The sequence below is a fragment of the Pseudomonas sp. P7548 genome (genome assembly GCF_013386585.1).
GTDB lineage: Bacteria > Pseudomonadota > Gammaproteobacteria > Pseudomonadales > Pseudomonadaceae > Aquipseudomonas.
Genome location: NZ_JACARO010000010.1, coordinates 1 through 52,642 on the forward strand (window position 1 = coordinate 1; position 52,642 = coordinate 52,642).

The window sequence follows — 52,642 nt, forward strand, 5'->3', positions numbered from 1 at the left end:
TGGTGACCATCACCTTCAGCCGGGCAGTCACCGGGTTTACCAACGCCGACCTGACGATTCCCAACGGCACGCTGACGTCGGTCAGCAGCAGCGACGGCGGTCTGACCTGGACCGCGACTTTCACGCCGACCAACAACATTACCGACAGCACCAACCTGATCACCCTCGACAACACCGGGGTGACCGCCATCAGCGACGGCGTGGCGGGCGTCGGCACGACCAGCTCGGTCAATTACGCGATCGATACCGCACGGCCGACCGTGACTGTCGTGATGTCCGACACGGCGTTGAAGATCGGCGATACCTCGCTGGTGACCTTTACCTTCAGCGAGGCGGTGACCGGCTTCACCAACGCCGACCTGACCATCGCCAACGGCACGCTGAGCGCAGTGAGCAGCAGCGACGGCGGCATCACTTGGACCGGAACGTTCACCCCGACGGCCAGCATCACTGACACCACCAACCTGATCTCCTTGGACAACACCGGTATCGCTGACCTGGCCGGCAACGCCGGCAGCGGCACGACTGATTCGGCCAATTACGTGATCGATACCGTGCGGCCGACCGCGTCCATTGTGGTTGCCGACACCAGTCTGGCGGCGGGTGAAACGTCGCTGGTGACCATCACCTTCAGCGAAGCGGTCAGCGGCTTCACCACCGCCGACATGACAGTGGCCAACGGCACCCTGACCGGCCTGAGCAGCAGCGACGGCGGCATCACCTGGACCGCCACGCTGACGCCGACCAGCAACATTACCGACACCACCAACCTGGTCACCCTGGACAACACCGGGGTCGTCGATCTGGCCGGCAACGCCGGCAGTGGCACCACCAATTCCAACAATTACGCGATCGACACTGCGCGGCCGACCGCGACCATCGTGGTGGCGGACAACGCGCTGAAAATCGGCGAAACCTCGCTCGTCACCATCACGTTCAGCGAAGCGATCACCGGCTTCACCAACGCCGATCTGACGATTGCCAACGGCACGCTGACGGCGGTGAGCAGCAGCGACGGCGGCATTACCTGGACGGCGACGTTCACGCCGACCACCAGCATCACCGACGCGACCAACCTGATCACGCTGAACAATACCGGTGTTGCTGATCTGAACGGCAACGCCGGCAGTGGCACCACCGACTCCAACAACTACGCCATCGATACCGTGCGCCCGACCGCAACCATCGTGGTGGCCGACAATAACCTGCGGATCGGTGAAACCTCGCTGGTGACCATCACCTTCAGCGAGGCCGTGACCAGTTTCACCAACGCCGACCTGACCATCGCCAACGGCACGTTGAGCGCAGTCAGCAGCAGCGATGGCGGCATCACCTGGACGGCAACGTTCACGCCGAGCGCCAGCATCACTGACACCACCAACCTGATCACCCTGGATAACACCGGCATTGCCGACCTGGCCGGCAACGCCGGCAGCGGTACCACCGATTCGAATAATTACGCGATCGATACCGTGCGCCCGACCGCGACCATTGTGGTCGCCGACAGCAACCTCACGGCCGGTGAAACCTCGCTGGTGACCATCACGTTCAGCGAAGCGGTGAGCGGTTTCACCAACGCCGACCTGACGATTGCCAACGGTACGCTGACGGCGGTGAGCAGCAGCGACGGTGGCATCACCTGGACGGCGACCTTCACCCCGAACGTGGGTGTCAACGACGCGAGCAACCTGATCGTGCTGGCCAATACCGGCATCGCGGATCTTGCGGGCAACGCCGGCAGCGGCACGACCAACTCCAACAACTACACCATCGACACCGTGGCACCGACCGCAACCATCATCATTGCCGACAATGCGCTGAAAATCGGCGAAACCTCGCTGGTGACCATCACCTTCAGCGAGGCGGTGACCGGTTTCACCAACGCTGACCTGACCATTGCCAACGGCACGTTGAGCGCGGTCAGCAGCAGCGACGGCGGCATCACCTGGACGGCGACCTTTACGCCGACCACCAGCATCACCGACGCCACCAACCTGATCACGCTGGACAACAGCGGCGTGCAGAACCTGAGCGGAAACGCCGGCAGTGGCACCACTGACTCGAACAATTATTCAATCGATACCGTGCGCCCGACCGCCACCATTGTGGTCGCCGATACCGCGCTCGGAGTCGGCCAGACCAGCCTGGTGACCTTTACCTTCAGCGAGGCCGTGACCGGTTTCACCAATGCCGACCTGACGGTCGCCAACGGCACACTGAGTGCTGTGAGCAGCAGTGATGGCGGGATCACCTGGACGGCCACCTATACGCCGGCCGCAGGTATCACCGATACCACCAACCTGATCACGCTGGACAACACCGGCATCGCGGACCTTGCGGGTAACGCAGGCAGCGGGACTACCGACTCCAACAACTATGCCGTCGACAGCCAGCGCCCGACCGCGACCATCGTCATGAGCGATTCCAGCCTGCGGCCAGGTGAAACGTCGCTGGTGATCATCACGTTCAGCGAAGCGGTGACCGGTTTCGACAACGCTGACCTGAGCATCGCCAATGGCACGTTGAGCGCTGTGAGCAGCAGCGATGGCGGCATCACCTGGACGGCTACATTCACGCCGAACATCGGGGTTACCGACCTCACTAACCTGATTGTGCTGAACAACACCGGTATTTCCGACCTGGCTGGCAACACCGGCACCGGGACTACCAGTTCGGCAAATTACCAGGTGCAAACTGAGGTGCCGACCGCGACCATTGTCATCGCCGCCCCCTCGCTCAAGGCCGGGGAAACCTCGCTGGTGACCATCACGTTCAGCGAAGCGGTGAGCGGCTTCACCAACGCCGACTTGAGCATCGCCAATGGCACGTTGAGCGCTGTAAGCAGCAGCGATGGCGGCATCACCTGGACCGCCACTTTCACACCTGGCAGCAATGTCACCGACGCCACCAATCTCATCACCCTGGATAACAGTGGCGTGTCGAATGGCTCGGGCAACGCGGGCGTGGGGGGCACCGATTCCAATAACTACAGCATTGACACCCAACTCCCGACCGCAACCATTACCGTGGCCGACAACCAACTTGGCATTGGCCAGACGACGACCGTTACCATCGCTTTCAGTGAAGTGGTGAGCGGTTTTGACCTGTCTGACCTGAGTGTCGCCAACGGTGTGTTGTCCAACTTGATGAGCGCCGACGGTGGCAAAACCTGGACCGCAACCCTGACGCCGACCGCGGCGGTTACCGACGCCACCAACCTGATCGTGCTGGATACCAGCCAGGTGAATGACTTGGCGGGCAACGCAGGGGCCAGCATTGCCATATCCAACAACTACGGTGTGGACGCCGACCGCCCCACTGCGACCATTACGGTGTCCAACCCGAACCTGACCGTGGGCCAGACCAGCACCGTGACCTTCACCTTCAGCGAGAAAGTCACCGGCTTTGATTTGTCGGACCTGAGCGTGGCCAATGGTGTGTTGTCCAACCTGGCCAGCAGCGATGGCGGCAAGACCTGGACGGCCACCCTGACGCCGACGGCGAACATCACCGACCCGAGCAATTTCATCACCCTCGACACCAGCCTGGTCACCGACTTGTCGGGCAACGCCGGTAGCGGGTATGCCAACTCCAACAACTATGGGATCAACACCATTGCGCTGACGGGCGACCCGTTGTTTCGCACCACCAACCCGGCGCCGCCACAAGGCGCGCCCGACGCGCCGTTGCAGCCGATCATCTACGGCCAGCCTACCGGCAACCTGGGTTCACCCCTCAGTTTCCCGCCGTTGTTCGAGCCGCGTGAACTGGGTGGCGGGTTACCCCCCGTGGGCAGCATTTTTATCAATCGTGGCGAGTTGGCCCCTAGCTTCCTCGCGCAAGTGTTCAACACGGACGGTGGCGGGGATGGCGCCGGCAAGGGCTTCCTCGGTTTTGGTGGCGGGGACGGCGGGATCTTCGGGGCGAGCACCCTGTCGACACTGTTCAACCGCGACAGCGCTGACGACAGCGGTTTCAACGCGTTCGAGAGCAAATCGATCAAGGGCGTTAGCGACCCGGCCCAAGGGTTGCGTGGCGTGTTTGGCGCGCCAACCCTTGGCCAGCAATTGCAGCAGATCAAGGACACGGAACAACGCCAGGTGGTTGACCTGGCGCATGCACTGCAACAGGTCGGCATCAGCGAAATGCAGGCCTGAACACACTTAACTCAAGGCGCAGTAACAGGGGCAAGACAAGGATGAAGACAGGTCATAAGGTGTGCGGCATCAGCTTGCTGGTGCTGGCGATCAGTGGTTGCGCGGTTACCAGCCAGCCGATTGAGCGCAGTGTCAGTGAGCAGCGAGCCCGCAGCGACCTGCAAGGCATGTACAAAGATCAAGAGCCGCTAAATGGCCCGCTGACACTGCACCAGGCTATGGCCCGTGCGGTGAAATACAACCTCGAAGGCCGCCTGAAAGTCATGGAGGAAGCCCTGGCCAAGCGCCAGTCCGACCTCTCCAGTTTCGACATGCTGCCGCGCATGGCGCTGTCGGCAGGCTACGCCGGGCGCAACAATACCAACGCCTCCAGCAGCCAGAGCGTGCTCACCGGCACCCAATCCCTGGAACCGTCGACCTCCCAGGACCGCGACCGCCGCGTGGCCGACCTGACCATGGTGTGGAACGTGCTCGACTTCGGCGTCAGCTACATCAGCGCCAAGCAGCAAGGCGACCAGCGCCTGATCATCCAGGAGCGCCGGCGCAAGGTGATCAACACCATCGTGCAGGATGTACGCTCCGCCTACTGGCGTGCCGTGGCGGCCGAGCGTTTGCTGACCCAGATCGACAGCCTCATGGCCCGGGTCGACCAGGCCCAGACCAACAGCCGCAGCATGAGCGAACAGCGCATCGGCGACCCGGTGCAGGCCCTGGGTTATCAGCGCTCGCTGATCGAAGCCACGCGCCAACTGCAGGAACAGCGCCGTGCGTTGTCCCTGGCCAAGACCGAACTGGCCACCTTGATCAACCTGCCAATGGGCACCGACCTCAAGCTGGCCACGCCGGACGACTACGACGTGCCCCAGCTCAAGGTCAATCTGGCGAGCCTGGAGCAAGAGGCCCTGGCCAACCGTCCCGAGTTGCGCGAGCAGGACTACCAGACCCGCATCAGCGCGGCCGAAACCCGCAAGGCCATGTTGCGCCTGCTGCCGGGCCTTGAGTTCTCCGCCGGCGGCCATTACGACAGCAACTCGTTCCTGACCGACAACCGTTGGGCCGACTATGGCGCCAAGATCACCTGGAACCTGTTCAACGTGATCTCCGCACCGGCGGCCATCGATGTCGCCAAGGCCGGTGAAGAAGTCGCCACCGCGCGGCGCCAGGCGATGTCCATTGCGGTGCTGGCGCAGGTCTATGTGGCCAACGCCAACTACCAGGACGCGGTGCGCCAGTTCAAGACCAACGACCAACTGGCCAATATCGACGGGCAAATCCTCACGCAACTGCGCAACCGCCACGAAGCGGCAGGTTTAGGCGAACTGGACCTGATCCAGGGCGAGCTCAACACCCTGCAAGCCGACCTGCGCCGCGACCTGGCCTACGCCGACCTGCGCAACGCCTACGGCCAGATCTTCGCCAGCGCCGGCCTCGACCCGCTGCCGGAGCAGTTGGACTCGGACCGCGTGCAGACCATCGCCACGGCGCTGGCCAGCCGCGAGTCGGCGTGGGCGGCCGGCAACATCGCAACGCCGGCGCCGCGTCCCGTTGCCCAGTAACCTGGTGGCGCCGACGGCGAGCATCAGCCGCCGTCAGCGCGAGGCGCGCAATGGGCATCGCGGTGTGGCGATCCTGCTCACCGGGTTGCCCGCGTCCGGCAAATCCACCTTGGCCCAGGGGCTGCAAGCGGCCTTGTTCGAACAAGGCCGCCACAGCATCGTGCTCGATGGCGATGCCCTGCGTGGTGGCCTTAACAAAGACCTCGGCTTTGCCGACAGCGACCGCCTGGAGAATATCCGCCGCGCCAGCGAGCTGGCGGCGTTGCTGGTGGAAAACGGGCAAATCGTGGTCCTGGCGATGATCGCGCCGTTGGTGGAACTGCGTGCAGTCTTCGCCGAGCGCCTGGGCGCCGATTATCGGGAAGTGTGGTGCAGCGCCTCGTTGGCGGTGTGCGAGGGACGTGACCCCAAAGGCCACTACGCCCGCGCCCGCAAAGGCGAATTACCCGGCTTCACCGGCATTGGCTCACCCTACGAACCGCCCCCCCATGCCTCGCTGGAACTGGACACCGGCGTGCTCTCGGCCCAGCAATGCGTCGAGCGGTTGCTGGGCTGGTTGGCGCCTGGGCTAGACTCTGGGGAGCCGTCTTTCTAGGAGCCTCCCATGGAATCGCCTGTGCACAGCTTGCCGTCTCTGTTCAAACAGCTTGGTCTGCCGGATGACCCGGTAAGTATCGAGAAGTTTGTGGCAGTGCATTCGCCACTGAAGCCTGAGTTGCATCTGGCGGATGCGTTTTTCTGGACGGAGAACCAGAAGAAGTTCTTGCGTAATGAAATTCTGGAAGATGCAGATTGGGCCGAGGTGGTGGACGAACTGAATCTTCTGCTGCACAGCGCAAGAGGGGTGCAAAAAACTTAGCGAATAGGCAGAAAGTTGAAAAAATCTGGTGTTGGTTGAAAAAATCTGGGCTTTAATCGCGTAAGTGAACTTTTTCTGAGGTTGCGCGATGTCTCTGGTTGGTTACGCCCATCTTCATCAATTGCTCGGGTTAAAAGCGACTGCTCCTGCTCGTGCCGCGATGATCAAGCCCGTTACGCGGATCTCGATAATTGGTGACTGCCTGGCGGTTCCTCATACCGTGGCGCCTTCAGCCGACGCGATACTCGACCACATTCTTTTCGCACTCAAACATGAAGGCATCAACCTCGGCATCCTGGCTCAGGCGCTCGAAGCGGTTAGCCCGGACCAACTGTTGCAAGAGCTGAAAAAAGCCCCCAACGGCGTGTTCATTCGCAAGGTCTGCTACCTCTGGGAAGGCTTGACGCTTCAACGGCTGGACTACGATAAGCCAATCAACAGCCGCGTTTCACCCTTGTTTGATCCACAGCGCTACGTGACTGGACCCTCAACACGTAATTCGCGTTGGCGTATCGATTTCAATGGTCTGGGCTCTTTGGCTTATTGCGTGACAGTTGAACGCACGCCTGAAATCGAAGCCTTGTTGAACCTGGACATCCTGGGCCGTGCCAAGTCCTTCATGGCTACCCTTCCATCTGAAATGATGGACCGCGCCATCCAATGGGCCTATCTCCATGAAACCCGCGACTCGTTCGCCATCGAAAAAGAACAACCCAGCGAAGAAAAGTCGCGCCGTTTCGTCCAACTGCTACGCCAAGCCCATGAAGGCCGGCTGCTGACTGAAGACTATTTGGTAGAGCTGCAAAACAGCACTGTCTCCAACCCTTTCGACAAAGCCGTTGCATTCCGCCACGAACAAAACTATCTGCACAATGGTTTGCGCGGCGCGGCGGGCGTCAGCTATGTACCACCCGCACCTGAGCTGTGCCAGGAACTGATGGAAGAGTTGATGGCCTTTGCCAGTCAGCCTGTGCGTGAGGTTGACCCGCTTGTGGCTGCGGCCGTCACCGCCTTCGGCTTTGTGTTCCTGCATCCGTTCATGGACGGTAACGGACGTCTGTCGCGATTCCTGATCCACCAGACACTCTGCCACTTCGGTGCACTGGAAAACGGCCTGTTGCTGCCCGTTTCCGTTGCGATGAAACACGAAGAGCAAGCCTACTTGGAGACACTCAAGGCATTTTCCCAGCCGACTCGAGACTTCTGGAATGTTACCTGGCTGGACGGTGAGCAAATGGCTTTCGAGTTCATTGGCCACTCCGCCATCTACCGCTACTGGGACGCCACCCGCTGCGTCGAATTCACCCTGCAGATGGCCAGGCGTGCGCTGGAAGTGGAATTGCGCGAAGAGACCGAGTTCCTCGACCGCTACGACCGTGTGATCAAGGCCGTGAACCAGCGCTATGACGTGCGCGGGAGTGATTTGTCCAAGCTGGTGATGATGTGCCTGGATAACGACGGCAAGGTGTCCAGGCATCGGCGCAAGCAGTTTCAATACACCGTGCCGGAGGAGGTGTTTGAGTTTATTGAGGAGGAGGCAGGGCGGGCACTGCTAGACCGCTTGGAGAGGGCAGACGAAATCCAGCGCCATCTGCACGACCAAGCCGAACAGCAATCTTGAAACCTGCACTGATCCAAATGTGGGAGCTGGCTTGCCTGCGATAGCGAAGTGTCAGTCGATATCTCTCTCGACCGGACTCAGGTCATCGCAGGCAAGCCAGCTCCCACAGGCGTTTTGCAGTGTCAGAAAATTCTGCACCCACGCTTAAACCCGCTTTACTTACCTCTATCCCCAGCCGCCCATCCATAAATTGTTTCAAAACTTGACGACATTGGATCCATCCACCATATTGATAGTTAGCAAACTAACTGTATGCGAACTATCCAGTGTCCCAGACCCTCGAACAACTCCAGATGAACCTCAGCAGCAGCATGGTGGTGGGCGCCCGCAACTGGCGCAAAATCTGCCAGACCACGCTGGTGAGCTACGGTATTTCCGAAGCCTGCGCCGTGCCGCTCTTGATGATCGGGCGTCTGGGCGACGGTGTGCATCAGGTCAAGGTGGCCCAGGCGTCGGGGATGGAAAGCCCGTCGCTGGTGCGCCTGCTCGACCAGTTGTGCGCAGGCGGCTACGTGTGCCGTACCGAAGACGTCCACGACCGCCGCGCCAAGGCCCTGAGCCTCACCGAGCGTGGCCGCGAGCTGGTGCAAGCGGTGGAGGTGCAACTGGTGCGCCTGCGCAAGGAAGTCCTGGCCGACATCGCGTCCGCCGATCTGGAGGCTGCGCTGCGGGTGCTGCGCGCCTTTGAGGCGGCCTCGCTTTGAACGGATTCTTTACCGGTTTTCCACCAGCACGCGACTGGTTCTACGGGGTGCGCACGTTCGCCGCGTCGATGATCGCGTTGTACATCGCCATGCTCATGCAGATGCCACGGCCGTACTGGGCGATGGCCACGGTGTACATCGTCTCCAGCCCGTTTGTCGGGCCTACCAGTTCCAAAGCCTTGTACCGCGCCATCGGCACGTTCATGGGCGCGGCGGCGGCGGTGTTTTTCGTGCCGATGTTCGTGCAGTCGCCCTATGTGCTGGTGGTGGTGATTGCTTTGTGGACAGGCATTTTGCTGTTCCTTTCCATGCACCTGCGCACCGCGAACAATTACGCGCTGATGCTGGCCGGCTACACCTTGCCGCTGATCGCCTTGCCGGTGGTGGACAACCCCCTCGCCGTGTGGGATGTGGCCGAAGCGCGTACCGAAGAAATCTTCCTTGGCATTGCCGTGGCGGCGGTGGTGGGTGCGATGTTCTGGCCGCGGCGCCTGGCGCCGGTGTTCGATGGCTCGGTGAGCAAGTGGTTTGCCGACGCGCAGGTCTACAGCCAGCGCTTTCTGACGCGCAACGTGGAGCCCGAGGAGATCAGCAACCTGCGCGGCGGCATGGTCGCCACCTTCAACACCCTCGAACTGATGATCGGCCAACTGCCCCACGAAGGCGCGCGGCCGCAGACGGTGCGCAATACCAAGGAACTGCGCGGGCGCATGATCCATCTGCTGCCGGTGGTGGAAGAACTCGACGACGCGCTGTACGCCATCGAGCACCGTGCGCCGGCGTTTCTCGACCGCCTCACGCCGTTGCTGGACGCGGCGAATCAGTGGCTGGAAAACACCACCGAAAACGCCACGCTGGACAGCTGGCGCAGCCTGCGTGATCAGATCGACGCCCAGCAGCCTACCGGTGAAGCGCTGGACGATCGCCACACCCTGCTGTTCTCCAACGCGCTGTATCGCCTGGCCGAATGGGTCGACCTGTGGCAAGACTGCCGCAGCCTGCAAGCCGCCATCCAGTGCGAAAGCCAAGACACCTGGCGCGCCGTGTACCGCCACTGGCGCCTGGGCCGCCTCACGCCATTCCTGGACCGTGGCCTGATGTTCTATTCGGCGTTCTCCACCGTCAGCGCGATCATCGTGGCCTCGGTACTGTGGATCCTGCTGGGCTGGACCGACGGCGGCAGCGCGGTGATCCTGGCCGCCGTGGCCTGCAGCTTCTTTGCGTCGATGGACGACCCCGCACCGCAGATCTACCGGTTCTTTTTCTGGACCGCGATGTCGGTGTTGTTCGCCAGCCTCTACCTGTTCCTGGTGCTGCCCAACCTGCACGATTTCCCGATGCTGGTACTGGCGTTTGCCGTGCCCTTTATTTGCATCGGCACGCTCACCGTACAGCCGCGTTTCTACCTGGGCATGCTGCTGACGCTGGTGAACACCTCGTCGTTCATCAGTATCCAGGGTGCTTATGACGCGGACTTCCTCAACTTCGCCAACGTCAACCTGGCCGGGCCCGTGGGGCTGCTGTTCGCCTTTGTGTGGACGTTGATCGCACGGCCTTTCGGCGCCAAGCTGGCCGCCAAGCGCCTGACCCGTTTCAGCTGGCGCGACATTGTCGGCATGACCGAGCCCGCGACCCTGGCCGAGCACCGTCACATGGCCGCGCAGATGCTCGACCGCCTGATGCAGCACCTGCCGCGCCTGGCCCTGACCAACCAGGACACCGGCATCGCCCTGCGTGACCTGCGCGTGGCGCTGAACCTGCTCGACCTGCTGGCCTATTCGCCGCGCATCCTCGGCGTGCCACGGGTGCTGCTCAATCAAGTGGTCGAAGGCGTGGGCGGCTATTTCAAGGCGTGCCTGAAAGCCGGTGAACGCCTGCCTGCGCCCAGCGGTCTGCTGATGACCCTGGACCGCACGCGCCGCGCCCTCAACGGCCAGGGCCTGCAAGACGAAGACGACACCCGCGTGCACTTGCTGCATGCGCTGGCTGGCCTGCGCCTGGCGTTGTTGCCGGGGGTGGAATTCATTGGCGGCACCGAGATGGAAGCGCCGCTACCTGATGGAGCGCCTTTATGATCGGTGATCTGGATATCAGCGGGGTTTTCTTGCCCACGCTTCTGGTGCTGATGGGCATTACGTATGTGTTGTTCCTGGTGGTGCACGGGTTGTTGACCCGCGTCCACTTCTATCGCCTGGTCTGGCACCGGGCATTGTTCAATGTGGGGCTCTACGCGCTGTTGCTGGGCGCCGTGGACTCACTCAGTCGATACCTGATGACATGAAAAAACCTTTTTTGACCATCGGCCGTGTAGTCCTGACGTTGTTGATCGTGACCTTCGCGGTCGTCGTCGTGTGGCGCATGGTCATGTACTACATGTTTGCGCCCTGGACCCGTGACGGGCACATCCGTGCCGACATCGTGCAGATCGCCCCGGACGTGTCCGGGTTGATCCAGCAAGTGGAAGTGCGCGACAACCAACTGGTGACCAAGGGCCAGGTGCTGTTTGCCGTGGACCAGGACCGCTTCAAGCTGGCCCTGCGCCAAGCCCAGGCCGCCGTGGCCGACCGCCAGGAGACCCTGGCTCAGGCCCAGCGCGAGTACAAGCGTAACCGTGGCCTGGGCAACCTGGTGCCGAGCGAGCAACTGGAAGAAAGCCAGTCCCGCGTGGCGCGTGCCCAATCGTCGCTGGCCGAAGCGCAAGTGACGGTGGACGCCGCCCAGCTCAACCTCGACCGCTCGGTGATCCGCAGCCCGGTGGACGGCTACGTCAACGACCGCGCACCGCGTACTCAGGAGTTCGTTACAGCTGGGCGCCCGGTGCTGTCGGTGGTGGACAGTAACTCTTTCCACATCGACGGCTATTTCGAAGAGACCAAGCTCGACGGCATCCACGTCGGCATGGGCGTGGATATCCGCGTGATCGGCGACAACGCCCGCCTGCGCGGCCACGTACAGAGCATCGTCGCCGGCATCGAAGACCGCGACCGCACCAGCGGCTCCAACCTGCTGCCCAACGTCAACCCGGCGTTCAGCTGGGTGCGCCTGGCCCAGCGGATTCCGGTGCGCATTGCCTTTGACGACGTGCCAGCGGACTTTCGCATGATCGCCGGGCGCACGGCGACGGTATCGATCATCGCCGACACGGCCAAAGACGGAGACAAGCCATGAAGCGGCTGTTGGCAACCGCTGGGCTGGGGTTGTTGCTGTCGGCCTGCCAAATGGTGGGGCCGGATTACAAGCTGCCGGACAACGCCGCCGTCAACCGAGGCGACCTGCAAGGGCAGATCGCGGGCGATGGGCACAACGTGGTGTCGGCGCCGGTGCCGGCCGACTGGTGGAAGCTCTACCACGACCCGCGCCTGGATGAGCTGGTGCGCCAGGCCATGGCGTCCAACACTGACCTGCGCGTGGCGGCCGCCAACCTGCAACGCTCGCGCTACCAGGTGCAACAGGCTGAGTCCGCCGGGGGCTGGAACGCCGGTGCGAAGGCCGAAGTACAGCGCCTGCAGGAATCCGGCGAAGCGTTTTTGCTGACGGAAAAAGTCCCGGTCGCCAACATTGGCAGCGCAGGCATCACCACCTCGTACCAGTTCGACCTGTTCGGCACCTTGCAGCGCGGCATCGAAAGCGCCCAGGCCAGCGCCGACGCGGCCCAGGCCGCTGCCGATATCGCACGCATCACGCTGGTGGCGGATGTGGTGCGCTCCTACACCCAGGTATGCGCGGCGAACGAAGAGCTGGCGATCGCCAACGAATCCCTGGACCTGCAAGCCCAGAGCACCAAGCTGACCCAGCGCCTGCGTGACGCCGGGCGCGGTGATGAAACCCAGGTGACCCGCTCGCAGACCCAATACAAATCCTTGCGCGCCGATATGCCGCGCTACGCAGCCGCGCGCCAGGCCGGGCTGTTCCGCCTGTCGATGCTGCTGGCCAAGCCGGTGGACCAACTGCCGGCCGGCACCGGCACGTGCGCCGAGCTGCCGCACATCGCCCAGTTGCTGCCCGTGGGCGATGGCGCCGCGCTGCTCAAGCGCCGTCCTGACGTACGCCAGGCCGAGCGCCAGTTGGCGGCCGCCACCGCCCGAATTGGTGTGGCCACAGGGGCGCTGTACCCGGACATCAGCATCGGCGCTACCGTCGGCACGGTCGGTATCCTCGATGACCTGGGCACTGCGCCCACCAACCGTTGGGGCTTCGGTCCACTGATCAGCTGGTCGGTGCCGACCAACGGCGCGCGGGCGCGTATTCATGAGGCCGAAGCCGTCACCCAGGGCGCCCTGGCGCACTTTGACGGCGTGGTGCTCAACGCCATCCGCGAAACCCAGACAGGCCTGGCGCAGTACACCGCTCAGCTGCAACGCCGTGACGCCCTGGCCGATGCCGGCGAGTCGGCCAAGGAAGCGTCGGAGCAGACGCACCGCTTCTTCCAGGCCGGGCGCGCGTCGTTCCTGGCCGACCTGCAAGCCACCCGCACCTACACCGATGTACGGGCGCAGCTCGCGGCGGCCAACACCCAGGTTGCCATGAGCCAGATCGATCTGTTCCTGGCCCTCGGCGGCGGTTGGGAAAGCGGACGAACGCAAGCGTCACAGCCCGGCAAACCCTGAACGAAACGCTATGCTTTGTCAGGTGAGGCGCCGTGACGCCTCACCTGACACTGCTCGCGTTTGCTCATGGGGATTCCAATAATGAAAAACCCTTATGCTCCCGCTTTCTGGTGCGTGTTCTTCGCACTGGTGTTGCTCTCGGCTGCCTATTTCTACGGCGTCATGCTGGCCCATCAAATCGACAAGGCCATGGTGTTTCTCGACAGCGCCTGCGCGGTGATCGGCACCTTGTCCATCGGCGTGGTGGCGTGGGCGTCGTACCAGAATCAACGCGTGAAAAAGCGGCTGCTTGAGCAAGGCAAGACCCGCGTGGCGATCTGGGACACCAAAGTCGCCCTGCGCCGGGTCGAAACCGTGTTCGACCGCTATTTCTGGGGCAGCTATTGGCAACCCGGGCGCACCTTCCAGGAAGTCATGGGCGAACTCACCGGTACGCCCCTGGAAAAAAGCCTCGAAGCCCTGAAAAAACAGTGTGTGCTGCTCGACCAGCAGGTCGCCGATGGCCGGCATTGGCTGAACAATGCGCGGGAATTGTCCGATGTGGCCAACCAGATGGCGCGCGAACGTTACCAACTGGATTTCTGCGATCCCAAGGCTGACACCCCGGGCAATGCGGTGATTCACCGCGAGTTTGAGGTGCTGGTGTACACCTGGACCGCCCGCCTGAAGAGCTTTGACCACCAGCTCGATGAAATCGATATGGAGTATTCCTGAACCAAGTACCGACTTGATCGCTCTGAGAAAACTGGGCCGTGCGCGGCCGCCAGTGCTAATCTTCCCCCGTTTTCGGCGGGCTTGAGCCAACCCCCTCGGGGTTCAAGGAAGACAGCCCACTTCTCACAGGATTTGATCAGGTCACTTCATGAATAAGCCAGCCGTTGTTTTCTTGGGTTTTGTTGTCGCCGTGGGCGCCGTCAGTGCAGGCGGTGCCTGGTACACCGGCAAGCAACTGGAGCCCGTGCTGCAAACCGCGATCCAGAACGCCAACAAGGAGATCCAGACCTCCCTGGCCGGCGTCGACGGCACGGCGACCCTTGAGCTGGTCTCCCTGGACCGTGGCGTATTCAGCAGCACCGCCCACTACCGCCTGAAGGGGCAAGGTTCGGTATTCGGTGAAGACAACCCGAACCCTGAGCTGCTGTTCGTCGATCACATCGAACACGGCCCGCTGCCGTTCTCGCGTCTGGTGACCTTGAAGTGGTTGCCGGTCATGGCCACCAGTCACTACGAACTGGAAAAGAACGCCACCACCGAGAAATGGTTTGCCGCCAGCAAAGACGTGTCACCGCTCAAGGGCGTTGCCAGCATCGGCTACAACCGCTCGGTCACCGGCAACGTCGAACTGCTGCCCCTGGAGCTCAAGGACGATAAGTCTTCGGTGAGCTTCTCTGGCGCCAACATGGACTTCGACAGCACCGCCGAAGGCCAGAAGGTCAAGGCCAGCGGCTACATGAACAGCCTCAAGGTGGCCGTGGTCGACGCCAACGGCGAACCGCTTGAAGCCGAACTGGCGGGTTTGACCGTGGCCAGCAACTTGGAGAAATCCACCTTCGGCTTCTACACCGGGCAGAACACTGTGGAGCTGACCGACACCAAGGTCACCTTCGGTCCGCAGAAAGCCGTGCTGACGCTCAAGGGCTTCGAGCAGAAAGACTCCAGCGAAACAAAGGACAACAACCTGGCCGGCCGCGTCGACTACAAGATCGACGAGATCGGTTATCAGGGCAAACCTGTTGGCTCGGCCGCCATGGCCCTGAGCATGAAGAACGTCGACATCCCGGGCATGCTGGTGCTGACCAAGCTTTACCAGGAAAAGATGCAGCCGGTGCAAGCCGCCGCCGCAGCCGGTGAGCCAGTGCCTGAGCTGCAACTGACTGAAGCCGAACAGACCTTGGCCGAAGCCAACGTCAACCAGGTGCTGGCAGCCAAGCCGCAGCTGGCGGTGGAAAACCTGTCGCTGAAAACCACCCATGGTGAAAGCAAGTTCAACCTGCTGGTCGACCTGACCAAACCAACGTCCATGGAGCTGCCACCGGTTGAGCTGGGCAAGCAGATGGTGGCGTTGCTGGATGCCAACCTGACCCTGTCCAAGCCAATGATCGCCGACGTTTCCGCCCTGCAGGCGCAGGCCGGTGGTGTGACCGATCCGAAAGCCATCGAGCAGCAATCCCAGATGGCGGCCGAAATGGTCAGCGGTGTGGCGGTGGGTACTCAACTGGCAACCCTGGTCGGCACCGATGTGGTGTCAAAGCTGCACTACGCCAACAATGAAGTGACCTTCAACGGCCAGAAGATGACCGTCGAGCAGTTCTTGAGTTTTGTGATGGCCAAGGTCGGTGCGGTCGGCGGTGCGCAGTAAACATTTCTACATCAAGCAGAAATAAATAGTGTGGGAGCGGGCGTGCTCGCGATAAGGGTCAAACAGTCGACACTCGTGCCGGCCAGCGACCCGTTATCGTGGGCAACTCCGCTCCCACACTGGTTTTTTCCAAACAAAGACAATTCTGAACAATTGTTTTGAATTGGACTTTTCCCTACATTCCTAATGGATAGTTCCTACAGGAAAGCTAGGTCGGGTCACTAGACGCCGACACCCTGATGCAAATTGCTCAGGACCACCTATCGTTACAGCTTTCCGTGTGTAAGGAAGCTCACGATATGCTGCGAAACCTACCACTCAGTGCTTCAGGCCGGTTGCGACTGCTCATCGGGGCAGCCTTATGCAGCCAACTGCTGATGCCTGCTTTCGCTTTGGCCGATCCGGCCTATGACGCGCTGATCATTCAGGCGCGCAACGGCAATTTCACCCCCGCCCTGACCCAATTGCGCCAATTGCCTGCCGAGCGCCAGACGCCGGGGCAGATCAGCGATCACCTGGTGATTGCCGGCTGGGCCGGGCAGGATGCCGAAGTGCTGAAGGTGTACGAGGCCCAGGGCAAGAATCGCAACCTGAGCACCCAGGCGCTCGCCACGGTTGCGCGCACCTATCGCAACCAGAAGCAGTGGGCCCAGGCGACGGCGGTCTACAACCAGGCACTGTTGCGTGAACCGAACAATGTCGACCTGCAACTGGGCCTGGCGCTGACGCAGGCCGACGGTGGCCAGGCCTCTGAGGCCGTGCAGCGCACTCGCGCGCTGGTGGCGGCCAACCCGAACGATCCCAACCGGCGCATGGCGCTGGGCTACGCGCTGACCCGCGCCGGCTTGAACTACGACGCGCTGTTCGAATTCGACCAAGCGTTTATCCGTGCCGGTGACAAACCCGAAGTGGCCCGTGAATACATTGTCGCGCTGCAAAAGGCCCGCCTGCCGGAACCGGCACTGCGTCTGTCGGCCAAGCGCCCGGGCCTGCTGGATGAGGTCACCCAGCGCCGCCTGGAAGGCGACCTGGCAGCCGAGCGTGTGCGCATGGCCGAGTTCGCCACGCGCACCGAGCAGGAGCGCTATGTGATCGCCGACCGTGCCCTGCAAGACTACGACAAGCTGCTCGCCCGCTGGACCCCGGACGCCAGCGCCCATGACGACGTGGTGCGCTGGCGCATCGACCGCTTGGGTGCGCTCAAGGCGCGCGCACGCACGGCAGAGGTGATTCGCGAGTACCAGACCCTCAATGGCGAAGGGGTGCAACTGCCCACGTACGCGTTGCGCTGGGTGGCGGCGTCCTACCTGGACCAGCGCCAGCCGGAAAAAGCCGAACCGCTGTACCGCCAGGTGCTGACCGCCCCGGATGCCGACGCCAGTTACCGTGTCGACGACAGCACGGCGTTGTTCTATGCCTTGCTGGAGAGCGACAAGGTGGAGCAGGCCCGTGAAGTGGCCAACAACCTGGCCAAGGAGCAGCAACCGCGCGTCGAACTCAAGGGCCTGCCTATCGGCAACCCGAATGACAACTGGATGGATGCTCAACAACTGGCCGCTCAGGCTGGCACCTACGGCGCCGACCTGCCCGCCAGTGAAGCGGGGCTTGAAGCGCTGGTGCAAAAGGCCCCGGGTAACGTCGGCCTGCGCCTGGCCCAGGCCGACATGTACCGCGCCCGGGATTGGCCACGGCGCGCCGAAGGCGTGCTCAAGGAAACCGAAGCCCAGGCCCCGCGCGATATCGGCCTGGAAGTGAACCAGGCCTATACCGCCATGGACCTGCAGGAGTGGCGCCAGCTCGACCTGCTCACCGATGACGTGCTCGCCCGCAACCCGGACAACCGCCAGGTACAGCGCCTCAGCCGTTTGCGCGACGTACACGATATGGCTGAGCTGCGTGTCGAGGCCTACACCGGGAAAAGCTTCGGTGGTGGCAACAACGGTGACGCGGGCGCCGTCTCGGGCAGCCGCGACTGGGGCATTGAAAGCCGGCTCTATACGCCGCCCATCGACGAAGACTGGCGCCTGTTCGCCGGTGCCGGCTATGCCCGTGCCGATTTCGAAGAAGGCACCGGCCAGCATCGTTGGCAGACGGTAGGCGTGGAGCGGCGCACCCGCGATATGACGATTGAAGCCGAGGTCTCCAACCATTCCTATGGCGATGGCTCCAAACAGGGCGCCGCGGTGTCGATTGCCCGCGACATCAACGACAACTGGCAATACGGCGGCAGCCTCGGCTACCTGCTGTCCACCACACCGCTGCGGGCGCTGAATGACGGCGTCACGGCCAATGGCGGCAGCGGTTTTATTCGCTGGCGCGCCAACGAAAGCCGCGAGTGGAAACTGACCCTCAGCCCTTCCCATTTCAGTGACGGCAACGACCGCTTCGAAGCCCTGCTCAGTGGCCGCGAGGGCCTCTACAGCTCGCCGAAGGTGCAAGTGGACCTGGGCCTGGAAGTCGGTGCCAGCCGCAACAGCAAGGAAGATACGGTTTACTTCAACCCGAAGTCGGACTTCACCGTGTTGCCCGTGATCAACGTCAACCATGTGCTCTATCACCGTTACGAGACCCAGTGGAGTCAGCAGTTCCAGATCGGTGCGGGGACGTATAGCCAACAGGATTACTCCACGGGTGGCATTGGCCTGGTGGGCTACGGCCAGCGCTTTCGGTGGAACGATGTACTGGAAGCCGGCGCCAACCTGAGCCTGATCAGCCGACCTTACGACGGTGATCGCGAACGCGATCTGCGCCTGCTCGTCGACCTCACTTACCGTTTCTAGAAGAGCCTGACCATGACCGTCCTCAGCCGTTGCTTGTTGATTCTGGGCGTATTGCTGGCCAGTGCCTGTGCCCAGCAGCCCGCGCCCTTCACTCCACCCGCCGAGCGGCCCACTCCGGCCAACGAACTGGCGTGGCCGAAAAACCATTTCCTGGGCATTGCCTACCACGACGTCGAGGATCGCGACCCCGATCAGGCGGTGGTCGCGGTGCGCACCGAGCGTTTGATCGAGCAGTTGGCCTGGTTGCGCGAAAACGGCTACCAGGCGGTCAGCGTCGACCAGATCCTGGCCGCCCGCAACGGTGGGCCGGCGTTGCCGCCCAAAGCCATCATGCTCAGCTTCGATGACGGCTATTCCAGCTTCTACACGCGGGTGATGCCGATCCTGCGGGCCTACCATTGGCCGGCCTTGCTGGCGCCGGTGGGTTACTGGATCGACACGCCGATGAACCAGCCGGTGGATTTCGCCGGCCAGCCAAGGCCGCGTGGTGAGTTCCTGACCTGGCAGCAGATCCGCGAAGTGTCCCAGTCGGGCCTGGTGGAAATCGCCGCGCACACCGATGCCAGTCACACCGGCATCCTGGCCAACCCCCAGGGCAACCTGGAACCGGCGGCGACGTCGTTGCGGTTTGACCCGGCCACGGGCCGCTATGAAAGCCAGGCCCAGTTCGACGCGCGGATGCGTGCCGACGTGGTGGCGATCACGCAAAAAATCCAGAAAGTCACCGGCAAGAAGCCTCGCGTATGGGTATGGCCTTACGGCGCCGCCAAAGGCACGTCACTGGCCATCGTGGGCGAGCAGGGCTATCAGATGGCCCTGACCCTGGAAGATGGCCTCGACAGCTCCAATGACTTGATGAACAGCCCGCGCTTCCTGGTGGCCTCCGACCCGGATGGCGAGCATTTCGCCAACAGCATGGTGGCGGTGCAGGCCAAGGCACCGCTGCGCGTGCTGCATGTGGACCTGGACAACGTCTACGACCCTGACCCGGCCCAGCAGGCGCGCAACCTGGACGTGCTGGTACAGCGTGTGGTGGACATGGGCGCGGGCACTGTGTTCCTGCAAGCTTTTGCCGACCCCAAGGGTGATGGCCTGGTACACGAGTTGTATTTCCCCAACCGCCACCTGCCGGTTCGCGCTGACTTGTTCAACCGCGTCTCCTGGCAATTGCACACCCGTGCCCATGCTGCGGTCTATGCCTGGATGCCGGTGCTCAGTTTCGCCCTTGACCCCAAGCTGCCACGCGTGACGCGCTGGGACCCGCAAACCGGCAAGGTCGGCCTGGACCCGGACCAATACAAACGCCTGTCACCGTTTGACCCGCAGGTGCGCAAGATCATCGGTGAAATCTATGAAGACCTGGCCCGCAACAACGCCATCGACGGTGTGCTGTACCACGACGATGCGGTGTTCAATGACTTCGAAGATGCCAGCCCCGCTGCGCTCAAGGCGTACGCCGCCAACGGCCTGCCGAACACCATCGAGGCCCTGCGTGCCGACCCGGCGGTGATGCAGCGCTGGACGCGCTTCAAGAGCCGCTACCTGATCGACTTCACCAATGAGCTGACCGCCAAGGTGCGCGCTATCGGCGGGCCGCAGGTGCAGACCGCGCGCAACATCTTCGCCGAGCCGATGCTCAACCCCGGCAGCGAAACCTGGTTCGCGCAGAACCTGGATGATTTCCTCCAGACCTACGACTGGACCGCGCCCATGGCCATGCCGCTGATGGAAGGCCAGGAGTACAAGACGTCCAACGCCTGGCTGGAACAACTGGTGGCGACGGTCAAGCAGCGGCCCGGTGCGCTGGAGCGCACGGTCTTCGAACTGCAGGCCAAAGACTGGCGGACCAAGGAAGCGCCAGACATCGACGCTGCGCAGATGGCGGAGTGGATGGGGGTGCTTAAACGCCAGGGGGTCAGGAGCTTTGGCTACTACCCGGATAACTTCCTGGAAAATTCCCCGGACTTGAAGACAGTACGTCCGGCCCTTTCCAACCAATGGAACCCTTGACCATGTTCGACAGAATCCTGGCTTTATTCGTGTTGGCGCTGGTGTTGGGCGTGCCTCTGGGCCTGATTTTCCTGGTCACCGGGCAGTTCCTGATGGACTTCGTGTTCTTCTACCCGTTGTTCATGTCAGCGTTGTGGATCGCCGGCGGCCTGTACTTCTGGCTGCATTGGGAGCGCCACTGGCCGTGGAAAGAGGACACCCCGGCGCCGACCCTGGCTGGCGACCCGCTGATCTCGATCATCATCCCTTGCTACAACGAGGGCGAAAACGCGGCGGAGACCATTCATGCCGCGCTGGACCAGCTCTACCCGAACATCGAGGTGATCGCGGTCAACGACGGCTCCAAGGACAACACCGCCGCCGTGCTCGATGCCCTCGCGCTGCAGCACCCGCGCCTGCGGGTGCTGCACCTGGCGCAGAACCAGGGCAAGGCCGTGGCCCTGCGCATGGGCGCCGTGGCGGCGCGCAGCGAGTACCTGGTGTGCATCGACGGCGATGCGTTGCTGGATAAAAACGCGGCGGCCTACATGGTGGCGCCGATGCTCGACAACCCACGGCTGGGTGCCGTGACCGGCAACCCACGGATCCGCACACGTTCGACCTTGATCGGCCGCGTGCAGGTGGGTGAGTTCTCCTCGATCATTGGTTTGATCAAGCGTACCCAGCGGGTGTTCGGCCGGATCTTCACGGTGTCGGGTGTGGTGGTGGCGTTTCGCAAGAAGGCGCTGGACCGCATCGACTACTGGAGCACCGACATGATCACCGAGGACATCGATGTCAGTTGGAAGCTGCAGCTCGATCACTGGGCCATCTTCTATGAGCCGCGCGCCTTGTGCTGGATCCTGATGCCCGAGACCGTCGGCGGCCTGTGGAAACAGCGCCTGCGTTGGGCCCAGGGCGGCGCCGAAGTGCTGTTCAAGAACATCCGCGGTATCTGGCAATGGCGTCACCGTTACCTGTGGCCGCTGCTGTTCGAATACTGCCTGTCCACCGGCTGGGCGTTTACTTTCCTGCTGTCGGTGATCTTCTGGGCGGTGGGCAAATTCGTGGTGCTGCCACCGGCCATCGCCGTGGACTCCCTGGTGCCTCCGGCCTTCACTGGCCTGGTACTGGCCATGGTGTGCCTGGTGCAGTTTGCGGTGAGCATCATGATTGACCGTCGCTACGAAAAGGACCTGTGGAAAACCCTGTTCTGGACCGTGTGGTACCCGATGGTGTTCTGGCTGGTCAGCTTGTTCACCACCCTGGTCAGTTTTCCCAAGGTGCTGTTCAACCAGCACCAGAAGCGCGCACGCTGGGTCAGCCCGGATCGCGGTATTAAACCTGCTGAAGAGGAGGCCTGATCATGAAACTGGTCAGAACTCGCCAGAATCGATTGATGTGGCTGGTCGACGTGGTGTTGACCCTGCTCGCCTGGGCCGGGTTGATCTGGCTGCTGGCGCGCGGGATTAACGCGATGCTGGAAACCCACGGTGGCCCGCGTATCGAAGCGCCGATCTTTGCGGCGCTCAATACCCTGCAGGTGTACCTGTGGATCGCCTTGCTTAACGCACTGATCCTCATCACTTGGGCACGCTACCAACAGCGCCGTGGCCGCAAGTTCGCCCAGCGTCGCGCCGAAGCCAATGCACTCACCGACAAGACCCTGAGCGAGAGCTTCAAGTTGGGCGAGGGCGACCTCGAACAACTGCGCAGGCCGGGTGTGCTGGTGATCCACAACGACGAAGACGGCGGTGTGGAGGAAGTGAAATCCCATGTGTCGCGTGATGTGGAGCGGCCCGGGCTGACCCTGGTGCCGGGCCAACAGAAAGACAAAGACATCGGCTGAACCCACGCAAGTGGTTGTGGCGAACGGGGCAATCCCGCTCGCCACACGCGTTTCCTGCCTATTCCCGATCAGATTTTGGAATTCCGATAAATGGGATCCAATTCACAAAACCTTCGCGAACTTTTCGCACTTTCTCGGTACTAACTTATCTCGGCGACAACTTGATGGCCAACTAATGGCCATTAACAGGTTGTTTTCCGTATCGCTATCAAAACAGTCGCCGCTTGTCGGAATTAAAACTCCAGTTACAGGCGCTTTGTCTTTTTGATAAATTTTATTTGTTATTTATCAATAGCTTGCAGTTTTAATTAGTACGAATGTCCAACTAATCCGTTTTCTTGGATTCGTTGAAGTTCGATGTTAGTTTGCCGGCCCTTGATTTTCGACGGATCGAACATGTCTCTGTTACTGCCACGGACTCGGTATCTTCTGTGCACTTTCCTGCTCGCTTACATGAGTGTGAACAGCGCCACGGCTGCGCCTACCCCGGGTGATCAAGACCTGATTCGTGAGCGGCAGAACCGCCTGCTCGAAGAACAGCGCCGGCGCCTGGAAGAGCTGCAGGACCTGCCTGGCAAGGACACTCGCTCCCAAGCCCCGGCGCTGCCTGCCGACACCCGCTGCTTCCCCATCAAAGATATCGAGCTGCAAGGTGCCGAGAGCCTGTCGGCCTCGGTTAAAGCGAGCCTGGTCAAACCCTACATCGGCCAATGCCTGGGCGTTTCGCAGCTCAATGAATTGCTCAAGGTCGTCACCGATTACTACATCGCCAAGGGCCGCGTCACCAGCCGCGCCTATTTGCCCCAGCAGGACCTTTCCACCGGCCACCTGCGTGTGCTGGTGGTGGAGGGCAAGCTCGAAGGCATCAAAGGTGCCCAGGGCAGCAACGTGACCGACCGTGAGTTGGCCATGGCCTTTCCCGGCAAGGTCGGCGAAGCGCTCAACCTGCGTGAGGTCGAGCAACTGGTGGACCAGCTCAGCCGTTTGCCCTCCAAGCAGGCGCAGATGGAACTGACCCCTGGCAGCGAAATCGGCGGCAGCGAAGTGCGGGTCAAGAACGTGCCGCAAAAGCCCTGGCGCGCCAGCTTGTCGCGCAACAACGATGGCCAGCGCAGCACCGGTGAACAGCAATGGGGCGCGGGCCTGGAGTGGGACAGCCCGCTGGGCCTGGCGGACCAGTTGGTGCTGCGTGGCGGCCACGACGCCATCAGCGACCACCAGAAAACCTCGAAGAACAGCATGTTCTACTACAACCTGCCCTGGGGCTGGTGGAACTTCAGCTACGCCTACAGCGAGAGCGAATACCGCACGCCGGGCGCGGTCGATGACTTCAAGTACAAGCAATGGGGTGAAAGCCAGAACCACCAATTGCGCGCCGAACGCGTGGTGCACCGTGACGACGTGAGCAAGACCTCGGTCAACGTCGGCCTGACCCATCTGCGCACCAACAACTACATCAATGACACGCGCCTGGACGTGAGCAGCAACCGCCTCAGCGAGTTCCAGGTGGGCATCAGCCACGGGCGCCGCATCGCCAGCGCGTTCGTCAACCTGGACGTGGGCATGCAGAACGGCATCGGTGCCTTCGACGCCCAGAGCAATACGCAGTTTCGCGATGGTTTCGGCAACCTCACGCCCACCTCGAACTACCGCAAATACACCGCCACCGCCAGTTACCTGCAGCCGTTCACCTTGTGGGGCGAGTCGTTCAGTTTCACCAGCCTGGCCACCGGGCAGCGCAGTGAAGACGTGCTTTACGCACCGCAACGCATGAGCCTCGGCGGTTCGTATTCGGTGCGCGGGTTCAAGGACCAGCAACTGACCGGCGACAGCGGCGGCTACTGGCGTAACGACCTGCGCTGGACCCGCCCGGTGAACGTCGCCTGGCTGCGCCCGGCCTTCCTGGAATACGGCGTCGGCGTCGGTTACGACCAGGGCGTGATCCGCAATGACCGTTACAACGACACCCAGCATGGCCGGGTGTCGAGCAACTCCGTGGAGTTGTTTGCGCGGGGCAAATACGTCAGCACCAGCGTGACGTTTGCCCATTCCCTGGAGCGACCTGGCGTGATGACCGAGCGCGAAGCGCCGATCTATTTGCGCCTGGATGTCTTCCTGTAATTCAACGCCCGCTGCATGAGAGTTAAGAATATGGATGTTCGCCCCGCTTCTGCCCTGAAAAGCCTGTTTCAACGCGGCCTGGCCCTGATCCTGGCCAATGCGCTGTTCTGGCAGCCACTGCTGGCCCAGGCCGACGGCATCGTGGTCAGCGGCCCCGGCACCACCGTGGGCCAGGCGGGCAACGGCGTGCCGGTGGTGAACATCGCCACGCCCAATGGCAGTGGCTTGTCCCACAACCAGTTCAAGGACTACAACGTCGGCCCCAACGGCGTGATCCTCAACAACGCCACCGGCATGGTGCAAAGCACGCAGCTGGGCGGGATCATCGTTGGCAACCCGAACCTCAAGGGCGGCGCCGCGAACGTCATCCTCAATGAAGTCAACGGCGGCAGCCCCAGCCAACTACGCGGCTACACCGAAGTGGCGGGCCAGTCGGCCAAGGTCATCGTCGCCAATCCCTACGGCATCACGTGCAACGGCTGCGGCTTCATCAACACCCCCAACGTTACTCTGACGACCGGCAAGCCGATCATCGACAAGGCCGGCCGCCTGGACCACTACCAGGTGGACGGTGGCGCCGTGACCATCGACGGCAAAGGCTTGAACGCGAGCAACGTCGACCGTTTCGAGATCATCACCCGTTCGGCCAAGATCAATGCGCAGATCAACGCACGCCAGCTCACGGTGATCGCCGGGCGCAATGACGTCGATGCGCAGAGCCTGAAAACCACCACCCGCGCCGATGACGGCAGCGCCAAGCCGGAACTGGCCATCGACTCCTCGGCCCTGGGCGGCATGTACGCAGGCGCGATCAAGCTGGTGGGCACCGAAGCCGGGGTGGGTGTGAAACTCGACGGCACGCTTGCCGCCAGTGGCGGCGACATCCAGCTCGACGCCAACGGCCACCTGAGCATGGCCCAGGCCGCGTCCAGCGGTGCGGTGGACATCAAGGCGGCCAGCCTCGACGCCCAAGGGCCGGTCTACGCCGGCACCACGCTCAAGGTGCAGACCAAGGGCGAGCTGAAAAACCGCAAGACCCTCGCCGCGCGCGACAGCGTCACCCTGGCCAGCAACGGCCAATTGACCAACGACGGCATCATCGAGGCCGGGGTCAACGCCGATAACACCCGCAACAGCGGTGGCGATGTGACGCTCGACAGCCAGCACATCACCAACACCGGCACGGTGATCGCCAACCGCAACCTCACCGCCAACGCCTCGCAAACCCTGACGAACCAGGGCGGGACCTTGAGTGCCAAGCAGGCCTTGAAGGTCACCGCCGACACGGTCGACAACCAGAACAAGGGCCGACTGCTCAGTGACAACACCCTGAACGTCACCAGTGCCCAACTGAACAACAGCCACGAAGGCGTGATTTCCAGCGACGGTGCGCAAACACTTACCGTCAGCGGTGTGCTGGATAACAGCCAGAGTGGCTCCATCGACAGCACCGGCGCGTTCGAACTGCACGGCAATACCCTGGACAACAGCGCCGGCAGCCTCACCGGCGCCAGCACCATCACCCTGGATCTGCTCGGCAACCTGGTCAACCAGAACGCCAAGCTGGCCAGTGCCGGTGCGTTGCTGATCAAGCGTGCCGACCACATCGACAATCAGGGCGGCAGGCTCACCAGCCAGGGCCTGCTGACCCTGTTCGCCAACAGCGTCGACAACCGCAACACCGGCACCCTGGCCGCCAACGATGGCCTGGCCCTGACGGTGGGCGGCCTGTTGCAGAACGGTACCAATGGCTTGATTCACAGTGAAAAGGCCGGCCTCAACCTGACCGTCGGCACGTTGGAAAACGACGGCGGGCAGATCACGGCCAAAGCCGGGGATGCTGTCGTTGATGCCACCGCGTTCAACAACGGCGGCGGCTATCTGTTTGCCCGCGACCGCGTGCGCCTGGGCGGCATGAATGTCGATAACGGCGGCGAGATCGCCGGCCATCAGATCGACGTCAGCCTGCGCGGCGCCCTGACCAACCGTGGCTTGATCGAAAGTGCCACGACCCTCGACATCGACACCGCCGGCCTCAACAACAGCGGCCAGATGCGTGCGCTGGGCGCCACGGGCAAGACCCGCTACGCCATCGGCGGCCTGCTGGCCAACAGCGGCAAACTGGAAACCGCGAACGATGAACTGAGCCTCGCCGCGGGCACGTTCAACAACGTCGGCGGCAGCGTGCTGCACGTGGGTAAGGGCACGCTCGATCTCAGCGGCATCAGCCTCGACGACGTGGGCGGCAGCCTGGTGACCCAGGGTGACCTGACGCTCGACAAGGCCAACTGGACCAACAGCACCGCGATCCAGGCCGGGCAGTTGACCGTCAACGTCGGCAACCTGCAGCAGACCGCTACCGGCAAATTGCTCGGCACCCGCGCCTTGGTCGGCAACGGCCAGGACTGGACCCTGGCCGGCACCGTGGCCAGCCAGGGCACCCTCGATCTGAACGTCGGCAGCCTGCTCAATGACCACGGCCTGATCTTCAGCGGCGGCGACATGGGCTTGCGCGTCGACCGCCTGAAAAACCTTGCCGCCGATATCTACGCCATGGGCAACCTGCGCATTGACCGCGATGGTCAAGGCGGGCTGGCCAGCAGCATCATCAACAGCTCCTCGACGATTCAGGCCGATGGAGGCCTGACGTTGGCTGCCGGCTCGATCCAGAACATCCGCACTGTGCTCACCACCGAGTCCGGCATCTACAGTGCGTCGATCACCCCCACGCCTTGCATCGAAGGCGTGACCGGTGGCGACTGCGACGGCGGCAAGCAGAACCGTCCCTTCCTGATCACCCAGCGCGATCATTTCATCGTCAGCGATGCGACGGCGGGCTCCGCCATCACCTCGGGCGGCAACCTGCTGCTCACCGGCGGTGAATTGCTCAACAGCAGCAGTAGCATCGCGGCGGGGGGCAACCTGACGGCCACGGTCAACCAACTGACCAACGTCGGTGTCGTGACTCATGACACCGAATACCAGCGCATCTTCACTTCCGAGCGTGAACGTAACCCGGACGGTTGGTACCGTGCGGCGGCGGCCTTCACACAGCAATATTCGGAAGGCGGCGCCAAGTACGATCCGAAGAACCTTGGCGGCCTGGAAGCGGCCATGGCGTCGTTTATCGGCCAGATGGAAAGCGAACAGACCGGGCTGCGCAAAACCACTGAATTGAGCACACCTGACCAACGCTATGGCGCGGTGATCCAGGCCGGCGGAGCGGTGGATGTGAAGGCCCAGGCCGGTATCGACAACAGCGTGGTACGCGGTGGCTACACCTATGTTGGCAGCGGTGCGACCGTGGGCGGCGGCGCACCGGTTTACTCGACGCAGATTAACCTCAACGCGCAATTGCCGGCTGACGTCGCGCAACAGCAGGTCAACCCGCTGGGTCTGCCAGGCTTCGGCCTGCCCACCGGGCAAAACGGCTTGTTCCATCTCAACGACGGCAATGGCGTCAATGGCCTGCCCACCAGCCAGTTCGCGGCCAACCCGCACAAGTACCTGATCGAAACCAACCCGCTGCTCACCGACATGCGCCAGTTCATGAGCTCGGACTACATGCTCGCCAAGCTCGGCTATGACCCCGACACGGCTCAACGTCGCCTGGGCGATGGTTTCTACGAACAACGCCTGATCCAACAGGCGGTGCTCGCCCGCACCGGCCAGCGTTTTATCGACGGCCAGACCAGCGACGCCGACCTGTTCAAGCACCTGATGGACAACGCCATCAGCAGCAAGGACGCCCTCAACCTGTCGGTGGGCGTGAGCCTCACCGCCGAGCAAGTGGCAGCGCTGACCCACGATATCGTGTGGATGGAAAACGCCACGGTCGCCGGCCAGCAAGTCTTGGTGCCCGTGCTTTACCTGGCCCAGGCCAACAACCGCCTGGCCCCGAATGGCGCGTTGATTACCGGCAATGACATCAGCCTGTTGGCGGGCAGCGACCTGACCAACGTCGGTACCCTGCGTGCCACGGGCAGCCTTTTGGCGAGCGCCGGGCGCGATATGAGTAACGCCGGCTTGATGGAAGCGGGTGGTCGCCTCGATCTACTGGCCGGCAATACCTTGAGTAACCGGGCCGGTGGCGTGATCGCCGGACATGAGGTCACCCTGGCCGCACGCGGCGACCTGCTCAACGAGCGCACGGTCACCACCCACCAGAGTGCCAGTGACTATCGCGCCGAGCGCTCCGACTTCGCCGACAGCGCCGCGCGTATCGAATCGGCCAGTGCCCTGACCCTGCAAGCCGGCCGCAACATCAACAATGTCGGTGGCGCGCTCAGCAGCGGTACCGACACCACGACCCAGGCGGTGGGCGACGTGAATATCGTCGCTGCGCAAACCCAGAACAGCAGCGTGATCGGCACTCGCTCGCGCCAGGCCAGCATCACCCAGCAGGGTTCGGTCATCCAGGCCGGGCGCGACTTGAAGGTGACGTCCGAGCAGGACGTGAACATCGCTGCCAGTCAACTGGAAGCCAAGCGCGACATGGCTGTCGTGGCCACCGGCAACCTCAATGTGATCACCGCCGCCAACGAACAGCATTCGGCGTACAACTCGAAGAAGGTCAAGAGCATCGAGGACCACGTGCAGCAGGTGTCTTCCGTGCTCAAGGCTGGCGGCGATGCCAGCCTGAGTGCAGGTCAAGACTTGCAACTGGTCGCCAGCCAGGTGAGTGCCGGCAACGAAGCGTACCTGGTGGCCGGCAAGAACCTGAGCCTCAAGACCGCCGAAGACCACGACTACAGCTTCTTCAGCAAGACCAAGAAAACGTCCCAGGGCAAGTCATTCCGCCTCGACGAAACCGACGCGGTGAATAACGTCGGCAGCCTCGTCAGTGCGGGCACCCACAGCACCTTGGTGGCCGGTGAAAACCTGTTGCTGGCGGGCAGCGCCGTCACTGCTGAAAAAGGCGCCACACAATTGGTCGCAGGCAAGGACGTGAGCATCCTGGCAGTGAGCAATTCCGACGGCGCCCGTCATGAGCGCAAGGAGAGCAAAAGCAGCTGGGGTGGGCTCAAGTCGAGCAAGGTTGAGGATCAGGTCAACGAAAAGCGCACCACAGCCATGGGCAGCATGGTCTCCGGCGAAACCGTCAGTGTGGCGGCCAAGCGTGATGCAACGGTCACCGGTTCCGCGCTGGTCAGCACCGGCGACCTCGCCGTACAAGCCGGCCGTGACCTGACCATCGATGCGGCGCAAAACACATTCGCTCGCACCGATATGCACAAGGAAAAGAACCGCGACCTTACTGGCGTGCTGACCGGCAACACGCTCGGTTTGGATGACCTTACCGGCAATCAGAAGCTGTACATCAACAGCTCGAAACACAACGGCACGGCCAATGAAATGACCTTGACCGGCAGCACCATTGGCTCAAGCGCAGGCAATGTGTCGCTGACCGCAGGGCGCGAGCTGTCGGTGGTGGCGAGTGACCTGGTGAGTACCAAGAACATGGAACTCAGTGGTGCCAACGTCACCATTACCTCCGGTGTGGAAACCGCCAGCCAGACCAGCAAGGACAGTTCCAAGAGCCTCGCCGTAGGCCGTGTGATCGCCGGCACGGTGGTCGATACCGCCAACAGCATTCGCGATGCAGCCGAAGCGGCCCGCAGCTCCGATGACCCGCGGCTCAAGGCGGTGAAGATCGCCCAGGCGGCCTTGTCGCTCTACAACCTCAATAACCAGGCGGGCGAAGCTGCCAAGCAAAGCACCGGCTTCAAGGACAAAACCGGCGGGTCTGCCGGCAACGGTTCGCTGATCAAGATCGGTACCGAGCTGGCCAACACCCGGACCAAAAGCAGCAGCGAATACACGGCGCAGAGCGCGCACCAGAGCAGCCTGAATGCCGGAGAGAAACTCTCGATCATCGCAGCGGGTGACGCGCCGGGCACGTTGGGTGACTTGAACATCACGGGCAGTTCGTTGAAGGCCGACAGCCTGCTGTTGTCCGCGAAAAACAACATCCTGCTGCAAAGCGCACAGAACACCACCGACCGTAAAAACGATGGTTCGCGCAACCGAACGGCCATCGGTGCCAGCTTCAACATCGGTGAGCAAAACGGTTTTACGCTGGACCTGGGCGCACAAACTGCCAAGAACCTGGGGTCGGGCGGTTCCGTGACGCAGGTCAATACCACCGTGGAGGCCCGTTCCCTGCTGCTGAGCAGTGGCCAGGACACCACCTTGGCCGGTGCGCAGGTACGGGCTGACCGTATCGATGCCGACATCGGCGGCAACCTCAACATCCTGTCGCGCCAGGACACTGACACCTCGAAGAGCAAGCAGGACAGCGCGGGCTTTGGCGCAAGTATTTGTATTCCGCCGTTCTGCTATGGGTCCACCGTTTCGGCGTCCGCCAACCTCGCGGCGTCGAAGATGAACAGCGATTACCAGGCGGTGACCGACCAGAGTGGTTTCTTTGCCGGTAAGGGCGGTTACACCATCGATGTGGCCAAGAACACCACCTTGCAGGGTGCGGTGATTGCCAGCGAGGCCACGGCTGACAAGAACCTGCTGCTGACCGACCGCCTGCTGGTCAGCGACATCAAGAACAAAAGCGAGATCAAGAGCCAGTCGGCGGGCGTGAGCGTTTCCGGCTCTTACAGCGGTGGCGTGGGTACCCTGTCGCCGGGTGCGTTGTATGGCATGTCGCTCAACGATTCGGACCACAGTTACACGCGCAGTGCGGTCAGCGAAGGCACGATCGTGGTGCGCAACCCGCAAGGTGCCGGCGACCTGATCGGTCTGAACCGCGATACCGCCAATGCCAATCAGCGCCTCGACAAGCCTGATGAAAAGGCCATGCAAGAACGCATGGACCTGATCAAGAGCTCGATGGAGCTGACCAAAGGTATCGGCGATGCCATCGCTTCGGCGCGGATCAAAGCCGCCAGCGACGAAAACAGCGATATCAGCAAAGCGACCAGGCAGAAGCTGATCGAAGAAGGTGTCGCCAACCCGTCACAGGCCCAGATCAGCCAACGAGCGCAGCAGGATTACGGCATCGGCAGCAGTTTCCAGAAGGCCAGCCAAGCGGTGACCGCCGTGGTGCAGGCGGCCATGGGTGGCAGTATCGGTGGGGCGATGGCGGGTGCTGCGGCGCCGTACCTGGCGCAGACCGTCAAGCAGATGACCGAGGGTGACCCGAACGCCAACCTGATGGCTCACGCGGTGCTGGGTGCCGTGCTGGCCCGGGCCGGCGGGAACTCGGCGTTGGCCGGAGCCGCCGGGGCTGTTGCAGCGCAGGAAACCGAGCGCCTGATCCGCGAGCAACTCTACGGCGGCGCGAGCAACGAAAGCCTGACTCAGGAGCAGAAGACGACGATCTCCAGCCTTTCAACACTCGCGGCCGGGCTCTCCGGCTCGCTGGTCGGTAAGGATGCGCTCAATGCGGTGGCGGCGGCGCAGGTCGGCAAGAACGCGGTGGAGAACAACCACCTGAGCATCCTGGAAGGCTTGTCCCTGACGGAGAAGAAAAAAGAGTTCAAGGCCTCCTGTCTCAACGTGACGTCCACCGCTTGTAAAGCGCTGGCAGCGGACATCAATGCGCTGTTGGAAAAGGGGGGTAGCACGCTGAAGGTGGATCACTTTGAAGCGACGGACTTCCTGCAGGCCTCGGATACAAAAGTGACACCAGGGCAGGTCCTGCCATGCGGCATCTCGGGCAATGGGTTCTGCGTGGTCACGAGCATTTCGGTCAAGACGGCGTTGGGCGATGAGTGGGCGCTGCAACCGGCCAGCGACACACAAGCCAAGGTGGGCAAGGACTATCAACAGGCCTTGCAGCAGGACTTGGGCGGTGTCTTGAAAGAAAAGTCCGATGAGATGTTTGTCGCCGGATGCGGTGGCATGGGGCCTATCGGCATTGGCTGCCAGACCTGGATGGCCGCTGGCGGCGCGAGCCCCCTGGGTGATCAGACCACCGGCCAGCGGGTGATGTGGGGCTCTCAAGCGCTGTTGAACAGCCTGGGCTTGGTCGGGGTGATTTACGAAGGCGCGGCAAGCACGGCTGGTAAAGGCGTGATCGCGGAGTCCAGCACGGCCGGCAAGGTGCAACTACCGTCGTGGTACCGCACTGAGGGTGCTGCCGGTGCTGAGTTTGTCTCCACAGGCGGTGGTCTGCCTGAGGGCGCGAGTCGCGTCATCAATACCCGCACGGGTAATTATGAGGTGCTGTCGGGCGGCAAGCTGTACATGGAAACGCCAACGGGTCTTGTACCGAAGGATGGAGGCAACCTGGCGGTACTTGCCAACGCCGAGAGGACCATTGCTGCCAACTCCGCGGAGCGAGCCGGGCTTCAACACGTCGCAGATCTTCCTACGGGCAGCTTTTCGATTTCCGATTGGACAGGTTACCCTTCGGGAGTACCGCAACCTGCAGGGCCCTTCCGATTACTTGAGGGCGCCGAGTATGCTGCCGCCCGCAGTGCCGCCAACAACGCCAACCGGACGATTCGCAAAGACCAGGGACTGGTTGGTTTGCCGGTGGATGTGCATGAAGTCAACCCGGTCAAGTTTGGTGGCAGCCCAACGGACTCGACCAACAAATTGGTTCTGCCGCGCGACGTTCATCGACAGCAAGTGACGCCCTGGTGGAACCAACTGCAGAAAGACTTGGGACGATAGTGATGAAATATGAACTGACAGAAGGGCAGCTCAACCCTCCCGCTGAGCGTGAGGCCATCAATGAGGTGGTGAAGGCCCTGGGGTTTTCACTGCCCGAAAGCTACCTCGATTTTTTGAGAGCCCATAACGGTGGTGAAGGCTTTATCGGCGACAACTACATCATTTTCTGGTCGGCTGAAGAGCTTGAAGCATTCAACCGCGAATATGAAGTAGCCACCTACGCGCCCGGCATCTTCCTGTTCGCTTCTGATGGCGGTGGTGAGGGCTATGGTTTCGACATGCAAGACGTGAACAGGCCGATCGTGCGTATGCCCTTCGTCGGTATGGAGCGGCAATACGCTGACGTGGTAGCGCGTGATCTGCCCGATCTTTTTACTCGGTTGCCCCAGCTATGAGTGACCAGAAAAGAGCGCCGCGCCCCAAGGGAATGGAGCTGTTCGACATCACCCCGATTATTCTGGGGGGTGACCCTTCCAGCCCCGAGAACAAAACCTGGCTGACACGCCAGCAGCACTTTGAGGCCGTGCGTTATTGGAACCGAATCATCAGTGATCTGCGCAAAAAACATCCTTGAAGCGCTACAGCCTTCGACCCCTTTCAAGGATGGTGATGTCTTGCCTATTGGCGGGTTGGGGCTTGGTCTGTAGTGAGCGGGCTTGCCCCGCGCTGGGTGGCGAAGCCGCCCCAAAAAGGCCGCCGCGTCGTATCAGGTAAAACGCGGCGCCTGGATTTAGGGCGGCTTCGCCGCCCAGCGCGGGGCAAGCCCGTTCACTACGTCAGAGCAGAATGATGACGAACGTAGCGCCCGTGGTGATCACCGTGCTTGCAATCACAGCTTTCGGAGGCGGTAACTGCTGCGCGGCAACGGTGCGCCAGGCTTGGCCTGCACGAGGTCTTCGGGGTTGACCCGCCCATGGGTGTTGATCAGCAGGTCGGCGTGCCTGTCGCCCGTGAGGTCGATGGAGACGCTGCCGCGCCCGGTCTGTTCGTCATACGCCAGAACGCTTTCGCCGGCCTTGCCGCTGAAAGCTGAGGTGAAAATCAGTGCCGGTACGTTGGCTTGCTGGAGGGCGCCGCAGACGTCGATCTTGTCGGTGCCGCTGGTGAAGTCCATCAAGGTGTCGGATTGATCGGGCGTGGAGTCGCTGGCGTGGTTGTAGACAAACGTATCGGCGCCGCCGCCGCCGCGCAACCGGTCTGCGCCACCACCGCCGGTGAGCCGGTTGTTCGCCGCATTGCCAATCAGCGCATCATCCCCTGAGCCACCGATGGCGTTTTCGATGATGCAGCCTCTGGCGATCGAGAGGTTACCCTGCAGGCCTCCCACGTCGGAAAACGCGCCGGCCTTGAGGTTGAGGGTCTGGTTGGAGCGGTAGCCGGAAAAATCCAGGGTGTCGTTGCCCGCCCCGTCCCATATGCAGGCCACGAAGCGGTCCTGGGCCGATTTCAGCGTGTAGTAGTCTCTTCGAGTGTTTGAATTGAAGCCGTAGGTGTTGTCTTCCTTGCGGGTTTGATAGTTGGCACCGTAGTGCTTCTGGATGGCTGCGATGTCATCCATCATGGGGGCCTTGGGTTTGGCGCCCAGTTCCTTGCCGCTGCTGCGATCCCCGAAGTAACTCATGACCGTGTGGGCGGTGGAGTCCTGGGCATAGACGCGCTGGCCTTCTCTTGCTCGGCCGTCATAGTTGCCCGGATGTCTCAAACCGAGAGCGTGGCCGATTTCATGGGTCATGACGACGCGACTGACCATGCCCCGGTTGTAGAGGGTTTCGCCGCCGCCATGCCCGTACGGATTCGGGTAGGTGCCTTGTGCCCTGGCGATAAAAGGTGAAATACCGAACGTCAACCGGCCTTCGGCCGGGCCCCCATTTTCGTGGAATTCCAGGTTGGCCACATCGGCCCAGGATTCTATCGACCGTCGCGCCTCGTGTTTCTGTGCCTCGTTGAACCCGCTGTTGTAGAACGAATAGGAAATCTCGGTCACGTTGTTCCTGTTGCGGTCCTGCCATGTCAGAACGTGCTGGGTCAGCTGAGTGACGGATTGTTGTTCGTCGAAAGCGCGCTTGTTGACGTGGCTGACGTAAGGATCTTTCGGACGCAGGGTTGGGTCCTGCCCATCCCAGTTGCGTCGGGTCGGTTTGTCCGGATTGCCTGAGGGGGCACTTCGATCAAGTGTCAGGGGCTGGTGGTCTGGCCGGGGCATAGGGCGAAAAAATGGTTGGATGAATGGTCGGACGAAGGGATGGCTGATGAACGGGTGAACAAAGGGGCGAAAGATCAATGGCACATTGAAGGGCCGGAAGAAGTGCTGTGCCGTCGGATGGCGGATGAACGGCGTGACGAAACCGGTAAATCCAGAAGGTATTCTCATGTGAGGAATGTTCCAGGGAGTGCTTGTTTTTATCCTTGGTCAATGGCGTTGGGCAATATCCTATTGCGAGGATTAAGTTGGCAGCGCCAAGTGCGGGAGCCAATGATTTAAATGTTTCTTGAAGGGCTATCGGGGGGAGAGGTCGCATGCTGTTGCAGATGTGTTGTTTGAATGTAAATGCAGTGCTGTGACCGAGGTATCGAGCTAGAACGGGTTCCAGAAATTTGTATGGGTGAACGTTTCGGAAACCGGTGGCGGGAAATTAAAAGATACACACATGGGCTTACAGGATCGCCCTCGAAAGTAAAAAGGCCTAACCCGAACCGAAGGCACCTTGCGTCTGATGCTGTGTAGGCATCATTTATCCGCGAGGTCCTGTCGCCATGTCCCCTGTCTCCACGTTGCACCTGCGCCCCTTCTTCCAGGGCTTTGCCGTCGTCTCGTTGATCGCCCTTGCCGGGTGCGGGCTGTCTTCTTCCCGCGAAGTGGCCAAGCCTGAAGCGGCCGCCGTCGCAGCGCCCCTGTCCGAGTTGAGCAGTCAGCCGGTGCAGGGCGCGCTGGTCAAGCGCATGGCGCTGCCGGCCCCGATGACTGCGCGGTTGATAGCGCAAGACTCGACGGCAATGGCGTACCGCAGCGAGCCTCGCGAGCAATACGCGAACCTGCCGGACAACCCGGTGCACCGCGTGGCCGAAACACCGGTCTCGACCTTCAGTGTGGACGTCGACACCGGCAGCTACGCCAATGTGCGGCGTTTCCTCAACGAAGGTCGTTTGCCGCCTGACGGCGCGGTGCGATTGGAGGAAATGGTCAACTACTTTCCCTACGGCTACGCGCTGCCCACGGATGGCTCACCCTTTGGCGTGACCACCGAAGTGGCGGCCACACCGTGGAATCCAGACACGCAACTGCTGCGCATCGGCATCAAGGCGTCCGACCGTGCCGTGGCACAGCTGGCGCCGGCCAACCTGGTGTTCCTGGTGGACGTGTCCGGCTCCATGGACCGCCCGGAAGGCCTGCCGCTGGTCAAAAGCACCTTGAAGTTGCTGGTGGATCAACTGCGTGAGCAAGACCGCGTGTCGCTGGTGGTGTACGCCGGTGAGTCACGCGTGGTGTTCAAGCCTACGTCTGGCCGCGACAAGGCGAAAATCCGCAATGCCATCGACCAGCTCACCGCCGGCGGCTCCACCGCAGGAGCCTCGGGTATCGAGCTGGCCTACCAGATGGCCCGCGAAGGTTTTATCGACAACGGCATCAACCGCATCCTGCTGGCGACCGACGGTGACTTCAATGTGGGTGTCAGCGACTTCGACAGCCTCAAGCAGATGGCCGTGGACCGGCGCAAAAGTGGCGTCTCTCTCACCACCCTGGGGTTTGGCGTGGATAACTACAACGAGCACCTGATGGAACAGTTGGCCGATGCGGGCGATGGCAACTACGCATACATCGACAACTTGCGCGAAGCCCGCAAAGTGCTGGTGGACCAGTTGAGCTCGACCTTGGCGATTGTTGCGCGGGACGTGAAGTTGCAGGTGGAGTTCAACCCGGCACAGGTCAGCGAGTACCGCTTGCTCGGCTATGAAAACCGCGCGCTTAAGCGTGAGGATTTCAACAACGACAAGGTCGACGCGGGTGAAATCGGTGCAGGGCATACGGTAACGGCGTTGTATGAAATTGTGCCGAAGGGCAAAAAAGGGTGGATAGAACCGTTGCGCTACGCCGGTGAGCCTTCTGCGTCAGGCTCGTCCGCGGAACTGGCCATGTTGCGCATACGCTACAAGCCCGCTGCGGGGGGCGAGAGCCGGTTGATCGAGCGCCCGATCGGCAATGCATCAGGCAAGGCCAGCGACGACCTGCGCTTCTCGGCGGCCGTGGCCGCCTTTGCCCAACAGCTCAAGGGCGATGGCCGCTACACTGGGTCCATGAGTTTGAGTGACACGGCGGCATTGGCACGCTCGGCCCGGGGCGATGATCCCTTTGGCCTGCGCAACGAATTCGTGCAACTGGTAGAGATGGCCCAGGCCCTCAAACACTGATTCCAACACACCGCCCACGTGTAGGAGCCGGCAAGCCGGCTCCTACACAGAATATCGAAAGGAGTTCGTCACCTGCATGGCTGTCCCAGACGATTCACCCAGCGACGAAGCGCTGCTGGCCCGCTACCGAACCGGTGAGGGGGCCGCGTTCGAGGTTCTGTACGCGCGGCACCGCCAAGGCTTGTACCGGTTCCTGGTGTCCCTGAGCAACAAGGCCGAATTGGCTGAGGAAATCTACCAGGAGACCTGGCTCAGCCTGATCCGCAGCCACACCCAGCCGCAGGGCCGGGCGAGCTTTCGCACCTGGCTGTTCCAGATTGCCCGCAACCGCCTGATCGACTACTGGCGCAAGCACGGCATTCACAACCCCTTGCACGACAGCTACGACGAGCAACTGCACGCCCAGGCCGACGACAGCGCCGGTCCCGAGCAGCAACTGAGCCTGAGCCGCGACCAGGCGCGCCTCGACGCTGCCCTGCAAGACTTGCCCGAAGACCAGCGCGAAGTCTTCCTGCTGCGCCTGCACGGCGACCTGGAAGTGCCGCAAATCGCCGCACTCACCAACACCCCGCTGGAAACCGTGAAAAGCCGCTTGCGTTACGCCCAGCAGAAACTGCGCCGCCTGCTGGCCGAGGAGATATCCCCATGACCGACTCCCGACATATCCCAGATTCCGACGACGTGCTGCTCCAGCACTATCGTCAACACAGCACCGGCGAGCCGCCTGCGTCCCTTGACGCCTTCATCCTCGCCACCGCCCACCGCGAAGCCCCTGCCCCGCCGCCCAGCTTTTGGCAACGCTGGCTGCAGGCCTGCCAACGCCCGCGATGGCAGATGGCATTCGCCACCGTGGCCGGCCTGGCGCTGATGATCGGCGTGGTGATGCGCTCGCCCGTGCCACAGCCGGAAATCTCCACGGCGACCTTCTCCGCGCTCCACGAAGAAGCCGCCCGCCCGGCGCCGCCCCCGATGTCCGCCCCTGCGCCCGTGGCACGCCTTGCCGTTGCACCGAAGGCCGAGAGTGCGCAAGTCATGGGCTCGATGGCGGATGAGTCAAGCGCCAGGCTCAGCAAGCGCGCGCCGGTGGCGTTGCCTTCGTTGGAGGAGGGTTTGCGGGAAATTATGAGGCTGCGTGAAGCAGGGCAGGCGAGGGCGGCGGATGAGAAGCTGCTGGCGCTGCATGCGCGCTTCCCTGGGGAGCATTTGCCGGCAAGGTTGGAGGCGTTGCAGAAGCGGTGAATTGACACCCATAAAAAAGCCCCAGGTCTTTCGACCTGGGGCTTTTTCGTCTGTATCTGGTGCCCCGGCGTCGTTTGAACTGGAGGGTGAGAGCCCCGTATTCATTGGGTGCGTTTGATTGTGAGTCAGTTAGGCATACACGTGGGCATACACGGCGCTTCCTTCTGGCCACTTTTTTCGTGGTATCCCCGTAGGGTAAAGCAACACCAAATGGTTACTGATGTGGTGCCTTCCAGCTGAGTCGTTACTTCTTCGTTCGACCTTCTGCCGCCAGTGAGGCGAGCGCAAGGGTGATGAATCCTGCATTTTCATCCAGGGTATCCAGTGCCCCTCGAATGTTCTGTGCCACTTCCGTGGATCCTCTTTGCTCAACCCAGTTTGACAGCTCCTCGATAGCTGCTCCCAGCGCCAGTTGGTTTTCATTCATGCGCTTGAGTAATGACGCAAGCAAAGGGGTGTCTTCCATGATGGTCTCTCGCCGTTTTGTCAGGTAGTCAATCTACCTCGAGCCAGTGGCATTGCATATCAGCTGTCCTCACCACCTGGTGATCAGAAATCATGCCGACCATCTTGATTCACTAGAGGCCAACAATGTGGTGTTGGACCAATTTGGAAAGACAGCACGAGCGCACACACCCAGTCCCCTCCAAAACTGGTGTAACTGGTGTAACGAGTGTAACGCCCTTCACCAAACTCCCGGTTTCATTGGCTTTCACGCCTGTTACACAGTTGAGCGGCATCGCGTACATCGGATGTAACGCTGCCCGTGCGTGTAACGCTAACGTCAGCAGCCAGGTGTCGTGGGCAGGCGCTTTGCGCTCCAGCCTACCAAGCGAGTTTCGCTTGATCTGCCTCTCGATGACAGGAAATCACGCTGGGGACCCTGAGAGGTTTCGCGTTACACGGGGCATGAAACCCGCGGGATCGTGGTAGCGGCAGCCGCACCAGCTTACTGAAATTTCAACGTTGAAATTGAAAGGATCTTGAAGAGAAAAGGGCATACTTACCGAATCTGTAACGGTCATGGATTTCGTTCAGGATAGTGAACGATTGGCCCGGTCAACTCGGTCAACCAGTCAACTAACTTTGGAGCCCAGCCACTAACGAGATCCGGCGGGTTCTATGCCCCGTGTCTGTCTGAACTGCCCAGGGTCCCCAGCGGCTTTCCGGTTTATAGGGCAAATGCACTGGTGAACAGCAGTGCACCCGGTTCACCTGTTCACTAAGCTGGGCACCTTTCCGCTGATACCATCACGCGGGTTTCCTACCCCGTGTCCTCGGATGCCCTCAGGGTGCCCGGCGATCTGAGGGCGGATCTTTTTGACGTATGAAGCTAGAGGCCACTTATTCCGTGGCTTCCAGATCATGACGCATGATCGCTCCTCGAGGAAGGCACATCGCGTACGCCCAACAGCTTGGCGGCCCAGCGTTCGTAAAGGCCGATGGCGACTTCGATGCCCGCCATTGCGATGAGGTTTCCTACCTCGTGTAAAGAAGGTTTCAGAGGGGCTCAAAGATCCTCCGCAATCTTTCCCGCTGTAGGTATTGATACCTTAGGGGGAGAGGGGCAACCAAAAGACGTGTTACCCATGTTGCTCGTGTAAAGGGATTATTAATTGGATGATATTTATAGGATTCATCTGTAGCGGCGCCAACGCTTCTTCAAGGCAACGCTATGTTACCGATAGGCTTCGATGTTACATCGGTTTGTGGGCCAGAGTAGGCATCTAGAAAGGGAGCGTCAGGCCAAAGCGCGCACCCCTTCGCCGAGCGCCTACGTCAGCAGCTGTGGGAAAAGGTATCTAGGCGTTTAGAGTCAAGCGTGATACACCCGTCAAGCAGTTCAAATTCAGAGCAGAGCCGTGCTCAGGCTAGAATAGCGTTTAATAGCAACGTAGTTTTCGATGCTTGTCGTGTACTTTATAGACTGTTGGTACGCCCCATCCGACCGATTCTGCTTGCCGTTCATGCGCACAGTCTGCAGACTCTGCCGGTTATCCATATACGTGAAGCTGATTGATGAACGGCGAAATATCCCTCTCCTCCTTTGCCACAACGCTTATAGCCACAGGCAGCCAGGATGATGAGACGATGTCCGAAAATTTGGTGAGCGAGCTGATGAACGGGCACGCCACCGATTTTGTGTACAGCACGCTGTCATTGTCTGACCGGCGCCTACATGGCGTTTTCTTTTCGGGCCCCTCTTGGGCGAAGAAAATTTTGTCAGGCCAAAAAATGGGTAAATGGCGTCGCTTTATCGATCCAAGTGTAGGTGTGGGGGATCTTTTAATCGAGGTTTGTAGTTCTTTACCCTTAAAAAGCTCAGTTCATAAAACGATTGAGGATTGGTCGGGTCGCTTAGTTGCAATTGATCTAAGAAAATCATTTCTTGATATCACCTGGTTGAGACTACAAGCACTAGCCGCTCATCGGCATAAGACCGAAAAAGGCCAAACGGTTGATCTTGAATTCAGGGAGTTACCTGAAGGTTTTATAGTTGGAGATGTTCTAACTATTAAACTTGATCTTCGTAAACACGACTGCGTGGTTATGAACCCTCCGTATCAACGTATTGTTGCGCCCGCCCATAGCTTTGTAGGGAAAGGGAAGAGATCCGCCGCAGCGATTCATTTGGAGCATATCATTCTACAAGCACCTCCAGGTGTAGGCCTATTTGCTCTTGTTCCGGATGTTTTAAGAAGTGGCAGCTCTTATGAGCGATTTAGGAAGGAGCTTAAAAGTATTGCGGATGTTTCATCTTTCGAATCGTTTGGCGCCTTTGGTATACAGGCTGATATCGATGTTGCGATACTAGCTGCAGTTACAAGGCAGCCAACGAATGAAAAAAAATCAGCTAGGAAAGAGACGAGTTATTTAAAAAAAGTCGGCGATTTTTTTGACGTATCAGTAGGGCCCGTTGTGCCCCATCGCACTCCAGTTACCGGTCAAAGCTATGGTTATTTGACCGCGAAAAACGCTGTTGTTGGAAAAGAAATATCTTCTCCCGTGGAGTTCGCAAATTATGCTTGCAGGTTGGAGAGAGGTCCATTAGTAATAGTTCGTCGTACATCAAGTCCGTCCGATAAAAAAAGGGCGAGAAGTACATTGGTAACCTGCTCTAACGAGCTTTTGGTGGAAAACCACTTACTGATTTTGAAACCAAAGGATAAAAAAATAAGTACGTGTCGCGCATTGCTGCGTGTCTTAGAAGATCAAGGTTCGGATGTATGGTTAAATGAGTTTATAAGGTGTCGTCACCTTACGGTGGGCTCACTTAAACAACTTCCTTGGATTAATGGTTAAACGGAGCTTAACACATGAATTCTCGTCCTTTAGGATTTAGATTTGCCCCATCCATCCTTGAGCGATTAGGTGAAGAGCTCGTACCAAACCTTGATCAGGCTATCATTGAGTTAATTCGAAACTCCTACGATGCAGACGCGTCTGAATGTACCGTAGAAATTAAAATAGATTTAATTAAAGGTGGGACAATCGTTATTTCCGATAACGGTTCGGGAATGACTTATGATCAAATAAGGAATAACTGGTTGGTCTTAGGTGGCTCTTCAAAAGAGAGTACTAAGCTTACTCGCAAGGGTCGGAGAACTGTCGGGGACAAGGGCTTGGGCCGACTAGCCGCGTTAAGGGCCGGGTCATCTGTAGAAATGATTACACGGCATTACTCGGTTAAGCCAAATGAAGCGTACTCTATAATCATCGATTGGAGTCAGTACGATAACGTTAAGGTGGTTGAGGAGGTTGCTCTTCCGATTAAAGAGAGCAGTCGCCTCGAATACGGCACGACTACGACTTTAAAAGGGATTAAGCGAGCTCTTGGTCGGAGCGAAACGGATCGGTTGGGGCGAAGTATCGTTCTTTTAACCAGTCCTTTTCAGGGTGAAAGTGATTTCAAAGTAAATCTCATTGCGCCGGATTATCCGGAGCTCGAGGCTAGAGTCAGAAATGGCTATCTTGATGACGCTGAGTATGTACTCAAAGCGGAGTTATTAGCTGACGGGTCAGGGTATGCAGAGGTGTTGGATTTTAAAGGCGATGTCCTTTATAGCGCCACATCTGATGAGTGGCCTACAAAGGCATCTAAGTTGCCATTGACTTACAATGCGCCGCCTGCAAGTTTTGAACTCTATAGCTTTGTATTTAACAAAAATGCTTTTTCCGGGCGAGGCTCAACCATAGCTGAAGTCAAGGCTTGGTTAAAAGTCGTAGGTGGAGTTCACTTTTATCATCGGCAATTCCGGGTCCCACCATATGGCGATGCCGGTCATGACTGGTTAGATATGAACCTTTCTCGAGCCCGCAGTCCGGAAGAACGTCCTTCTACAAATACTAGCGTTGGTCGAGTGATTGTGGACGATCCTGACGGCGTATTGAGGCAAAAAACTGATCGCTTCGGTTTTATTGAAAGCGAGGAGTTTTTTGAGATTCGACGCTTTGCGAAAGACGCATTGGAGTGGTTGGCTCGTCGTCGGTTACGAGATGCCGAAGCGCGCCGAGACTTACAAAAAATAACATCCAAAGCAGCTCCGGCCCAAGCCCGTACTGAACTATTGAATACGATTTCTCAAGCGCTACCTGCGCCCGAAAAAGAGAAAGCAATTAAGGCCCTCGATAAACTAGAGCAGAATTTTCAGAGAGAACTTCGTTCAACTCGTGAGGATTTAGTACTGTATCGATCCCTTGCAACCGCGGGAACTACGGCTGCGGTTTTCGCGCATGAAATCGGCAAACCTATTAGATCCATTGCAGGTAGTGAGAAAAGTATTCGCAGGCGAGTTAAGCAATACTGCTCTGAAGAGCTGGTTGTTAAATTTGAGTCTCCTCTAGACTTGATTGTTACTGCTTCAGAGCGGTTGACCCGTTTTGCATCGATGCAAATTGACTTTCTGAAGCGTGAAAAGAGGCGGCACGGTGCTGTAAATGTCAATAAGGTGATAAGAGCTCTTCATGGATTGTGGAAGCCTATTTTAGAAGATGCGAAAATTGAAATTGAATTGGCTCCATATAAAACTGACGATGCGGTGATATATGGTGCAGAAGCTTTGGTTGAGACTATTATTACGAACTGCCTTACTAACTCGGTTAGTGCATTCGAACGAGTTGGGGCTCGGACGAAAGATAGAAAAATTAAAATTTCAGTAAATGTTGAAGGTAATACGGTAGCGATAGAGGTTGAAGATAATGGACCAGGTATCAATATGGATGTTCAAGAAATTTGGCTCCCGGGTAAGACCACTAGGCAAGAAGGTACTGGCTTCGGGCTGACAATTGTTAAGGACTCGGTTCTGGATCTGGGTGGGAAATACAGTGCCTCCACTGTAAACGAATCGGGAGCAATATTTAATTTCGTATTTCCCTTGCTTACCAACCCTACTACTGTGTGATATTTATGAAGTCTATTAAGATTGTTGCGGTTGTAGATGATGATGATCAAGCTGCTTTGACTATCATTCATGCATTAGAGGATGGCCGTTTTGAGCCTTATCGGCAGGAGGCGGCAGAAAGTTTGTCTGCCCTTGCTGATCTTATTATTTTGAATTCGGATGCGGCAGTTTGTGATCATCGATTGAGGTATGGTGCATTTGCAGATATATCAGGTGCGGAGCTCGCGGCTGCTCTGGTAGAAAAAAGGCACCCCACAATTCTAGTAACTCAGTATTTAGATCAGTATGCCGACATCGCTATTCGTACTTATAGAAGTAGTCTTCCCGTTGTGTTGCGTCGTGAAGATGCAGATGAGCCGGAAGAACTCCGGGCGGCATTTGCTAGATGTGTCAACGAGCTTAGGCGTGGCAAAGTAGATGATAGAAAATTACATAGAACCTTACTTCAAGTCATGGACGTATCAGACGTAGGTGATGTGAAAGTTATAGATGCAATCGTGAATGGCTGGAATCCCAAAGACACCGTCAGATTTCCTTTGTCTTTAGTTTCGGAAGGTGATCAGGGTAGGGTGGCGCGATTTAGTATTTTGGAAGCCTTCACGAATGTAAGCGCTTTGGAAAAAGTTGACTTGTACTTTGAAAATGTAAAATTAGCCCCGGAACCGGAGTGGGACGATGGATTGCGGTGAAATTATAATTCTTGATGTGGGGCATGGGAATTGCACGATCATTAAGCATGGTGAAGAAGCCATTATTATTGATGCGCCGGGACGCCCAATTGTCGCCAAGGTTCTGGACGATTTAAAGATAAAGTCTATCCGTGCGTTACTTATTTCTCATGCAGATAGCGATCATCTTTCCGGGGCTATTCCAATTTTGATGAATGCGGCTCGCCCAGTTCAACAAGTATATGTAAATCCGGATAAGAGGAAAACTGATTCTTGGCTTCAGTTTAGAATAGCTGCTGGAGATGCTAGGAAGTTTCAAGGAACAAAGGTGTACCCTTCATTGAGTATTGATAGCCCCCAGCAGCTTACTATTTGTGGTACTACCATTCGTGTGCTTCATCCAACTCCGGAGATATGTCTTGCCACCAACGAGGGCGCACATATTGATGGCGTTAGGCTTGACGCGAATAGTATGTCCGCTGTTGTGCTCATAGAGCACGAAGGTGAAAGGATGTGTCTTCTTGCAGCGGATTCAGGGCGGCATAGTCTTAATACAATGATGGGTGAGAGGGTAGATATTAGTGCTCATGTTTTGGTCTTTCCTCACCATGGAGGGCATATAGGTGGAGCATCGGATAACAAGGAGTTTGCGAAGGAGCTAGTTTCTGCCGTTAGGCCAAAGTTGGTGCTTTTTTCGCTGGGGAGGGGGGCACATGGAACCCCACGGCCCGAAATTGTTGCTGGGGCTCGAGAAGCCATAGCAGGTAGTGCTCCATACATTGCATGCACGCAGATTTCTAAAAACTGTTCGGACGCTTTGCCTGGCAAGAGCGAGCGTCCACTGGTTAAGAACTCTGAAGGACTAGCTAAGAATCACTGCTGTGCGGGTACTATCATCCTTCCCTTGAGCAGGGGGGGGCTTGAAGGTATTATGACTGATCTAAGCGATCATCATGGGAAGTTTGTTGCGAGTGAAGTTCCAAACGCTCTTTGCAGGCGCCAGATTGCTCCAGTCGTTCCGCAGATAATTGCAGCTACAAGCTAATTTAATTTTCATTTTTGATTGATAAGCGTCGCATGGTCATCAGTGATTGCTTGTACCGATTCTGATTAACTATGAATTACGAAGTAAAGGCGGCCTCCTCAGAGGCCTCTTTATAGTTTGGCATTATTTAGTAATTCAACTTTCGATTGCTTCTAATCCATGCTCCGATTTCCATTCCTTTAGAGTTTTTTGATTGCCACCTTGGTCTCCACGACTTCGCCAGTGTGCGGATTTTTTGTAAGTCTTCAACTGACGACGTTTGCGAATGCGGCGCGAGCTTTTCCGGCGTAGAAACCGACACTGACATTTTCAATAGACTCTTCCGAAAGAGGCCATTAGGCCAGTGCCGCCTTAGATTAGAGGCCGTACTCCCTTAAGTCTTGTTTTAATGGCTTAGCCAAACGGAAGCTTCTTAAGCTCCCGTTTCTTCATCACCCTCCCTTTCTTTTGAGTTGGACGTCGATGAAATCAAGCTCTGCGTTGATTGCATCAATCGTGAGCGTTTCAACCTTGGTGATTTTGTTTGCTCTTGCGTTGAGTTTTTTCATGCCAGCGATGCCAACAATTATCCCGTTCAGATGCAGCTTTCGAGCCTTTAGGTCATCACGCATCTGAGCGCTGTTCTGTGGTGGTGGGTTCATGGGTAGACCTATGGTATGCCCGAATCAACCGGCCCTTGCCGGTTGTTTCGGAGAGGGTTTAGGTTAGGCCGCCAACAGGTCAAGCAGGCTGTGTTGGAGTGAGCGGTCTGCAAGTTCTTGCCAGGTCCAGCTTCCAAAGCGTTCGCCCTGTTCAGGGATTTCTAGCTTCAACAATGCAACCGGGTCTCGATTAATCAGGTTGCGTGCAGCCCACAGCTTGCCGCCCGTCTCCAGCAGTGCTTTCGCTGCTTCGTTCCATTGCTCTTCCAGCACGGTGTTCGTTAGGTGAGCTGCTTTGTTCTCGATCTTGGCGCGTTCTTTTTGTGCCTCTGTGATGTGCAGATCAATCGTCACCAGCTCCTGCTCCAGGGCGGTGATGAGCAGTTGTTGACGGCGATGATGCTCAACCGCAGCCGTGAGGTTTTTTGCTGCTTTTTGAGCTTCAGCGTTTGCAGCTTTCTCGCCCTCCACGTCGCCCCAGGCGACAGCCTGTGCATAAGCAGTGGCTGCGTCCGTTTCAGCTTGTCGAGCCTTTGCCATGTCTTCCTGATCGCTTTGGCGGACCTGCTGCAACCTGGTCTCGATGCTGGTGCGCTTTTCGTTAAGCTCCATCTCGTCGGCTTTCCAGTTCGCAATGTCGCTGAGGTAACCCGCAGCTAAGCTCTCACGGTTCGCCAAAGCCTCGAGGCGATCGATTTTTTGATTCAGGCGACAGATCTCATGATCTCGTGAGTCGATGCGTCTTTTGTGATCGTTGATTTCATCTTGTACTGCCCGTTGACGGCCTTGCTGGACAACCTCCGGGCTTTCCAGCGCCTCTTCGAAGGGCGCCAGGTCGCGCTGAATGCTCTCCATTTCGAGGGTCAGTGTGTCGCGGCGGTCTTTCAGTTCTTGGATAGTGTTCATCTGTATTGTCTCTGGGTACAGCGGTTGATAGGGATGGTTGTCGAACGGCTGGCGAGGCCGGAAATGAGCCGGTGCTACCTCGATCAGCAGGCATGCCGTCAGGCAGCCCTGGCCTCGCTCTCTTCCGAGCCCGGAATCGTCTTCACGATGTAGCAGCGTTGCTGACCCAGACCGGGTAACCGAACCAGGCTCGACGCCTTTCCGTCGCTGGACGGTTCCAGCACGCCTCGTTGCATCAGCTCCTTGTTCACTGCACTGATGTTCATGCCCTTGAAGATTTCGGCCCTCCAGGCTTCTGGCAGTACGTAGTAGGTGTTGGTGGTGTGCAGTGAGTCGCCCATGCCGTGTTCCATCGTCTTGCGAAAGCCGAGTCGATCAATCGTGCGTGGGCCGTGCTCATCGATCTTGGCGGCGGCAGATTCCCAGCGGGTAAAGCGGCTTTCTCCGAACCGTTCGATGACCTGGTGTAACCGCGCCAAGATCGCATCACCTTCGAAGTTACCGGCGCCGCCACGCTCAGCCAGCCACGCATGCAGACACACCCGTGCAGCCGTCGTGGCCGTACCATCAGGCCAACCGGTGACGCCGAAGGCGGTGGCCAATTCTCCGGCCGCTGCTGCGAGGCCAAAGCGAAGGGCTGCACGTTGTGCTTGACCACTGGCCGAGGCGGGTAGGTTTTGGGTGATGAACTGCTCCACCGTGCGGCGAATGATCACCGTCCACCTGAGCATTTCCCCAGGCGCACACAGAGCGTGTAGGAGGGCGGTGAGGGGTGTGCCGTAGTATTTGGCTACACGGGCTTTGAGCGCATCGGAGAGGGCCGCAGCGTCCTCAAAACCGTTCAGCACATCGAACATGCCGAGGCCTTTGCTGGCATCCGCAGGCACGGCGAGCATGCGCACCTCCATACCGGCTTTCAGCTCCTTGTTGGCATCCGCCATGTGCTGCGCCAAAGTCTTCTCGCCAGTCGAGAGAAACAGCAAGCGCCACTCCTGAACCTGTCGGCCCGCTTGTCCTCGATCATTCGCCCGGGCCTTGCCAGTGCCATTGCCGAGCATGTACACCGTCTCGCCAATAATGCGTGGGTCACACATGCCGATTTCATCCAGCACCAGGAGACCGTCTGAATGGGCGGCTGCGATGGACTCCAGGGCGTTATCTGTCGAGCGCCATGAACGCACCAGGCGCGGCCCGCCATAAACCGAGGCGGCGACTTGTAGATGAGTGGTCTTGCCCCCGGAGCTGTCTCCGTACAGGTGGAAGCCGCCTGACTCATGCCCGAGCAGGTTGAGCAGAGGTCCTGCAAAGGCCACAGAGACGACAAACGCCAAGCGATGGTTACCAACGCACAGCGCGCCGATTTGCTGCTGCCATTGCTCCAGAGAACCCGCCTCGCTGATCGGTGGCAACTGGGCACCTGCCTCATAAAAGTGCAGGTGTTCGGCGTGCGAGCCGATTTGCTGTTCGGGCAAAAGGAAGGCCTTGTCGTGCCAACCCAGGCGTGTGACCAAACGTGCGCGCTGGGTACTGTCGAAGCCGCCGAGATAGCTCTGCAGGTCATTACGGGCATTGCGTCCCGACCGACTTCCAGCGAGGCGTAGGCCCATGTCTACCAGTGGCCCAAGTACGTCCTTGCCGAAGTCGCCGGTCATGGTTCGGGCCGGAATGTTCCAGCGTTTTTTAGCGCCGTCCGGGTCATCGAACTCGACCAACAAGCCCCAGTTGTGGCCCTTGTCATCGCGAGTGCGAGCGATGATTTCCAGAGGCGAACACACGGGGCGTGCCTCGCCATCATCGCCGGAATAAAAGACCCCTTCAGGCGTCAGGCGAAAGCCGCCCGGCAATAGGTCATTTTTTGATTTCGCAGGGCGTTTGGCGGGCGCCTTAGCCTTAGCTTGTTGAGGCTTGGTGGGCTCAGCGGCACTGCCGAAAAACTCACCGCTGCGCACCAGCTCGGCGACGTGGCCAGCGGTCCAGCCTTTGGCTAACGCATCCGCCGCGTCATCGCCGTCTGCCCATTTTCCACCCTTGATCAGCGTAGGCTTGCCGCCTTTGCTGCTGGGCTTGAACTTGAACACGTCGAGCGAGATTCGTTGTACTGAGGCTGCGCCCAGCTCATTCAGCTTGAGCTCGATGGCGTCCATGCAGGTCTTGCCGCTGGCATCGTTATCCGGCCACAGCACCACCGTGCGCCCTTTGAGTCGCGTCAGGTCGGCCTTGTGCCAAGAGTTGGAACCGTTCGGCCAGCAGGTGGCCACGTGTTCGGGCATCAGTTCAGCGGCGGCGTCAGCAGCTTTCTCGCCTTCACACAGCACCACAGGCGCATCTGCACGCTGTACCAGCTCATCCAAGCGCAGCAATGGGCGAGGTTCCGGTAAGCCTTGCCAGCGCCATTGTGTGGTTTGTCCATCGGAGCGCTTGCACCAGGTCAACGGCGCAAAGACCTTTCGTGGTTTGCCGTCTTCATCGGGGCTTAAGTCGAAGCGATACATCGCCATGACCGGTTGGCCCTGCGCATCGCGATAGATCCACACCTTGGACGGGGTGCCGTGTTGTCGGTGCTTGGCTGGGCACTTGTTCATGGCCTCGACCGGGATCGGCTGAAGCGCGATCCACTCCGGCGCTGCTGGCTTAATCGGTGCGTTTTTGGTGGTTGCAGATCCTGCGGAAACGCTGAGCAAATCCGCCAGCTTTTTACAGGCCTCAACATCGGTGCCGCCGTCGATGTAGCGCACCAGGTCTATTAGGTCGCCGCCCTTATCGCCGGTGGCGAAATCCGCCCAGGTACCTTTGCTCAAATTAACCTTGAGTGAGCCTGCACGTTTGTCCGTGCGCGTGGGGTTTGGTGCGGTGTATTCCTTTCCGCCGTCGACGCGTTTCCCGTTTGGCAGCCAGTGAGCAAGTACGCGGTCGATGTTCTTCAACGCGGCGCTTTTTACGTCGGCAAAGCTGGGACGTTTAGAGGTGTTGCCGGTGCGCTGAGTCATGGCGCTGTACTCGCTGCACACAGTGCATCGTTCACATCATCGATCAGCGCTTTAGCCATCTCGCCCAGGTAAAACGCCGGCCAACTGAAACGCTCGCCTTCGTCACTCATGGCGGCATCGAGGGTCAGTTGATTGGCGTAGTGCTGAAACAGTGAAATTGCTTCAAGCGCATCCTCAAGGGGCACGCCTGCATTCACCCGAAATAATTTCTGGTGGGTGTCGTTGGCACACGAGAACTCGGCACGCCCGAGAGTGGTGGCAGTGTTCACAGGGCACCGCCTTTCTGGCCCATTGGCACAGAGGAGGCGTCACCATACAAGGCGAGTGTTTTGATCAAGCCCAAGGTGCCGCGCACGTCCCAAATAACGGACGACAGTATGCGGTTGGAGAGGACGGGTTTATCGCCGTCTAAATGATCTTCCAACAGCATGAGAACTGAGTCGGCACGGTCGAGGGCGCAAGTGATGGCATCAATGGGAATGCCGGCTTCGGCGTCCTGGCTGACACAGAGCAGATCCTCGGGTAGTGAAAAGCCTGGGAGCATGCTCATTGAGCACCCCCTACGGCTTCCAGGGCGCGAGCCTTGGACATGTGTGCGTTGTAACGGGAAAGGCGTGTAGCGAGGCTGGAGTTGGCGTGTAAAGCGGCGAGAGCCATTGCCCGATGAGCAGCGGCGCGAATTTTGGACGGATTGAGGGTACGCATTTGGTGACGCTCCTGTATGTGAGGAGCTGCCACTGATCGTCGCCAAACGAATTAGGGTGGCAGCTGTGCGCGGGTTGGCGAACCGGGCATACAGGACCCCGGCAGACCCGAAGGTCTCCCACGCACAGCCGCCATAAAGCAGGAATGCGGGCACAAAAAAAGCGCCTGCAATCGGTATGGGGGCGCCTGTGCGCCTGTATGTGCTCGGGTCGCCAAACCCGTTCGCTGAATTTGCAGCGACACCCAGAGAGTAACGCCCGTTTTTTGAAAGTGCAACTGTGTAGATCACTTGCGGATTTTTTCGATGCGGCATAAATTGGTCATGCATGTAGATTTACCTCAACGCCTCCGGTTGCCGCCGGGGGCGTTTTCGTTTCAGGCATGGATGTCCCAGCGCAGGGAGACAAAGGGCAACAGGTCGCCTTCGAGGCAGGCACGTGCATCCTCGTAGGCGTCTATCTGCTGCCCTTCGTCGACGATCATTGCTTGAGGGGCTTGGCAGGGAACTGACAATGCGCACCAGATTCCGTCTGCCCAGCGCATCACTAAAACATCCCGGCCCAGGCGTTTTTGCTCTGTACGGTGGCGTTCGAAGCGTTGCATCCACCGAGGGGTAAATCCGACTGTTCTGAGTACAGAGAAGGGCTGTAAGGTGGCCCTATTGGCGACTCGATTTTTCATGCTGCCACCTGGTCGCGAGCCTCTATGCGGCTTCGTGCCCATGATTGGATTTCAGATAAAACCCAAGCTACGGGCGCGCCGCGAGAGTTGCTGTTGCTCAATTTGACGGGCAGGGGAAAGCCGCTATCTGTGCGCTGCATGAGTTTGTAGATGGTGGAGCGCTTCATGCCCACGATCCGCTCGACCTCGGGCATACGGATCAATGTCGACGATGCGTCAAACATTGGGCTTGGAGTGGTTGGGTTAAGGCGGGGAATTTCAGTGATAGGGGCTTTCATAGGTCTTGCTCTCGACTGGTTGGGACTGAGAGCAATGATCTAGGTGCAGGTCGGTGATGAGCAGTTCACTTCCAATTGAAATCCGATTGAAATTTCTGGCTTACAGCACGAGATAATGTTTGAGAATGGCCTCAACTCTTTTGCGGGTGAGGGCTTTTTCGGTCTCAAGCGCAATCCACTCAGGCCGCTGTTTTGGCGGTTTTTCTACCTCACCTTGTAACCAGGCATGCACCTTCGTTGCAATGCCGCGTTTGGACATCCCCGCTGCGCGGTAGTGACGACCCTGTTTAACTATCGCGGCGTCTCGAACGCTAATCTCCTCGTTACGGCCCATGCCACTGATGATGCCGCCTTTTTTGCGGATGGCATTTTTAATTGCTCGGTCGGCGATAGGTCTTAGTTCGTCGTCGGCAAGGCAGGGTAGGGAGTAAGCGTCCGAACTACACC

At 59.5% G+C, this 52,642-nt stretch carries 36 protein-coding genes and 3 pseudogenes; 27 read left to right on the plus strand and 12 right to left on the minus strand.

Annotated elements, in window-relative coordinates:
- The 20 genes from HX803_RS04625 to HX803_RS04720 form a co-directional block, all read left to right on the plus strand.
- On the plus strand, window positions 1-4,157 hold a 4,157-nt coding region (locus HX803_RS04625), incomplete at its 5' end, for an S-layer family protein (RefSeq protein WP_256732806.1).
- Window positions 4,158-4,198: 41 nt separating this feature from the next.
- A complete protein-coding gene (locus HX803_RS04630; RefSeq protein ID WP_178919307.1) occupies window positions 4,199-5,713 on the plus strand; it encodes a TolC family protein in 1,515 nt (504 codons plus the stop codon).
- The gene (gene cysC, locus HX803_RS04635) at window positions 5,703-6,308 is read left to right on the plus strand and encodes an adenylyl-sulfate kinase (protein WP_178919309.1); all 606 of its coding nucleotides are present in this window, start codon (window positions 5,703-5,705) and stop codon (window positions 6,306-6,308) included. Before HX803_RS04630 ends, cysC begins: the two co-directional genes overlap by 11 nt.
- A 9-nt stretch (window positions 6,309-6,317) precedes the next feature.
- Entirely contained in the window at window positions 6,318-6,572 is a 255-nt protein-coding gene (locus HX803_RS04640) for a DUF2789 domain-containing protein (protein ID WP_178919310.1), read from the plus strand.
- Window positions 6,573-6,660: 88 nt separating this feature from the next.
- On the plus strand, window positions 6,661-8,193 hold the full coding sequence (locus HX803_RS04645; protein WP_178919311.1) for a Fic family protein: 1,533 nt from the start codon (window positions 6,661-6,663) through the stop codon (window positions 8,191-8,193).
- A gap of 293 nt (window positions 8,194-8,486) precedes the next feature.
- Window positions 8,487-8,897, plus strand: coding sequence for a MarR family winged helix-turn-helix transcriptional regulator (locus tag HX803_RS04650; RefSeq protein ID WP_178919352.1), 411 nt, complete (start codon window positions 8,487-8,489; stop codon window positions 8,895-8,897).
- Window positions 8,894-10,972, plus strand: a complete 2,079-nt coding sequence (locus tag HX803_RS04655; protein ID WP_178919313.1) for an FUSC family protein — start codon at window positions 8,894-8,896, stop codon at window positions 10,970-10,972. The genes HX803_RS04650 and HX803_RS04655 overlap by 4 nt, the downstream gene beginning before the upstream one ends.
- On the plus strand, window positions 10,969-11,178 hold the full coding sequence (locus tag HX803_RS04660; RefSeq protein ID WP_012721577.1) for a DUF1656 domain-containing protein: 210 nt from the start codon (window positions 10,969-10,971) through the stop codon (window positions 11,176-11,178). The genes HX803_RS04655 and HX803_RS04660 overlap by 4 nt, the downstream gene beginning before the upstream one ends.
- Complete coding sequence (locus tag HX803_RS04665; RefSeq protein WP_178919314.1) at window positions 11,175-12,065, plus strand: efflux RND transporter periplasmic adaptor subunit; 891 nt, start codon at window positions 11,175-11,177, stop codon at window positions 12,063-12,065. Before HX803_RS04660 ends, HX803_RS04665 begins: the two co-directional genes overlap by 4 nt.
- Window positions 12,062-13,504, plus strand: coding sequence for an efflux transporter outer membrane subunit (locus HX803_RS04670; RefSeq protein ID WP_178919315.1), 1,443 nt, complete (start codon window positions 12,062-12,064; stop codon window positions 13,502-13,504). Before HX803_RS04665 ends, HX803_RS04670 begins: the two co-directional genes overlap by 4 nt.
- 81 nt (window positions 13,505-13,585) lie before the next feature.
- Window positions 13,586-14,218: an NADH:ubiquinone oxidoreductase subunit N gene (locus HX803_RS04675; RefSeq protein WP_178919316.1), complete on the plus strand. Its 633-nt coding sequence runs from the start codon at window positions 13,586-13,588 to the stop codon at window positions 14,216-14,218.
- A 148-nt stretch (window positions 14,219-14,366) separates the two neighbouring features.
- On the plus strand, window positions 14,367-15,863 hold the full coding sequence (locus tag HX803_RS04680; protein ID WP_178919317.1) for a YdgA family protein: 1,497 nt from the start codon (window positions 14,367-14,369) through the stop codon (window positions 15,861-15,863).
- Between the two features lie 299 nt (window positions 15,864-16,162).
- Window positions 16,163-18,643, plus strand: a complete 2,481-nt coding sequence (gene pgaA / locus HX803_RS04685) for a poly-beta-1,6 N-acetyl-D-glucosamine export porin PgaA (protein WP_178919318.1) — start codon at window positions 16,163-16,165, stop codon at window positions 18,641-18,643.
- Window positions 18,644-18,655: 12 nt separating this feature from the next.
- The gene (pgaB, locus tag HX803_RS04690; RefSeq protein ID WP_178919319.1) at window positions 18,656-20,653 is read left to right on the plus strand and encodes a poly-beta-1,6-N-acetyl-D-glucosamine N-deacetylase PgaB; all 1,998 of its coding nucleotides are present in this window, start codon (window positions 18,656-18,658) and stop codon (window positions 20,651-20,653) included.
- A gap of 2 nt (window positions 20,654-20,655) precedes the next feature.
- Window positions 20,656-21,996 carry a poly-beta-1,6-N-acetyl-D-glucosamine synthase gene (gene pgaC, locus HX803_RS04695; protein ID WP_178919320.1) on the plus strand — a complete coding sequence of 447 codons (1,341 nt, stop codon included), beginning with the start codon at window positions 20,656-20,658 and terminating at the stop codon, window positions 21,994-21,996.
- A gap of 2 nt (window positions 21,997-21,998) precedes the next feature.
- Window positions 21,999-22,481, plus strand: a complete 483-nt coding sequence (pgaD, locus tag HX803_RS04700) for a poly-beta-1,6-N-acetyl-D-glucosamine biosynthesis protein PgaD (protein ID WP_178919321.1) — start codon at window positions 21,999-22,001, stop codon at window positions 22,479-22,481.
- Between the two features lie 396 nt (window positions 22,482-22,877).
- A complete protein-coding gene (locus HX803_RS04705; protein WP_178919322.1) occupies window positions 22,878-24,602 on the plus strand; it encodes a ShlB/FhaC/HecB family hemolysin secretion/activation protein in 1,725 nt (574 codons plus the stop codon).
- Window positions 24,603-24,632: 30 nt separating this feature from the next.
- Complete coding sequence (locus HX803_RS04710) at window positions 24,633-33,236, plus strand: hemagglutinin repeat-containing protein (RefSeq protein ID WP_256732807.1); 8,604 nt, start codon at window positions 24,633-24,635, stop codon at window positions 33,234-33,236.
- A gap of 2 nt (window positions 33,237-33,238) precedes the next feature.
- Window positions 33,239-33,631 (plus strand): SMI1/KNR4 family protein, encoded by a 393-nt coding sequence (locus tag HX803_RS04715; protein WP_178919323.1) that lies wholly within the window; start codon window positions 33,239-33,241, stop codon window positions 33,629-33,631.
- Window positions 33,628-33,810: a hypothetical protein gene (locus tag HX803_RS04720; RefSeq protein WP_178919325.1), complete on the plus strand. Its 183-nt coding sequence runs from the start codon at window positions 33,628-33,630 to the stop codon at window positions 33,808-33,810. The genes HX803_RS04715 and HX803_RS04720 overlap by 4 nt, the downstream gene beginning before the upstream one ends.
- 255 nt (window positions 33,811-34,065) lie before the next feature.
- Here the strand turns inward: HX803_RS04720 and HX803_RS04725 are convergent, their stop codons facing one another.
- Window positions 34,066-35,607, minus strand: a complete 1,542-nt coding sequence (locus tag HX803_RS04725; RefSeq protein WP_256732808.1) for a M10 family metallopeptidase C-terminal domain-containing protein — start codon at window positions 35,605-35,607, stop codon at window positions 34,066-34,068.
- A 383-nt stretch (window positions 35,608-35,990) separates the two neighbouring features.
- Between HX803_RS04725 and HX803_RS04730 the strand changes: the two genes are divergently transcribed.
- From HX803_RS04730 to HX803_RS04740, 3 genes are all read left to right on the plus strand, one after another.
- On the plus strand, window positions 35,991-37,643 hold the full coding sequence (locus HX803_RS04730; RefSeq protein WP_178919327.1) for a VWA domain-containing protein: 1,653 nt from the start codon (window positions 35,991-35,993) through the stop codon (window positions 37,641-37,643).
- Between the two features lie 76 nt (window positions 37,644-37,719).
- Complete coding sequence (locus tag HX803_RS04735) at window positions 37,720-38,292, plus strand: RNA polymerase sigma factor (protein WP_178919329.1); 573 nt, start codon at window positions 37,720-37,722, stop codon at window positions 38,290-38,292.
- Window positions 38,289-38,882, plus strand: a complete 594-nt coding sequence (locus HX803_RS04740) for a hypothetical protein (protein WP_178919331.1) — start codon at window positions 38,289-38,291, stop codon at window positions 38,880-38,882. The genes HX803_RS04735 and HX803_RS04740 overlap by 4 nt, the downstream gene beginning before the upstream one ends.
- 244 nt (window positions 38,883-39,126) lie before the next feature.
- Here the strand turns inward: HX803_RS04740 and HX803_RS04745 are convergent, their stop codons facing one another.
- Entirely contained in the window at window positions 39,127-39,348 is a 222-nt protein-coding gene (locus HX803_RS04745; RefSeq protein ID WP_003187522.1) for a hypothetical protein, read from the minus strand.
- Between the two features lie 897 nt (window positions 39,349-40,245).
- Window positions 40,246-40,365 (minus strand): annotated as a pseudogene (locus HX803_RS04750) (phage holin family protein); the annotation flags it as partial.
- Window positions 40,366-40,901: 536 nt separating this feature from the next.
- On the opposite strand from HX803_RS04750, the gene HX803_RS04755 reads away from it, so the two are divergent.
- The 4 genes from HX803_RS04755 to HX803_RS04770 are packed head-to-tail and all read left to right on the plus strand — an operon-like array spanning window position 40,902 to window position 45,997.
- Window positions 40,902-42,185 carry a hypothetical protein gene (locus HX803_RS04755; protein WP_178919335.1) on the plus strand — a complete coding sequence of 428 codons (1,284 nt, stop codon included), beginning with the start codon at window positions 40,902-40,904 and terminating at the stop codon, window positions 42,183-42,185.
- A gap of 14 nt (window positions 42,186-42,199) precedes the next feature.
- Window positions 42,200-44,284 carry a sensor histidine kinase gene (locus HX803_RS04760; RefSeq protein WP_178919337.1) on the plus strand — a complete coding sequence of 695 codons (2,085 nt, stop codon included), beginning with the start codon at window positions 42,200-42,202 and terminating at the stop codon, window positions 44,282-44,284.
- 5 nt (window positions 44,285-44,289) lie between these two features.
- On the plus strand, window positions 44,290-44,973 hold the full coding sequence (locus tag HX803_RS04765; RefSeq protein WP_178919339.1) for a hypothetical protein: 684 nt from the start codon (window positions 44,290-44,292) through the stop codon (window positions 44,971-44,973).
- Window positions 44,960-45,997, plus strand: a complete 1,038-nt coding sequence (locus HX803_RS04770; RefSeq protein WP_178919341.1) for a ComEC/Rec2 family competence protein — start codon at window positions 44,960-44,962, stop codon at window positions 45,995-45,997. The genes HX803_RS04765 and HX803_RS04770 overlap by 14 nt, the downstream gene beginning before the upstream one ends.
- Window positions 45,998-46,132: 135 nt before the next feature.
- On the opposite strand, the pseudogene HX803_RS33080 reads toward HX803_RS04770, so the two are convergent.
- The 9 genes and pseudogenes from HX803_RS33080 to HX803_RS04810 all read right to left on the minus strand — a co-directional run.
- Window positions 46,133-46,233 (minus strand): annotated as a pseudogene (locus tag HX803_RS33080) (transcriptional regulator); the annotation flags it as partial.
- A 195-nt stretch (window positions 46,234-46,428) separates the two neighbouring features.
- Window positions 46,429-46,638: a hypothetical protein gene (locus HX803_RS04775; protein WP_256732809.1), complete on the minus strand. Its 210-nt coding sequence runs from the start codon at window positions 46,636-46,638 to the stop codon at window positions 46,429-46,431.
- Between the two features lie 63 nt (window positions 46,639-46,701).
- Window positions 46,702-47,544 carry a chromosome segregation protein SMC gene (locus HX803_RS04780; RefSeq protein WP_178919342.1) on the minus strand — a complete coding sequence of 281 codons (843 nt, stop codon included), beginning with the start codon at window positions 47,542-47,544 and terminating at the stop codon, window positions 46,702-46,704.
- Window positions 47,545-47,642: 98 nt separating this feature from the next.
- Window positions 47,643-50,531, minus strand: a complete 2,889-nt coding sequence (locus tag HX803_RS04785; RefSeq protein WP_178919344.1) for a DUF927 domain-containing protein — start codon at window positions 50,529-50,531, stop codon at window positions 47,643-47,645.
- On the minus strand, window positions 50,528-50,800 hold the full coding sequence (locus HX803_RS04790) for a DUF3077 domain-containing protein (protein WP_177132769.1): 273 nt from the start codon (window positions 50,798-50,800) through the stop codon (window positions 50,528-50,530). The genes HX803_RS04785 and HX803_RS04790 overlap by 4 nt, the downstream gene beginning before the upstream one ends.
- On the minus strand, window positions 50,797-51,081 hold the full coding sequence (locus tag HX803_RS04795; RefSeq protein WP_178919346.1) for a hypothetical protein: 285 nt from the start codon (window positions 51,079-51,081) through the stop codon (window positions 50,797-50,799). The genes HX803_RS04790 and HX803_RS04795 overlap by 4 nt, the downstream gene beginning before the upstream one ends.
- 530 nt (window positions 51,082-51,611) lie before the next feature.
- Window positions 51,612-51,917 (minus strand): hypothetical protein, encoded by a 306-nt coding sequence (locus tag HX803_RS04800; protein ID WP_178919347.1) that lies wholly within the window; start codon window positions 51,915-51,917, stop codon window positions 51,612-51,614.
- On the minus strand, window positions 51,914-52,195 hold the full coding sequence (locus HX803_RS04805; protein ID WP_178919349.1) for an AlpA family transcriptional regulator: 282 nt from the start codon (window positions 52,193-52,195) through the stop codon (window positions 51,914-51,916). Before HX803_RS04805 ends, HX803_RS04800 begins: the two co-directional genes overlap by 4 nt.
- Window positions 52,196-52,295: 100 nt before the next feature.
- Window positions 52,296-52,642: pseudogene (locus HX803_RS04810) on the minus strand (hypothetical protein); the annotation flags it as partial.

Coding starts and splice junctions, on each gene's coding strand:
- HX803_RS04630 (WP_178919307.1), top strand. CDS start 4,199: ATGAAGACAGGTCATAAGGTGTGCGGCATCAGCTTGCTGGTGCTGGCG.
- HX803_RS04640 (WP_178919310.1), top strand. CDS start 6,318: ATGGAATCGCCTGTGCACAGCTTGCCGTCTCTGTTCAAACAGCTTGGT.
- HX803_RS04645 (WP_178919311.1), top strand. CDS start 6,661: ATGTCTCTGGTTGGTTACGCCCATCTTCATCAATTGCTCGGGTTAAAA.
- HX803_RS04650 (WP_178919352.1), top strand. CDS start 8,487: ATGAACCTCAGCAGCAGCATGGTGGTGGGCGCCCGCAACTGGCGCAAA.
- HX803_RS04660 (WP_012721577.1), top strand. CDS start 10,969: ATGATCGGTGATCTGGATATCAGCGGGGTTTTCTTGCCCACGCTTCTG.
- HX803_RS04665 (WP_178919314.1), top strand. CDS start 11,175: ATGAAAAAACCTTTTTTGACCATCGGCCGTGTAGTCCTGACGTTGTTG.
- HX803_RS04670 (WP_178919315.1), top strand. CDS start 12,062: ATGAAGCGGCTGTTGGCAACCGCTGGGCTGGGGTTGTTGCTGTCGGCC.
- HX803_RS04675 (WP_178919316.1), top strand. CDS start 13,586: ATGAAAAACCCTTATGCTCCCGCTTTCTGGTGCGTGTTCTTCGCACTG.
- HX803_RS04680 (WP_178919317.1), top strand. CDS start 14,367: ATGAATAAGCCAGCCGTTGTTTTCTTGGGTTTTGTTGTCGCCGTGGGC.
- pgaA (WP_178919318.1), top strand. CDS start 16,163: ATGCTGCGAAACCTACCACTCAGTGCTTCAGGCCGGTTGCGACTGCTC.
- pgaB (WP_178919319.1), top strand. CDS start 18,656: ATGACCGTCCTCAGCCGTTGCTTGTTGATTCTGGGCGTATTGCTGGCC.
- pgaC (WP_178919320.1), top strand. CDS start 20,656: ATGTTCGACAGAATCCTGGCTTTATTCGTGTTGGCGCTGGTGTTGGGC.
- pgaD (WP_178919321.1), top strand. CDS start 21,999: ATGAAACTGGTCAGAACTCGCCAGAATCGATTGATGTGGCTGGTCGAC.
- HX803_RS04705 (WP_178919322.1), top strand. CDS start 22,878: ATGTCTCTGTTACTGCCACGGACTCGGTATCTTCTGTGCACTTTCCTG.
- HX803_RS04710 (WP_256732807.1), top strand. CDS start 24,633: ATGGATGTTCGCCCCGCTTCTGCCCTGAAAAGCCTGTTTCAACGCGGC.
- HX803_RS04715 (WP_178919323.1), top strand. CDS start 33,239: ATGAAATATGAACTGACAGAAGGGCAGCTCAACCCTCCCGCTGAGCGT.
- HX803_RS04720 (WP_178919325.1), top strand. CDS start 33,628: ATGAGTGACCAGAAAAGAGCGCCGCGCCCCAAGGGAATGGAGCTGTTC.
- HX803_RS04725 (WP_256732808.1), bottom strand. CDS start 35,607: ATGAGAATACCTTCTGGATTTACCGGTTTCGTCACGCCGTTCATCCGC.
- HX803_RS04730 (WP_178919327.1), top strand. CDS start 35,991: ATGTCCCCTGTCTCCACGTTGCACCTGCGCCCCTTCTTCCAGGGCTTT.
- HX803_RS04735 (WP_178919329.1), top strand. CDS start 37,720: ATGGCTGTCCCAGACGATTCACCCAGCGACGAAGCGCTGCTGGCCCGC.
- HX803_RS04740 (WP_178919331.1), top strand. CDS start 38,289: ATGACCGACTCCCGACATATCCCAGATTCCGACGACGTGCTGCTCCAG.
- HX803_RS04745 (WP_003187522.1), bottom strand. CDS start 39,348: ATGGAAGACACCCCTTTGCTTGCGTCATTACTCAAGCGCATGAATGAA.
- HX803_RS04755 (WP_178919335.1), top strand. CDS start 40,902: ATGAACGGCGAAATATCCCTCTCCTCCTTTGCCACAACGCTTATAGCC.
- HX803_RS04760 (WP_178919337.1), top strand. CDS start 42,200: ATGAATTCTCGTCCTTTAGGATTTAGATTTGCCCCATCCATCCTTGAG.
- HX803_RS04765 (WP_178919339.1), top strand. CDS start 44,290: ATGAAGTCTATTAAGATTGTTGCGGTTGTAGATGATGATGATCAAGCT.
- HX803_RS04770 (WP_178919341.1), top strand. CDS start 44,960: ATGGATTGCGGTGAAATTATAATTCTTGATGTGGGGCATGGGAATTGC.
- HX803_RS04775 (WP_256732809.1), bottom strand. CDS start 46,638: ATGAACCCACCACCACAGAACAGCGCTCAGATGCGTGATGACCTAAAG.
- HX803_RS04780 (WP_178919342.1), bottom strand. CDS start 47,544: ATGAACACTATCCAAGAACTGAAAGACCGCCGCGACACACTGACCCTC.
- HX803_RS04785 (WP_178919344.1), bottom strand. CDS start 50,531: ATGACTCAGCGCACCGGCAACACCTCTAAACGTCCCAGCTTTGCCGAC.
- HX803_RS04795 (WP_178919346.1), bottom strand. CDS start 51,081: ATGAGCATGCTCCCAGGCTTTTCACTACCCGAGGATCTGCTCTGTGTC.
- HX803_RS04800 (WP_178919347.1), bottom strand. CDS start 51,917: ATGAAAAATCGAGTCGCCAATAGGGCCACCTTACAGCCCTTCTCTGTA.
- HX803_RS04805 (WP_178919349.1), bottom strand. CDS start 52,195: ATGAAAGCCCCTATCACTGAAATTCCCCGCCTTAACCCAACCACTCCA.